Below are 55,315 nucleotides of genomic sequence, written 5' to 3'. Positions count from 1 at the left end.
GTGGGCCTTGCGGATTCCAACGCGCTGGTGGTGACGCTGGCGGCGAAGGAGAGCTATGATTTCCTGGGCAGCCCGGAGGGCGAGCTGGCGATTGCGCAGGCCTGCCTGTATCTGGCAACGGCGCCGAAATCGAACGCCGCCTATGTGGCGCAGAAGGGGGCGTGGAAGCTGGCGCGGGAGAGCGGCAGCCTGCCGCCGCCCAGGAATATCGTGAACGCCCCTACCCGGCTGATGAAGGAGCTGGGGCATGGCAAGGGCTATGCCTATGACCATGACAGCGAGCATGGATTTTCCGGCGACAACTATTGGCCCGAGGGGATGGGCCGGCAGGAACTGTATCGGCCGACCGAACGGGGGATGGAAAAGCGCATCGGCGAAAGGCTCGCCTTTTGGGAGAGTCTTCGCCGGGAGCGCGGCTAGGACGTGAACTCCTAAACTGGAGGCATTTTGACGTGGTTTACAGCCCCGAGACGAGTGAGCAAGCGCAGTCCGGCTACCTTATGGTAGCTGGCAAGCGCAGCGAGCGCTGGATCGGGGCTGTAAACCACGCCTTCGGTGGCCCGGAGAGGCAAAATCAACGCCGTCACCGGCCTCGCCGGGGGGCAAAGCCCCGCCTTCGGCCGGCGCCAACGCCGATTTTGCCTCTCCGGGCCATCAAAACGCCTCCAGTTTAGGAGTTCACGTCCTAGATCACGTTGAAGGCAAGCTGCGCTGTTGCGGGAGGCATGGGAACGGAGGGCGCCGAAAGCCTGGCTGAAGGGAGAAGCCGCACGTTTGCCTTAGCGCTCGTCGCTACGTGCGGCCCCTGGCTGCCAACGGATGGGCGCGGCCGATGTTCCCGGATGGCGGATGGATATTGACTTGTGTGCTGCATGCGCGAAGCATCCGGCAACGCCGAAGGGGTTCGGCGGAATCTATGGGGGTCTTGTTTATGCGAATTGCACTTGCTGCCGCGCTGTTGGTTTCGGCGATTTCCGCGCCTGCTTCGGCGCTGAAGATCGACCTGTTGGACCAGGGCGGGCTGGCCGGCGATACTGCCGCCTACAACAGTTTTCGAAAGGCCGCGGACTTCTGGGAATCGTTGGTGACGACCGACACCACGCTGCGCATCGACGTGAGCTTTTACGGGCAGGGCGTGAACGGGCCGATCGGCGGCACCAGCAATTACTACCATGTCGACAATGTGGGCGTGATCGTCGGCGCGATGGGCGCCGTCGGGAACTCGGCGCTGGATGCAACCGCCATCGCGCATCTGCCGGATGCCAGCGGCGGCTCCATCGGCATGTGGAAGCCGGGCTATACCGATGCCGTCAACCAGACCGGGGCAGATCCGTTCTCGCGCATCTGGGATAACGATGGCAGCTGGAACAACCAGCGCTATGGCGTGACCTGGGCGCAGGGGAAGGCGCTGGGGCTGGTCTATGTCGACGGCTTAAAGGACGGCTCGATCAATTTCAATTCCGATCTGAATTTCGATTTCGATCCGACAGACGGCATTTCGGGCGGTTTCTATGATTTCACCTTCACCGCCTTCCACGAACTCGGCCACATCATGGGCTTTACTTCAGGTGTCGACTATTACGACGCCTTTGCGCCTTCCTATGGCTATAACTGGAACTATGACTGGATCGGGCACGGAATGGATCTGTTCCGCTATAGCGAACTGGGGCTGGACTGGTCGATGGGCGGCGCTCCCTTCTTCTCGATCGACGGCGGGGCAACGGCGTTGTTGGGTGGCGCCTTTTCGACCGGCGTGAACTGGGGCGACGGGCAGCAGGCCTCGCACTGGAAGGAGGGCTTGGGGATGATGGACCCGACTTCCCGCCGGGGCGAGATGGGCCGGGTCAATTCGCTGGATCTGGCGGCGTTCGATGCGCTGGGGTGGAACCTGAAGTTCGACGTGCTGGCGAACCCGGATTTCAGCGCCGATACGCGGCTGATGTTCGGCGTGGTGCCGGAGCCGAAGAGCTGGGCGATGCTGATTGCCGGCTTCGGGTTGGTGGGCTGCATGGCCCGCCGTCGATCGCGTGCGACTGCCTGAGTTCGAGCATTTCGTCGCGATCGACTGGTCGGGCGCGAAGGGTGCCCGGCATCGGGGGATAGCCATGGCGGTTGCCGGCCGGGGCGTGGACGCGCCCCGGCTGGTGCCGCCGCCCTCCCCCGCCGGCTGGGCGCGGGCAGAGATTGCGGATTGGCTGGAGGCGTTGCCGGGCACGGTATTGGCCGGATTCGACTTTTCCTTTGCGCCGCCTTTTCTGGACCGTGGCGCCTATCTGCCGGGGATGGAGACACCCGAGAGCGGGCCTGAATTCTGGGCCTGGCTGGATGTGCAGTGCGCGGACGCAGATCTTGGCGCCGGGGATTTCATGGCGGGCGCCGGCCGCGCGCATTTCTGGATGGGGGCGGCGGACGGGGCGAAAGCGGATTTCCTGCATTTCCGGGTTTGCGAGGGCGTCTTCAATGCGGGGGGCGGCGGCAAGGCCTCTACCCTGTTCGATTGCGTTGGGGCGGCGCAGGTTGCCAAGGCGAGCTTTGCCGGGATGCGGTTGCTGCATCGGTTGCGGGGGAGCTTTGCGGTGTGGCCGTTCGATCCGCCGGGCGAGCGGACGGTGGTGGAAATCTATACCCGGGCGATGCTGCGCCATGCCGGTGGGCGCGGGTTGAAGCTGCGCGATGCGGCGGGGCTGAATGTGGCGCTGGCGGCATTCGGGAGCAAGGGCGTGTGCGATGAGGGGCTGAATGACCACCAGACCGATGCGCTGCTGTCGGCGGCGGCGCTGCGGCGGATGGCGGGCGAGCCGAAATGGTGGCGCCCGGTGGGGATGATGGACGCGATTGCGCGAACGGAGGGCTGGACCTTCGGAGTGTCCGGCCGGGGGTAGGTTGGCGCACAGCCGCTGTGGCTTCCGGCGGAGTGGTGTTTGGCAACGGCGGGCGCGCGAGCTATGCGTTCGCTGGTGATGAATCTTCTTCTTGTCGGATTGGGCGGGGCGCTTGGCTCGATGGCGCGCTATGGCTTTTATCGGCTGCTGCCCGCGCCGCTTGGCACGATGGGCGTGAACATCATCGGCGGCCTGCTGATGGGGCTGCTGGTGGGCTGGCTGACCGCGCGCGGCACCTATACCGAAACCAGCCGGCTGTTCCTGGCGGCTGGCGTGCTTGGCGGCTTCACGACCTTTTCCGCCTTTTCCCTCGACGCGGTGCAGATGTTGGAACGGGGCGCCTGGGGCAATGTTGCCGCCTATGTGCTTGGGTCGGTGGTGGTGAGCATGGCCGCGCTGTATGCCGGGCTTCAGATTGGACGGGCTTTTGCATGAGTCGTGAATTCACCATCGCTGCCGACGACGACGGCATCCGCGTCGACCGCTGGTTCAAGCGGCACATGGCGGATGTGAGCTTCAACCTGGTCAGCCGCTGGGCGCGTACCGGGCAGCTGCGTGTGGATGGCGCGCGGGTCGGGCCGGGCGACCGGCTGGCCGAGGGGCAGGTGCTGCGGGTGCCGCCGGCGGAGACAGTGCCGGTGGATGGCGCAAAGCTGGCGGCCAGGCCGGTTAAGCCGCGGCGCGAGCTGAGCCCGGAGGAGATCGAGTTTGCGCAAGGGCTGGTGATCCATAAATCCAAGCATGCGCTGGTGATCAACAAGCCGCCGGGGCTGGCGACGCAGGGCGGCACCAAGACCACCGAGCATGTCGACGGTCTGCTGGATGCCTTGCAGTTCGAGGCGGAGAGCCGGCCCAAGCTGGTGCACCGGCTGGACAAGGATACCTCCGGCGTTCTGCTGCTGGCGCGCTCGGCGCGGGCAGCTGCCTATTTCGGGAAGAGCTTTGCGACGCGGGACACCAAGAAGCTGTATTGGGCGGTGGTGGCCGGGCATCCGAAGCTGGACGATGCGCTGATCGACCTGCCCATCGGCAAGCAGCCGGGCACCGGCGGCGAGAAAATGCATGTCGACGAGGAAGCCGGGCTGGTCGCCAAATCGCGTTTTCGCGTGATCGACCGCGCATCCGACAAGGCGGCGTTCGTGGAAATGCAGCCGATGACCGGGCGGACGCACCAGTTGCGCGTGCATGCAGCGGCGACCGGCACGCCGATTGTGGGCGACGGCAAATATGGCGGGACGGAAGCCTTCCTGACGGGCGGCGTTTCGCGCAAGATGCACCTGCATGCGCGGCGGCTGGTGCTGGGGCTGCCGGATGGCGGGACGCTGGATGTAAAGGCGGATCTGCCCGCCCACTTTGCCGACACGCTGAAGATGCTGGGCTTTTCGCCGGAGGATGCCGACCTGCCGATCGCGCCGGACAAGCCCGAAGGGCCGAAGCCGAAGCGGCGGCGGATGAGCAGTGCGACCAGCGGTAACCGGCGCGGGGAACGCAGAAGCCGCGGAAAATAATCAGCAACAAAGGGATGGGCATGGAAACGGATCGCAGGGCGTTTGTGGGGATGACGGCGCTGGCTGGCGCTGCGGCCGTGGTGCCGGGGGCAGCCTTTGCGCAAAGCGAGCGCGATGCGGTGAAGGCGGCTGTGGAGGCGGACCGTTCTGCATTGCTGTCGGCCGTGGAGGCCGACAAGGATGCCAGCGTGAAGCGCATCCAGGACTGGATCCGGCATCCGGGGATCGCCGCAGAGAAGTGGCAGATGCAGGAAGCTGCCGACTATACGATGGGCATCCTGAAGGACGCCGGTTTCCAGACGGTGAAGAAGATCCCGACCAGCGGCGAGCCGGGCATTTTCGCAACGCTGGATGCGGGCGCCAAGCGGACGCTGGGCGTCTATTTCATGTATGACGTGAAGCAGGTGAACCCGTCGGAATGGTCGACGCCTCCGTTTGAAGCGGCGATCGTCGACAAGGCGAGCTGGGGGCGCGCCATCCAGGGGCGTGGCGCCGTGAACCAGAAGGGGCCGGAGATGGCCTTTCTGGGGGCGCTGCATGCCTTTCGGAAGGCGGGCAAGAAGCTGCCGGTGAACCTGGTGCTGGTGGCCGAGGGCGAGGAGGAAATTGCCTCTCCGAATTTCCACGAGGTGATTGCGGTGCCGGAAGTGCTCAAGGCGCTGAAGAAGGCGGAAGGCATATTCATCCCCTCTGCCTGGCAGGGCGCGAACGGCAATGTCGCGATCAATCTGGGGGCGAAGGGGCCGCTGGAGTTCCAGCTGATTTCAAGCGGCGCGCGCTGGGGCAAGGGGCCGGCAGGCGACATCCACAGCTCCAACCATGCGATGGTGGACAGCCCTGTGTGGCATCTGGTGCAGGCGCTGAACACGCTGGTGGAGGCCGACGGCCACACGCCGGCGATCGACGGCTGGTTCGAGAATGTGCGGCCGCTGACGGCGCGCGAGAAGGAGCTGATCGCCATCAACGCCGCCGCCAGCAGCGAGGCCGACGCGAAGGCGGCCTATGGCGTGAAGATGTGGATCGACAACGAGCCATGGGAAAAGGCGCTGGAACGGCTTGCGAGCCAGCCGACCGTGAACATCCAGGGGCTGGTGGCCGGCTATACCGGGCCCGGCGGCAAGACCATCCTGCCGGGCAAGGCCGAAGCGAAGCTGGAAGCGCGGCTGGTGCCGAACCAGACGGCGAAGGAGGCCGAGGCGAAGCTGCGCGCGCATCTGCAGAAGCGCGGCTTTGGCGATATCGAGGTGATTGTTTCGGGCGGCTATGATCCCACCGAGACGGCCGAGGATGCGCGCATCATCCGGGCGCAGCAGGCTGTCTATGCGAAATATGGGGCGAAGGCGACGCTGGTGCCGAGGCTGGCGGGGAGCTGGCCGGGAAGCGTCTTCACGCAGCCGCCGCTGTCAATCCCGGCGGGGCAGTTCGGGCTGGGCCATGGCGGCGGCGCACATGCCCCGAACGAATATTTCGTCATCGACAGCACGAACCCCAGGGTTCAGGGCCTGACCGGTGCGACCATGGGCTTCGTCGACTTTCTCTATGAGATGGCGATAATCAGCTGATTCAAATGGCAGCATGCTGTCACTGGTGCAGACAGGCCCTTGAGACTATGCTCCGGTAATGCTCCCCGTTACGCAAACCGTTCAGCCTTATTCCCGCATGGTGGGAATAGGGCATAACCAACCAAGAAAGCGTTCAATGTACGCCATCGTGTTTGATCTCGATACAAATACCCTCGAGGCCATTTATCGAAATCCATCATGGCGAAACGCTTATGTCGATATTGGAAATTGCCTTGCGAAGCACGGCTTTGAACGGCAGCAAGGTAGCACATATTTTGGCAATGAAACGGTGGACGCGGTTCGTTGCGTCATTGCGGTACAGGAGCTAACAAAGACTTACGATTGTTTTTCTCCCGCCGTGCGCGACGTTCGTATGCTTCGTATCGAGGACAACAACGACCTTCGACCGGCAATTGATGCGCTGACCCGAACCTAGTTCGCTGGTTCGTGAATCCCTTGAAGCTTGCCGTTTTCGATTGCGACGGAACGCTGGTGGACAGCCAGGCCAATATTCTGCGCGCAATGGATGACAGTTTCGGCTGGCTGGGGCTGGATGCGCCCGATCCGCATTCGGTGCGGCGGGTCGTGGGCCTCAGTCTGGTGGAAGCGATGCAGGCGCTGCTGCCGGAGGCGGATTCCGACCTGCACACCCGGCTGGCCGACGACTACAAGCTGGCTTTCCAGCGGCTCAGGGCGGACAGCAAGCTGGATGCCGAGCCGATGTTCGAAGGCGTGCGGGAGTTGCTGGACGACCTTACCGGCGAAGGCTGGCTGCTGGCGGTGGCTACCGGAAAGAGCGACCGCGGGTTGAAGCTGTGCCTGGAGCATCATGGCATCTTCGACCGGTTCATCAGCCTGCAGACGGCTGACCGGCATCCATCGAAGCCCAATCCCTCGATGCTGCTCGCCTGCCTGGCCGAAGCCGGGGTGCAGGCGGACGCGGCCTGCATCATCGGCGATACCGTTTTCGATATCGGCATGGGCGTTGCGGCCGGCGTGAAGGCGATTGGTGTCGACTGGGGCTATCACGACCGGCATGAGCTGGAGGAAGCGGGCGCCGTCGGGGTGGCTGTCGATGCCGCCGACCTGAAACGGCTGATGCATGTTTGAGGAAGAGAAGCCGCAGCGCGAGGCGCCTTCGGCGCTGGACGTCTGGCTGGCGCGCGGATTGCTGATGGTGGGCATGTGGTTCGGCGGCGCCGGGCTGTGGGGGCTGATCCGCACCGCGCCCGAGCTGGCGAAGATGCTGTACGAGCTGCCGAGCCTGCTGGCGGGGCTGCTGTTCCTGGCGGGCGCCTGGCGGATGCGGGCGATCCTGAGGTGGGAGCCTGACGACGATGGCTGAGCGCGATCCGGCCGAGGTCCGGCTGTGGCAGATGACGCTGGTGCGGCTGGCGGGGATCCTGATCGTGCTGCTGGGCATGTGGGTGGCGGGAAAATCCGCCGGTGACATGCTGCGCATGGTGGGCGGGCTGGCGCTGATGGCGGCCGGCGCGGGGATCACGCTGTTCCTGCCGCAACGGCTGCTGAAGCGGGGGGACAAGTGAAGCGCTTCTGGAAGGAGGCGACGGTTGAAGCGCAGGCGGGCGGACATGCCGTGCTGCTGGATGGCCGGGCGCTGAGGACTCCGGGTAAGCGGGTGCTGCTGCTGCCGACGGCCGCGCTTGCGGCGGCCGTGGCGGCGGAATGGCGCGAGGTGGGCGCGGAAATCCGTCCCGGCGAAATGGCGCTGACGGGGCTTGCGAATGCCGCGCTGGATATCGTCGCGGAGGAGCCGGACGCCTTTGCCGCCGATCTTGCCCGCTATGCGGCAAGCGACCTGCTTTGCTATCGGGCAGAGCATCCGACGCCGCTGGTGACGCGACAGGCGGAGGCGTGGGATCCCCTGCTGCGCTGGGCGGAGCAGCGCTTCGATATCGGCTTTGCGGTGACGGCCGGGATCGTTCCGGTAAACCAGCCGGCCGCCGTTCTGGAGCGGATCGAGGCGGCGTTTGCAGCGCTGGCGCCCTTCCCGCTTGCGGCGATGTCACCGCTGGTTTCCATTTCCGGGTCGGCGGTGATTCCGCTGGCTTTGGCCGAAGGCGCCGCGGACGTGGATGCGGCCTGGGCAGCGTCCATGCTGGATGAGCATTGGCAGGCGGAAAAGTGGGGCGACGACGCCGAGGCGAGCGCCAGCCGCTCGGCACGCGAAGCGCAGTTTCGGGCGGCGGCGCGCTTTCTGGCGCTTGCGGGCGAGGTTTCCGGCTGAGCATCGGCGGCTTCGCCCGATGGCGGGTTGGTTTGGCGATTTCCTCAGGCGCAAGCGCGAAAAGCTAGCACGGTTGAGGGGGAAAACCCCCTAAAGTTGCGGTGACAGGAGGGCGAATTGTCCCTACCGCAGTTGCGAAAGATATGGGGATTTGCCGATGCTGAAGGTGATCGAAGAGCTTGAACTGCGGCGCGAGGCAGCGCGGCTGGGTGGCGGCGAGGCCCGCATCCAGGCGCAGCACGCCAAGGGCCGGCTGACGGCGCGGGAGCGGCTGGACATCCTGCTGGACGAAGGCTCGTTCGAAGAGCTGGACATGTATGTCGAGCATAACTGCGTCGAGTTCGGGATGCAGGCGCAGAAGATCCCCGGCGATGGCGTGGTGACCGGGTCTGGCACGATCAACGGCCGGCTGGTGTTTGTGTTCAGCCAGGATTTTACGGTGTTCGGCGGATCGCTCTCGGAAAGACATGCGCAGAAGATCTGCAAGATCATGGACATGGCGATGAAGGTCGGCGCGCCTGTGATCGGGCTGAACGACTCAGGCGGGGCGCGGATTCAGGAGGGCGTCGCCAGCCTTGCGGGCTATGCCGAGGTGTTCCAGCGCAACGTTCTGGCCTCTGGTGTGGTGCCGCAGATTTCGCTGATCATGGGTCCGTGCGCGGGTGGCGCGGTCTATTCGCCGGCGATGACGGACTTCATCTTCATGGTGAAGGATTCCTCCTACATGTTCGTGACCGGGCCGGATGTCGTGAAGACCGTGACGAACGAGATCGTGACGCAGGAAGAGCTTGGCGGGGCGATCACCCACTCCACCAAGTCCGGCGTTTCCGACCTCGCCATGGAAGACGATGTCGATGCGCTGCTGCGGACGCGGGATTTCTTCGACTTTCTGCCGCTGAACAATCGCGCCGGCGCCCCGCACCGGGAGAGCGACGACCCCTATGACCGGCTGATTCCGTCTCTGGATACGCTGGTGCCGCCGAGTGCCAACAAGCCTTACGACATGCACGAGCTGATCCGGAAGGTGGTCGACGACGGCGACTTTTTCGAAGTGCAGCCGACGCATGCGGCGAACATCATCGTCGGCTTTGCTCGCATCGAGGGGCATACGGTGGGTATCGTCGCGAACCAGCCGATGGTGCTGGCGGGTGTGCTGGATATTGCCTCGTCGAAGAAGGCGGCGCGTTTTGTGCGCTTCTGTGATGCCTTTTCGATCCCGATCCTGACCTTTGTGGACGTGCCGGGCTTCCTGCCGGGCACGGCGCAGGAGCATAACGGCATCATCAAGCATGGCGCCAAGCTGCTGTTCGCCTATGCCGAGGCGACCGTGCCGAAGATCACCGTCATCACGCGAAAGGCCTATGGTGGCGCCTATGACGTGATGGCATCGAAGCATCTGCGCGGCGACCTGAACTATGCCTGGCCGACCGCCGAAATCGCGGTGATGGGGGCGAAGGGCGCAGTGGAGATCATCTTCCGCAAGGATATCGGTGATCCGGAGAAGATCGCCGAGCGGACGAAGGAATATGAAGCCCGCTTTGCCAACCCGTTCGTCGCGGCGAGCATGGGCTTTATCGACGAAGTGATCATGCCGACCTCCACCCGCAAGCGCATCGCCGTGGGGCTGCGCAAGCTGCGGACGAAGCAGCTGAGCAACCCGTGGAAGAAGCACGACAATATTCCGCTGTAAGGTAGCTGGTTCAGCTGGACGCAATGGTCGGGGCTGGTGCGTGGTTGGTTCGGGCCAGTTGGTCAGGCCGATCGATCAGGCAAGTCGGGCGCGGATCAGTTCCTGGCAGCGGACGCAGAAGAAGGGTGTCGCGGTGGAGCGCATCATGCAGCTGAACTGGGCGCGATAGAATTTCTGCGTTTCGTAGCGCGCCCCCTGAAAGGTGCCGACGGTGTTGGCCGGAAGCTGCGCGCCGCTGTTGAAGTGGGCCGTCGGGCCGGGGCCATGGCTTGTGCAGAGGTGCTTCCACGGGGCGGCGTCTGGTGAGGGGTTGGCGCTGATGTTGGGCTCGATCCCGGGCGGCGCCTGCGGGTTGGCGCTGTCGTACTCGTCTCCCAAGCCGAAGGCGTGGCCCAGTTCGTGGATGGCGACCGATTCCCACTGGTCGGTGGCGGAAGGTTCGTTGGTTACCCAGGCCGGGAAATCGGCGGTGCCGCCGGCGCCGCCGCGCTTGCGCAGGTTTACCAGCACGATGGAGCGATCGGAATGGATGCCCGCCTTTTTCAGGAAGGCGGCGGCGAGCGGGCGATCGCCGAAGATGAGATCGGTGCCCTGCCCGAACTGCAACGGGCCGAGCTGGCCCTGCGAAGGGCTGGTCTTCCAGAACAGGGCCTCGATGGCGATGCGGCCGGGGAATTCGGTGAACGGCGGCATGGCGCCGATGGCGGCGAGGATCCGATTGCAATCGGCGTGAAAGGCCGCCTCGTTGTCGTAGCGTTCGGCGAGCACGGCGAGCACGAAGCGGGGATCGGCGCCGCCGAGGCGCTTGCGGCTGTCGGGCTTTTTCGGGTGCGGGCTGGCGGTTTCGCGGATTCCGGCGCGGATGGTCGAGCGGCCATGCTGTTCGACCTGAAACTGGCTGGCACCTGTGGGCAGGCGCGTCATGAAGGCGATCTGCGGTTCGGCCTCTGCACGCAGGATGGCGCCGTTCGAGGCGGGTGCTTCCATCATCTGGGCAGCCGGCACCGGCACCTTGCGCGGGCGTCCGACCGGCTTGCCGGAAGCGTCGAGGAAGCGCACGCGCGCTTCGGAAGGCCCCGAGGCAGCCTCGGCGCCGGTTGCCTTCGCCTGTGGCACCACCATGCGGATCGGCCCCATCTTCACCCTCCCAAGCTGGTGGAACAGCATAGCCTGTCGCGCTCGGGTTAACCATATTGCCGGCGATTTTCTGCTGCATCCGCGAACTGTGGCCGGTTTCGGGCACCTTGCTGCCCCTTTCCGGTCGCAATCAACCCTTAGCTCGCAGTGCAGGATGACGAACGAATCTCTCTTTTCCGAGGTGAAGGCGCGCTGGGAGGCGGTTTCCGCGAACCTTGCGCCTTCGGCTACAACCAAGCGGATCCTGTCGCTTGGCCTGTCGGCTGCGATCCTCCTCTATCTGGTGCATGCCGTTTCCGACATCGGCTGGCGCGAAGTGGCGGCGGTGCTGCCGTCCAATCCGATCTTCTATGTTCTGGTGGCGATGTCGTACATGGCGACGCCGGTTACCGAGTACATCATCTTCCGTCGCTGGTGGCCGCTGACGCCGCGGGCGCTGGCAGTGTTTTCCAAGAAGCGCGTGCTGAACGAGGCGATCTTCGGCTATTCCGGCGACGCCTATCTGTTCATGTGGGCGAAGAAGGCACTGGGCGCGCGGGAAGTGGGCGCCGGCCCGCTGGCCGCGGTGAAGGATGTTGCCATCACGTCGGCGCTGGCCGGCAATGTGGCGACGCTCTTGATGCTGGCGCTGGCGCTGTCGCTGGGCGGTGGCCCGGCCGTGGAGCAGGCCTTTACCGGTGGCGCGATGCGCTCGGTGGGCTTTGGCTTTGCCTTCGTCATTTCCGTTAGCCTGGGCATCCTGCTGTTCAGTCGCAAGGTGATGAGCCTGTCGGCGCGCGAGAACACGCTGATCTTCCTGCTGCACTGTGTGCGCCTGATCACCGGTTCGGCGCTGCTGCTGCTGGCCTGGATCCTGGCGCTGCCGGAGGTCGATGTCGGCACCTGGATCGTGCTGGGCGCGCTGCGCATGGTGGTGACCCGCCTGCCCTTCGTGCCGAACAAGGAACTGCTGTTTGCGGCCATCGGTGTCAGCCTGACGGGCGGGGCTGCGCCGCAGGTGGCAGCGCTGATGGCGGCCGCCGGTGCGCTGCACCTGGTAAGCCATGTGATTTCCTATGCGGGGGCTTCTTTCATCGAAAGCCGCGGAGACGCGGTGAAATCGCACCAGATGCCGATCGACGGCGCTGCTGCGAGGAGTGCCTGACATGTCGCGTTTAGCCGTTCTTTCCGCTTCCCTTCTGGCGCTGGCCGCGCTGGCTGGCCCGGCTGTGGCCGGATCCGAGATTCTGGGGCCGGATGCAGCTGCCTGCGCGCCCGGATCGGGCAAGGACGCGGTGCTGCTCACCATCGATGGCTTCAAGAACCGCCAAGGCACCGTCCGCGTGGAAATGTGGCCGGGCACCGACGGTGATTTCATGCGCAACCACCATGAGCTGGTGGCCGAGGGGAAGCCCTATTACCGGGCTACCGTGGCGGTGCCCGCCGCCGGTGCTGCGCGCGTGTGCGTGCCGCTGCCCGGCGCCGGCACCTATGCTGTGGGCGCCTTCCACTCGCCGGAAGGCGTGCGGAAATTCAACTTCCGCCAGGATGGCGCAACCTTCACCCGCAACCCGAAGATGGGGCTTTCCAAGCCAAAGGCCAGCGAAGTCGCCATGCGCTTCGGGACCGGGGTGAGTGAATCTCATGTAACGCTCAACTACCTGAGAGGGCTGGGTTTCCGGCCGATTCCGGCGGCTGAGCTGCAAACGACCGACAAGCGGTAGGGGCAGACATGCATATCGTTGACGTTGCCGAATTCTATGCGCCGCTGGGCGGCGGGGTGAAGACCTACATCGACGCCAAGCTGGCGTTCGCGCACCAGAATGGTGCCAGGGTGACGGTGATCGCCCCCGGACCGGAAGACCGGGTGGAAGCGCGCGAAGGCGGCCAGGTGATCTATGTGAAGGCGCCCGCCATTCCGGTGGATACCCGCTATCACGTCTTCTGGAAGGCGGCACCCGTCCACAAGCTGCTGGACGAGCTGAAGCCCGATGTGGTCGAGGCTTCCTCGCCATTCCGTGGCGCCTGGATCGTTGCCAACTGGGAAAGTCGGGCGGCGAAGCTGGCGCACAAGGCGCTGTTCATGCACGCCGATCCGATCGCGGCGCACTTCCAGGTGTGGACGCAGGACTGGCTGCATGCCGACACGGTGGACAAGGCGAGCTTCTGGTACTGGCGCTATCTGTCGCGGACGGCTGATCGGTTCGGCAGCGTGATCGTGGGGTCGCGCTGGTTCGGCAACCGCATCCAGCGCCACGGCAACATCGCCTCTGACCTGATCCCGCTGGGCGTCGATATCGACCTGTTCCACCCGACCAAGCGCGATGGCGAGCTGCGTCGGCAGATGCTGGCCGAGTTCGGCCTGCCGCCTTCGGCCCGTCTGCTGGTTGGCGTTGGCCGCCACCACCATGAAAAGCAGTGGCCGGTGGTGTTCGATGCCGTTGGTGCGCTGCGCGACGAAGGCGTCGCCATGATCCAGATCGGCAACGGCTTTGCCAATGAGAAGGTGCACCGTTCGGCCGCCGCTGCCGGCAATGTGAAACTGCTGGGCCAGATCGGCGACCGGCAACAGCTGGCGCGTATCCTCGCTTCTTCGGATGCGATGATCCACGGCAGTCGTGCCGAGACTTTTGGCCTTGTGGCGAGCGAAGGGCTGGCTTCGGGCATTCCGCTGATCCTGCCTTCGGAAGGCGGCTGCACGGATGCGGCGAACCCGGCCTGGTCGGAACTGTACGAGCCCGGCAATTCGGCTGCTGCGACCGATGCAATCCAGCGCCTGCTCAATCGCAATCCGGATCAGTTGCGCGTTGCTGCCATCGGCGCCCGCCGCACGCACATCACGACGCCGGCGCAGCATTTCGAGCGGCTGTTCAGCCTCTATCGCAACAGCACGCCGCCGGTGCTGCACCCGCTGCCCGCCAATATGCCCGAGATGGGCGCGGTCCGGGCAGCAGCCTGAGGCAAATGCCGACGCCGGGGCGTGCCCCCCGGCGTCCGCTTGCTATTCGGCGGCTTCGGCCAGAACGGGGCTGGAGGCCGTGGCCAGCGGTCGGAACTGGAGCGTTCCGTCGTCAAGGCTGTCGTTGCGGATCGACTTGCGGTCGCGCAGATAATCCTGTGTATCGCGCCAGGGATCGGTGCTGGACTGGCGCGGCAGGGTATCGAGCGCACGCTGCACATAGCCGGAGTTGAGGAGCAGCTCCTCGTCCTGAACGTCGATGTTGCGGACCGGAATGGCGATGGGCGTCTTGCGCTTGTCCATTTCGTTGATGAGCCGGCAGGCAAATTCGCAGGTAAGATCGGCCCGCAGCGTCCACGAGGCATTGAAGTAGCCAAAGACGTAGACGAGGTTGGGGATCCCCTCCAGCATCATACCGCGATAGACGTAGCGGCTGTTGGGCGTTGCCGCCTGGCCGTCGACGTCGACCGTGGCGCCGCCCAGCACCTGCAGGCGCAGGCCCGTTGCCTTGACGATGATGTCGGCGTCGAGGCGTTTGCCTGATTTCAGGGCGATGCCCTTTTCGTCGAAATGGTCGACATGGTCGGTGACGACGTCGGCCTTGCCGGCGTTCACCGCCTTGAAGAAATCGCTGTCGGGGACGAGGCACAGCCGCTGGTCCCAGACATTGTAGCTGGGCTGGAAATGGGCGTTCACGGTTTCCGCCGGCATTTCCTTCAGCAGCATTTCCGTCATCCGCGCATTCACCTTGGCCGGGTTGGTGCGCGCCTGCTTGAAGACGAAATTCTGCATCACGACGTTGCGGAAGCGGATCAGATTATAGGCCCACATGTCGGGCAGGACGCTGCGGAAGAAGTTGGCGACCTTGTCGGTAGCCGGGCGCGACACCATCCAGGTGGGCGAGCGCTGCAGCATGGTGACGTGTGCGGTCTTTTGCGCGACGACGGGGACGATGGTGACCGCCGTGGCGCCAGAGCCGATCACGACCATCCGCTTGCCGCTATAGTCCAGCTGCTCGGGCCAGTGCTGGGCGTGGAAGATGGTGCCCTTGAAACTGTCCTCGCCCTCGAAATGCGGATTGTAGGGATTGTCGTAGCTGTAATAGCCGGCGGCCATCAGCAGCATGCCGCAGCTGAACGTGCGTTCGCCATCTGCGGTCCTGGCGGTGATCGTCCAGCGGCCTGTATGGCTGTCGAAGCTGGCGTGGCTGACCTTGTGGCCAAACCGGATTTTCTTGTCGATGCCGGCTTCGCGCGCGGTTTCATTCACATAGCGGCGGATGTCGGGGCCGTCGGCAATGGCCTTGCTTTCCGTCCAGGGGCGGAAGTTATAGCCCAGCGTGAACATGTCGGAATCGGAGCGGATGCCCGGATAACGGAACAGGTCCCAGGTGCCGCCGATGGCGTCGCGGGCCTCCAGAATGGCGTAGCTCTTGCCTTTGCACTTGTCCTGCAGATGCCAGGCCGCGCCGATGCCACTGAGGCCCGCGCCGACGATCAGGACGTCGAAGCTCTCCATATCTCTCACTCCCGCTTCCCCGTCGTTGCAGGGCAGTTCCCTTTGCCAGCCAAGGTGACATGCGGAGTTGCACTCCGCAAGTCTGGCAGAAGTGGTGGAGTGACTGGAGCATGTTCCGATCAGGTGGGCCCACCTGAATCGGAAACCCATGCAGAAAAACAATGACCTGGAGTGGCAGCTCTAGAAGCCGACGCGGGCGAAGACTGCCGGGCCGCTGAACTTGTAGGCGACGCGGCCGTTCCAGTTGTCCTTGTCGATCTTCAGCTTGTAATCGACGTAGCGATACAGAAGGCCGACATCGATGTGTTTCTGGATGCGGTAAGAGGCTGCGGCCTCGGTGTTGATGAGGCGGCCGGAATAGTCGTCAATTCCGAGGGAAAGCCAATCGATGCGGCCACTGATGGTGAGACGATTGGCTGGCTCCCACTGGCCGAAGGCGCCGACGGTGGGGAGCGGCGCGAAGATGGAGCGACCTTCGCGGCGAACCTGGCTCTGCTGTTCGCCGACACTGCCCTGCCCTTCCACGAACAGCTTGAAGTTCGTGCCGTGGAAACCGGCGGCGATGCCCAATTCCAGCCGCTCCCGCTGGAACAGCAGCGCGCCTGCGGTGAAACGGTAGATGTCGGAATCGAAGCCGGCGCCGACGGTCGCGCTGACCGGATAGGTTGTATCCCCAACGACTATTTCGCGATCCAGCGTCTTTTGGGAACGGCGGCCCAGGCGATAATATTCGGCGTTGAAGACCCAGTCGTCATTCGCGCGCCAGCCGATCTGGACGGCAGGGAGGGTGGCGCTGTCGTCAAGACCGAGCACATCCTCCATGTCGATCCCGGTGCCAGGGCGTTCGGGCAGGCCGACACGCACGAAACTGTCCACGCCGGCGAAATAGGCCTCTACCTTGAGGGTGACGGTATCGTCGAAGCGCTGGGCATGGGCTGGCGCGGTGAAAGCAACTGCGGCCGACGCCGCCACCAAAAAGCCACGCATGACCATGCTCCTTCGAATCCCCTTTGTTATAGCAGGATTAAGCCCTTGTGCGGAATTGGGTGCAAGAACAAAGTCTGGACTGACCGTCAGCCAGCGCGCCTAGCGATAGTTGAAGCTGATGCTGATCCGCTCCGCCCTGGCATTGCTGGCGGGCACCTCGTGGCGGAGCCAGCTTTCCCAGAGGAAGATGCTGCCGGCCTTTGGCTGCGCATAGACATGGGCGCGGGCCTCTTCGGGGGCGTCCGGGGTGCGCGGCGGCGAGGCCATCAACAGCGGCAGGCGGGGGTCTTCGAGGCGCAGCGGGGAAGCGCCGCCGGGCACTTCGACGTAGACGGTGCCCGAAACCAGCGAGAGCGGATGGATGTGGCCGCTGTGATGGCCGCCGGGCTTCAGGATATTCACCCAGATGCTGTCCAGCTTCAGCTTGCGGTCGAGATCCATGTGCGCCGCCTGGGTGAAGGCGCGAACGTGCGGGGCGAGCTTGCGCGCCAGATCGGCAAAGGCCGGGTCGCGCAGTGGCAGGTCGTTCAGCGAGGCATAGCTGGTATAGCCCGGATAGCGGTGTTGCTTGCACCAGCGGCGGCCGGCGGCATCGTCTGCGGCAAGCGCCCGGCAGCTGTGTGCCAGTTCGTTGAGCAGGGCGTCGTCGGCGAGATCGGCTTCATAGAAGGGCGTGGCGAAGAGGTGGCGGACAGGCATGGCCTTGGCCAAGCCCGTCCGCCGGCTCGCGTCAAGACTGGATGAAGGCCAGAAGGTCGGCGTTGATGATGTCGGCGTGGGTGGTGCACATGCCGTGCGGAAGGCCGGGATAGACCTTCAGCGTGCCGTGTTTCAGCAGCTTGATCGATTCGTGCGCGGAGGCGCCGATCGGGACAATCTGGTCGTCGTCGCCGTGCATCACCAGCGTCGGCACGTCGATTGCCTTCAGGTCCTCGGTGAAATCGGTTTCGGAAAAGGCCTTGATGCCGTCGTAATGGGCCTTGGCGCCGCCGATCATGCCCTGCCGCCACCAGTTGGCGATGACCCCCTCCTGCGCCTCGGCACCGGGGCGGTTGTAGCCGTAGAACGGGCCCGTCGGAACATCGCGATAGAATTGTGCGCGGTTGGCGGCCAGGGCGGCGCGGAAGCCATCGAACACCTCGATCGGAAGGCCGCCGGGATTGGCGGCGGTCTTCAGCATCAGCGGCGGCACGGCGCCGATCAGCACGGCCTTGGCCACCTTGCCCTGGCCATGGCGGGCGACATAGCGCGCGACCTGTCCACCGCCGGTGGAGTGGCCGATGTGCACGGCGTTGGTAAGGCCCAGATGATCGACGACAGCGGCGGTGTCGGCCGCATAATGATCCATGTCGTGCCCGGTACCGACCTGGCTGGAGCGGCCATGGCCGCGCCGATCATGGGCGACCACACGATAGCCCTTCGACAGGAAGAACAGCATCTGCGTGTCCCAATCGTCGGCCGAAAGCGGCCAGCCGTGATGGAAAACGATCGGCTGGCCGGTGCCCCAGTCCTTGAAGAAGATGTCGACGCCGTCGCTGGTGGTGACATAGCCCATGGAAGCCCTTTCCATCTGTGGCGGATTTTGCCGCTGCCGCGCATCCTGCACACAGGCATTGACGGCGGTGTTACCGCAACAGCGAAAGGACTGGAAGGGATGCAGCTTTCTGTCCGCGCGCAGGTCGTGGGTCAGGCAATCATTTCGTCAGCCTGGCCGCTACGGACGTCGCATGGTTGCGGAAGGCACTGGCTCCCCGGGCAGGATTCGAACCTGCGACCGTCCGATTAACAGTCGGATGCTCTACCACTGAGCTACCGAGGAAAAGCCGTGCGAGGGGCGCGCCATAAGGCAGGCTTGACGGACATGCAAGCGCCGTGTGGAGGCTTTTGCCGCGATGCGCTTCTTTTTTCACCCCGCCTATGTGGCGCCGTTGCCCGACGGCCACAGCTTTCCGATGTCGAAGTATGAAACGACGCGGGAGGCCCTGACGCGGGCGGGCGTGCTGTTTGAGGAACCGGCGATTGCGACACGCGAGATGCTGATCCGCGTGCATGCGGAAGCCTATGCGGATGCGGTGATCGCGGCCGGGGTGCCGAAGGAAATCGAGCGGCGGATCGGTTTTCCGGTAACGCCTGCGGTTTCGCTTCGGTCGCGGTTGTCGGTTGGCGGCACATGGGCGGCGGCGCGGGCGGCGCTGGCGGACGGGTTTGCGGCAAATGTGGCCGGCGGTTCGCACCATGCGATGCCCGATGGCGGGGCCGGATATTGCGTGCTGAACGATCTTGCCGTGACGGCCGCCGGGTTGCTGGCCGAGGGGCTGGTGCAGCGGCTGCTGATCCTGGACCTGGACGTGCATCAGGGGGACGGAACAGCGGTTTGTCTGGCCGGGTGGCCGGCGGCGTTCACCTTCTCCCTGCATGCGGAGCGGAATTTTCCGGTGCGCAAGGCGCGGTCCGGGCGCGACGTGGAACTTGCGGATGGAATGGCGGACGCGGAGTATCTGGATGTGCTGGCAGCCGAGCTGCCGGGATTGTTCGACGTGGCTCGACCGCAGATCGTGCTGGTGCAGGCCGGGGTCGACCCGCATGTCGACGATCGGCTGGGGCGGCTGGCGCTGACGGATGCCGGTTTGCAGGCGCGCGACCGGATGGTGCGGGAGGCGTGCCTGCGGGCGGGCGTGCCGTTTGCGGTGACGCTTGGCGGCGGCTATGACCGCGATGTGGTGCGCCTGGGCGAACGCCATGCGGCGAGCCTGCTGTCGCTTGCAGGACACTATGTCGCCGCCGAATAGCTGGGTTTGCTTGTCACAAAGGCCAGCCATGGCAGATTCGGGTTGGAACCGGGCTTGCGGAGTCCTACTAGTCACGCAAAGACAACACTTGAAAGCGACACAAAGATGGCGACGGCCGTTCGCACGCCTGATGAAGGCAAATCCGAAAACGGAGCGAGCAAGAAACCCAATGTCGAGAACCGGGAATCTGTAGTCGTCCGCTTTGCGGGGGACTCCGGCGACGGCATGCAGCTGACGGGCGGGCAGTTCACGCTCTCCACCGCGCTCGCCGGCAACGATCTTGCGACCTTCCCCGATTTCCCTGCTGAAATCCGCGCCCCGCAGGGTACGCTGTTCGGGGTTTCGGCATTCCAGATCAATTTCGGCTCGACCCGGATCGAGACCGCGGGCGACCAGCCGGATGTGCTGGTGGCGATGAACCCGGCGGCGCTGAAAACCAACCTCCCCTCGCTGCGCAAGGGCGGGCTGATCATTGCCGACACCGGCGAGTTCGGCATCCGCAACCTGCAGAAGGCAAAGTACGAGACCAGCCCGCTGGAAGACGGCAGCCTGGATGCCTGGCAGCTGCTCGCCTTCGACATTTCGAAGCAGACGCTGGAGAGCGTGAAGGAATTCGGCCTTGGCAACAAGGACGCGCTGCGCTGCAAGAATATGTGGACGCTGGGGCTGGCGCTGTGGATGTTCGGCCGCAAGCGGGCACCCGTCATCGACTGGCTGAAGATCAAGTTCGGCTCCAACGAGCTGCTGCGCGAGGCGAACATCGCCGCGCTGAACGCGGGCCATGCCTATGGTGAGACCGCCGAGCTGGCGGGGCCGATCACCCAGTTCCGTCTGCAGCCGGCCGATGCGGAACCGGGACTGTACCGCACGGTGACGGGGGCCGACGCGATTTCGCTGGGGCTGGTGGCTGGCGCCAAGCTGTCGGGGCTGCCGATGTTCTTCGGCGGCTATCCGATCACGCCGGCGTCGGCGATCCTGCACAGTCTTGCCCGCCTGCGCGAGTTCGACGTGACGACCTTCCAGGCGGAGGACGAGATTGCGGCGATCTGCGCTGCGATCGGTGCTGCCTATGGGGGGAACCTTGCCGTCACCTCCTCGTCCGGGCCGGGTATCGCGCTGAAATCCGAAGCGATGGGCCTGGCAGTGATGACCGAGCTGCCGCTGGTGATCGTGAACTCGCAGCGGGGTGGTCCTTCGACCGGCCTGCCGACGAAGACGGAGCAATCCGACCTCTATCAGGCGGTCTATGGCCGCAACGGCGACACGCCGATGCCGGTGATTGCTGCGCGCAGCCCTGCCGACTGTTTCGAGGTTGCCATCGAGGCCTGCCGCATCGCGGTGGAATATATGACCCCGGTGATGCTGCTGACCGACGGCTATATCGCCAATGCAGCCGAGCCGTGGAAAGTGCCCAAGGCCAGCGATTTCGAGCCGTTCACGGTACAGTTCAAGGAAGATCTGGACGAGGGCGTCACCAAGCTGAACCCCTATGCGCGCGATCCGGAGACGTTGAAGCGCGTGTGGGTGAAGCCGGGGACGCCGGGCCTGATGCACCGCATCGGCGGCATCGAGAAGAGCTACGACAGCGGCAACATCGATTACTCGGCCGAGAACCACCAGAAGATGACCGACACCCGCAAGGCGAAGGTGGACGGCGTGGCGCGCTCCATCCCGCCGCAGGGCGTGGAGGTTGGCAACCCGAGCGGGCCGCTGGTTGTCGTCGGCTGGGGCTCTACCTATGGGCCGATCCGGCAGGCGGTGGAGCTGGTGCGCTCAAAGGGCCACGACGTGGCCCATGTGCACATCCGCCATATCTGGCCGATGCCGGCCAATCTGGGCGCGCTGCTGAAGAGCTATGACAAGCTGCTGGTGCCGGAGATGAACACCGGCCAGCTGAAAACGCTGCTGCGCGACCAGTTCCTGGTGGACGCGAAGCCGCTGAACAAGGTGTCGGGCCAGCCCTTCCGCATTGCGGAAATCGAGGCGGCCATCATGGAGATGCTGGGCTGATGGCCATAGTTTATGGGCAGCGCGGCCAACCTGTCGCTTCAATCGTTGGGGATGCACTCTTTGACGCTGCTGGAGAACAGATTGCTCTCGTGAACGATAATATCCTCTATCGCTTAAGCGACGGCCAGCCAATGGGCTCGCTCTGTAATGGCGTTGTGTTTGATCCACACGGTGCGCCCCATGGGTTTTTGGCGAATTGCAGCAAAGGCTTTCAGCGTTCGATGCCCCGACTTGGAATTTTGCCTCCACGTTTGAAGAGAATTGGAAGCGATGTGTCGGCGCACCCGTCGATCACAGTTCCAGATTTTTTGACAGAGAGGCTGCCAGCCGGCTCTTCAAACGACTCTAGAGATGGGTTTTTTCTATGAACGAGATCACGAGAATCGTTCCCGCAACCAAGCCGGATGACTGGGCTTCCGACCAGGAAGTGCGCTGGTGCCCCGGTTGCGGCGACTATGCCATCCTGAAGGCGGTGCAGCGCACCATGCCGGAGCTGGGCGTGGAGCCCCACAATACCGTATTCGTTTCCGGCATCGGCTGTTCCAGCCGTTTCCCCTATTATATGGAAACCTATGGCTTCCATACGATCCACGGCCGTGCGCCGGCGGTGGCGACCGGCCTGAAGCTGGCGAACCCCAAGCTCGACGTCTGGATGGTGACCGGCGACGGCGATGGGCTGTCGATCGGCGGCAACCATATGCTGCACCTGCTCAGGCGCAACATCGACATCCAGATCCTGCTGTTCAACAACGAGATCTATGGCCTGACCAAGGGGCAATATTCGCCGACGTCGCGGACGGGCACGCGTTCGCCTACCTCGCCAGGCGGCTCTCTGGAGCGGCCGCTGAAGCCCTGTGCCTTTGCGCTGGGCGCCGGCGCGCGCTTCATCGCGCGCACCATCGACACGGCGCAGAAGCAGCTGCCGGAAGTGCTGAAGCGGGCACACGCCAACAAGGGCGCGAGTTTTGTCGAGATCTATCAGAATTGCGTTGTCTATAACGACGCCGTGTTCGAGCAGTTCACTGCGAAGAAGACCGCCGCGACCACGCAGATCTGGCTGCAGCATGGCCAGCCCATGCTGTACGACAATGGCGCCAAAGGACTGAAACTGAACCGCGATACACTGCGGCTGGAAGTTGTCGATGTGGTCGATGGCGACCTGACAGATGTGCTGGTGCACGACGAGACCAACAAGTCGGTCGCCTCGATGCTGATCGAAATGCCCTTCCCCGAATTCCCGGTGGCGCAGGGTGTTATCTATTGCGATCCGGCGGTTGCATTTGACGAGGCGCTGACGGAGCAGGGCGAGAAGATTGCCAGTTCCAAGGTGGCTGATTTCGCAGCGCTGCTGCGGCGTGGACAGAATTGGGAAGTGAAAGCCGATCACTGACGGAGGTAGTTGCGTGAGCGCAGGGGGAACCCTTCGGGGAAAGGCGAGGTCGGCTTGACCGACTGGCCGGGCATTTCGAGGCGGGCCATGCTTGCCGCCGCCCCCGGCCTTTTGCTTGTCCCTGCTGCCGTTATCGGAGCGCAGTCTGCCGGCCGCGGCAAGCGTTCGCAATCCGCTGTCACCAGCTGCCCCATACCGGATTTCGAGCGGCGCGTGCCGGCGAAAGGCGGCAATCTCTATTGCCGGGTCAACGGGCCGATGGATGGAGACAAGCTGCCCGTCATCCTGTTGCACGGCGGCCCGGGCGGCACGCATTTCGGCATGGTCGGCGCCCTGCCGCTGGCCGACAGCCGTGGGATAGTGCTGTATGACCAGCTGGATTGCGGGCTTTCAGATCGTACCAACGACCGTGCCAACTGGAATGTGGAGCGTTTCGTTTCCGAGGTGGAAGCCGTCCGCTCGGCGCTTGGGATCGAGCGCTTTCATCTTTCCGGGACGAGCTGGGGCGGCACGCTGGCGCTGGAATATGCCGCGCGGCAGCCGCAGGGGTTGCAGAGCCTTGTGCTGTTCAGCCCGCTGGTTTCGACGCGCGCCTGGCTGAACGATGCCGGCGTCCATATCGCGCAGCTGCCGCCCGACTATCAGGCAGCGATCGTCGAGGCCAAGCGCACCGGCAACTATGACAGCGATGCCTTTCAGGAGGCTGACCGCTATTATGCCCGCCAGCATCTCTCTCGCGAGCGGCTGTCGCCGCTGCATCTGGCCTGTCAGGGGCGGACGGATCCGCATTTCAACCTGGAACTCTATACCTACATGTGGGGGCCGAGCGAGTTTGTGGTGACGGGCACGCTGCGCGACTATGATGGCGAGCCGCTGCTGCCGAAAGTGTCGGTGCCGACGCTGCTGGTGGCAGGCGAATATGACGAAGCGCGGCCCGAGACGCTGAAGGGCTTTGCCGCGCGGATGCAGAATGCAAGCTTCCAGATGGTGGAGGGGAGCGGCCACTGGATCGAGAACGACCGGCCCGAACAACATCGGACGGTGCTGCGGCGATGGCTGGATTCGAAGGATTAGCGGAACCAGCGGGGGAAATGGCCGGTTGGCAGCGTATGCCTGAGCGTGAGACAGACATGCACGCCCTGAGCGCCGCCGCCAATGACGCCCGCATGGAAGCGCGTGTGGAAGCCTTGCTTCTGGCGCGTGCTGCTGATGGCGATACGCGGGCCTTTCGCGAACTGGCGGCGCTGCTGGCGCGGCCGGCGCTGGCGACTGCGATCCGGGTGCTGGGCGATCATGCGTTGGCCGAGGATGCCGTGCAGGACGCTTTTGCGCGGCTGTGGCGGGAGGCGGGACGGTTCGATCCGGGGCGTGGCAGCTTTGGCGGCTGGTGGCGGCGGATGCTGATGAATTGCGCATTGGACGGTCGGCGGCGATTGAAGCCGGCGCAGCCGCTGGATGATGCAATGGACGTGACGGATGCTGCACCCGATCCGCTGCAGCAGGCGGAGGATGCGGATCTTGCCGCGCGGGTGCAGGCGGCGGCTGCCGCGCTGCCGGCGCGGCAGCGGGCTGCGCTTTCGCTGTTTTACGGCGATGGGCTTTCGATGGCCGAGATCGGCGAGGTGCTGGAGACGAGCGAGAAGGCCGTGGAAGGCCTGTTGCTGCGGGGGCGGGCCGAATTGAAGACGCGACTGACGGGGCTGAAGGACGAATTGAAATGACCGACGACAAGAGCCTGGATGCGGCGCTTTCCGCCTGGGGCCGGCAGGAAACGGGGGATGACGCCGCGGTGGCGCGTATTCTTTCCCGTGCAGGCGCTTTTGCCGATGCCAACCCCGCAGCGAAGCCCGCGCCGAGACGCTGGCTGCCACTGCTGATGGGAGGCGGGGCGATTGCCGCAAGTATCGCCGTGGCGATCGCGCTGCTGCCGGCCCAGAAGGCCGCAGCACCGGCGCCCGGCGCAGAGCAGAGGGTGCAGCTGGCATCCGCGAGTGATCCGTCAATGGACAGCTTCGCGATGCTCTACACCGTGTCGGACGAAGAGGAATATTATCTGTGACCAAGACCAGGTTGATGGCCGCCGCCGTTGCCACGCTGATGGCCGGCCCGCTGCTGGCGCAGGCTGCGCCTCCCCCTCCGCCGGGCGCGCAAGCCGTTCCGGCCGGCGTTCGCGGAGATCGCTGGAAGGGCGACCGCATGTTCCCCACCGTGTCGCCGGAAGGCCGCAAGATCCTGCTGGAAGCGCTCCGCGATCCGTCCATGAAGGATGGACGCGAGGATGTGCGGGCCTCCCGGGATCGGGTGGAAGCCATCCTGGCCGCCGACAAGCTGGACGTTAACGCCCTGCGCAAGGCGATGGATACCGAGCGCCAGCTGATCGACGCGCAGCAGAAGGCGCGGCAGGATCGGATGATCGCCGTCTATCAGAAGCTGTCTGCGGCGGATCGCAAGGCCTTCGTGGCCGACGCCAAATCGGGCCGCAGCAAGCTGGAAAAGCGGATGGGCCAATTCCGCCCGAAGCCGGTCGAGGCGAAATAACCGATCGTGAGTTGGGGGAAGGGCCGGGGGAAACCTCGGCCCTTCTCCTATTCGGCCGCCTGCCGCTCGTCTGTCGCCGGCTTCCAGGCGAGGATCGGCGTGCGGGCGGCGCGGGTTTCGTCCAGCCGGCTGCGCGGCGCAAAGTGCGGCGCGGTGGCAAAGCGGGTGGTGTCACCGCTCTTCGCTGCGGCGGCGAGCGCGCGCATGGCCTCAATGAACTGGTCGAGGCGGCCCCTGCTCTCGGTCTCGGTCGGCTCGATCAGCATGGCGCCGTGGACGACCAGCGGGAAATACATGGTCATCGGGTGGAAGCCCTCGTCGATCATCGCCTTTGCGACATCCAGCGTGGTGATGCCCGAATCCTTCAGATAGCTGTCGTCGAACAGCGCCTCGTGCATGCACGGGCCGCTGGCACCGAACGGGGCCGACATCACGTCGTCAAGGCTGCGCAGGATGTAGTTGGCGTTCAGTACCGCATCCTCTGCCACTTGCCTGAGGCCATCGGCTCCGTGGCTTTCGATATACGCGAGCGCGCGGACGAACATGCCCATCTGCCCGTGGAAGGCGGAGAGGCGGCCGAAGCTGTTCTCATGATGCTCGGCGTTGGCGGTTTCCTCCTCGATCAGGTGGAAGCGGCGATTATCTGCGCCGCGAATTCCAGGCGCGGCTTCTTCCTCGACCACGAACGGGATCGGCGCATAGGGCGCCAGCGCTTCGGAGAAGACCACCGGGCCGGAGCCGGGGCCGCCACCGCCGTGCGGGGTGCTGAAGGTCTTGTGCAGGTTGATGTGCATCGCATCGACGCCGAGATCGCCGGGGCGGACGCGGCCGACGATGGCGTTGAAGTTGGCGCCGTCGCAATAGACATAGGCACCCGCCGCGTGGACAGCGTCGGAAATGCGCTTCATGTCCGGCTCGAACAGGCCGCAGGTGTTGGGGTTGGTGATCATCACCGCCGCCACGTCCGGCCCCAGGCGGGCGATCAGCGCATCGGTATCTACGCGACCGCGGGCGTTGGCGGGGATGCTTTCCACTTCATAGCCGCAGAAGGCAGCGGTCGCCGGATTGGTGCCGTGGGCGGATTCCGGCACCAGCACCACCTTGCGGGCGTCGCCCCTGGCTTCCAGCGCGGCGCGAATGGCGAGGATGCCGCAGAGCTCGCCATGGGCGCCGGCCTTGGGCGTCATGGCGACTGCCGGCATGTTGGTGAGCGTCTTCAGCCAGTGCGCCAGCCGGTGGATCAGCTCGAAAGCGCCCTGCACCGTGTCCTGCGGCTGCAGCGGGTGCACGTCGCCGAAGCCGGGCAGCCGCGCCATCTTCTCGTTGAGGCGCGGGTTGTGCTTCATCGTGCAGGACCCGAGTGGGAAGAGCCCCAGGTCGATGCCGTAATTCTGCCGGCTGAGGCGGGTGTAGTGGCGCACGGCCTCGCCCTCTGCCAGCCCCGGCAAGCCGATGGGGGCGCTGCGTTCGAGGCCGGCGAGCCGAGACTTGTGGGCGGGCACTGCCTCGAGATCGACTCCGGTGACGTCCACGCTGCCGTTCTCGAAGATCAGCGGCTCTTCCAGCATCAATGCCTTGTTGCCGGTGACCGTGGGGGCAAGGTGCGCGGGCGCAACGGCGCCGGGGGCGGACGGGCGGCCCTGGTTCATCATGCTCATTTGGAGACAACCTCGGAAAGGGCGCGCACCAGCGCGTCGATATCTGCAGCGGAGACGGTTTCGGTGACGGCGAGTATGAGCACCCGGTCCATCTCCGGATGGCCCGGATAGAGGCGGGCGGCGCTGACACCGCCAAGCACGCCCATTTCCGCCATGTCGCGCACGGCCTGCCGGGCTGGCACCGGAATTTCGATGGCAAACTCGTTGAAGAAGCGCTGGGTGAGCAGCTTCACGCCGGGAATCGCCGCCAGCTTGTCGGCTGTTTCGCAGGCGCGGGCGTGGTTCAGTTCGGCCAGATGGCGCAGGCCCTTTTCGCCGAGCAGCGTCATGTGGATGGTGAAGGCAAGGCTCATCAGACCGGAGTTGGTACAGATGTTGGAGGTCGCCTTTTCGCGGCGGATGTGCTGCTCGCGGGTGGAGAGCGTCAGCACGAAGCCGCGGCGGCCGTCGGCGTCCAGCGTTTCACCGCAGAGGCGGCCGGGCATCTGCCGGACATGCTTCTGGTTGCAGGCGAAGAGACCAAGGTGCGGGCCGCCGAACTGCAGGCCGACGCCGAGCGACTGGCCTTCGCCGACGACGATGTCGGCGCCCATTTCACCCGGCGAGCGAATGGCGCCGAGCGAGACGATTTCGGTGACGACGACGATCAGCAGTGCGCCGCTGGCATGGGCAGCAGCGGCCAGTTCGGAGAGGTCCGCGACATGGCCGAAGATATTGGGGTTCTGCACGATCACGGCGGAGGTATCGGAATCGATGCCGGCGATCAGTCTGGCGATGTCGTCGCCGGGGTTGCCGCCGGCCAGATCAGGCTCTCCGATCACCAGCTTGTCACCGGTGAAGCGGCAGAGCGTCTGCGCGGCCGAGATATATTGCGGATGCACCCCGGCAGAGATGCGGGTGGTGCCGCGACGGGTGATGCGGCGGGCCATGAAGATGGCCTCGGTCATCGCGGTCGAGCCGTCGTACATGGAGGCATTGGCGACATCCATGCCCAGCAGGCGGGCAACCTGGGTCTGGAACTCGAACAGATATTGCAGCGTGCCCTGGGCGATTTCCGGCTGGTAGGGCGTGTAGCTGGTGAGGAATTCGCCGCGCTGGATCAGATGATCGACCGAGGCCGGCACATGGTGGCGATAGGCGCCGGCGCCGATGAAAAAGGGATACTGGCCGGCCGCCATGTTGCGGTTCGCCATGCGGGTCAGCTCACGCTCCACCAGCATTTCCGGCTTGTGAAACGGCAGGCCCTCGATCGGGGCGGAAAGCCGGGCTTCGGCCGGGACATCGACGAAAAGCTCGTCGATGCTGGTCGCGCCGACCTTGGCGAGCATCGCCTGCCGGTCTTCGGGGGTGAGCGGAAGGTAGCGCATCAGGCGGGCTTTCTCATCGTGAAGCGGAGGCGGACATAGTCGGCGCGTGTCCGGCCCTGTTCGTCGCGGGGCAGCTGGGCGTCGGCGAGCAGCGAGGCCCGCTCTGCAAGCTCGTCGCGGGCGTTTTCCGGCACGCCGGAGGTATCGAGGAAACCGACGCGGAAGGTGCGGAACCAGTCCTTCGTGCCGCCCGGAAGCGCCGTGGGCCGGGGGATCAGCCGCGCCTCGATGTCGGTGAAGCCGGCGGCCGCATACAAGCCGCAGAATTCGGCGACGGAGGGATACCATTGCGGATCGCTGGTGGGCGGGGTGAAGCCCATGGCCTCCACCGTTTCCCGCAGCGTGCGGCGCAACGTCGCCACATTGCCCTCGCCCCCCATTTCGCCGACGAAGCGGCCGCCCGGCTTCAGCGCGCGGAACACGCCGGCGGCAACGGCTGCGCCATCCAGCATCCAGTGCAGGGCGGCGTTGGAGAAGACCGCGTCGAACTCGGCGTTGAATGTCAGCGCTTCGCCATTGGCCTGCTGCACGTCGAGGCCGCGGCTGCGGGCGGAGTCCAGCATCGGCTCGGAATAGTCGACGCCCAGCACCGAAGCGCCGGCGGCCACCAGCTTTTCCGTCAGCACGCCGTCGCCGCAGCCAAGGTCCAGGATTCGCTCGCCCGGTTGCGGGGCCAGCAGTTCCAGCACAGGAGCGCCCAGCGCCGGCACGAAGGCGGCGTGGGCGGCATAGTGGCCGGCATCCCACAGCGAGGCAGGGTTGGGCGTTTCGCTGCTCACAGCGCGTCGACGAAGGCTTTGTAAGCGGCTTCGTCCATCAGCCCTTCCAGCTGCGACGGATCGGACAGCGTCAGCCTGAAGAACCAGCCGTCCGCCTCGGGCGAGCTGTTGACAAGGTCCGGCGTGCCTTCCAGCGCGGCGTTCGCTTCGGTGACGGTGCCGGAAACCGGGGCATAGACTTCGCTTGCTGCCTTCACGGATTCGACGACTGCGGCTTCCTTGCCCTTGGTGACGGCGCGGCCCGCCTCGGGCAGCTCCACGAAAACGACGTCTCCCAGCTGGCCCTGCGCATAATCGGTTATGCCGACGGTGGCGGTGCTGCCGGAAACTTCCAGCCACTCATGATCTTCGGTGTAGTAGCGCATCCCTCAAACTCCTCGGTGGCTAAAATTGCGGCCAAAATCAGCGGACATAGGTCTTCTGCCAGAAGGGCATCGGGACGACGGTCGCCGCCAGCCGCTTGCCCCGCACTTCGACTTCCAGCGCTGTGCCGTCTGCGGCATGGGCGGCATCGACATAGGCCATGGCGACCGGCGCGCCGACCGACGGGCCGAAGCCGCCGGACGTGACGACGCCAACTTTGGCATCGCCCACGAACACGTCGGCACCTTCGCGGGCGGGCTGGCGCCCATCGAATTTCAAGCCGACACGCTTGCGGGCGGGGCCATCGAGCAGCGCCTTCAGGATGCGGTCGGCTCCGGGGAAGCCGCCTTCGGTCTTGCGGCGCTTGGAAATGGCGAAGGCGAGCCCGGCTTCCACCGGCTCGATCTCCGGCGTCAGATCATGGCCATAGAGCGGCAGGCCGGCTTCGAGGCGCAGGCTGTCGCGGGCGCCGAGGCCGATGGGCTTCACCGATGCGTCGGCCAGCAGCGCCTTGGCGAAGCGTTCTGCGTCCTGCGGATCGAGGGAAATCTCATACCCGTCCTCGCCGGTATAGCCCGAGCGGCTGATGCCCAGGCGTACGCCCTGCCATAGATAGGGGCTGGCCTGCATGAACTTCAGCTCGTCGATTGCAGGAATGCCGGGGAATTCGGGACTTACGCCCAGGCGCTTCATCACGTCGACCGCTTCCGGGCCCTGCAGGGCCAGCAGCGCCGCGCCCTCCATGTGCGTCAGTGTCAGACCCTTGGGCAGGCTCTTGCGCATATGGGCGATATCGTCGTGCTTGGTGGCGCCGTTCACGACCAGATAAAAGCCATGCGAGCTGTTGGTGACCATCAGGTCGTCGAGGATCCCGCCATCGTCGGCCAGCAGCAGGGAATAGCGGATGCGGCCGGGTTGCAGCGCCTTGAAATCGCCCGGCGCAATGCTTTCCAGCCATTCGGCGGCGCCCTCCCCTTCCAGCGTGAGCTGACCCATGTGGCTGACATCGAAAAGACCCGCATGCTGCCGAGTCCACAGATGTTCGTTCATCACGCCCAGCGGATATTGCACCGGCATGGCATAGCCGGCGAACGGCACCATGCGGCCTTCCAGCGACAGGTGCAGCGCATCGAGCGGCAATTTCAACAGGTCGGCGGAGTCTTCAGCCATGGACGCACCTCGTGACTGCAAGGCAGCGATATACTGCCTGCCCGCCCCCGCCTGTCACGAGACCTGAGAGCTTTCACGGCAACCTTTACGGTCGCAGCTTACCCCTTCGGTGGCCGCGAAACCGGGTGAAACCCGAACCGGGGCGCTTTCCAGACTGCCGTTTCAACACGAAGCGACGCTGCGGTCCTTTGGCCTGAGAGATTCCGGGGGCGGTTGCTCCTTCGGCGGCTTTGCAGTTGCCCGCATCGCACTCTCCCGCAGCGTCGCCGGTTGCCCCGGAACAGGGCTTCCGCCGACTTGTCCGGCCTTGGAGCAACCGCCCGATTCGGTCAATGGCGCGAGACGTCGCGCTACTTGTTCTCGTCCGCGGTTTTCGAGATTTCCTTGCCGGCCGACTGCATGTCCTTGCCGACGCCTTCGGTCGTGTTGCACGCGGTCAGCAAAACCAGCGAGGACAGGAACAGGGCTCCGATATACGACTTCTTCATGTCTGATCTCCACGGGCCGTGCGCCCGCGAAGAGAACCAGTTCCGGGCCTGACTGTTCCGCTCAACCGCGAACCCGGATCACGGCCTTTCCAAGCAGCGTGCCGTCTTCCATGCGGCGAAACGCTTCCGCAGCGGATTCGAACGGCACCTCCAGCCCTACCTGCGGCCGGAGCTTCCCCTCTGCCGCCAGCCGGTCTATACCGGCAAGCGCCGCGCGTCCGATGGCGGGGTCCTGCCGGCCCGCCTCCCCGGCGCGAACGCCAAGGATCTCCAGCCCCTTCAGCAGGGCGAGGTTCGTCGGGAGCGGATCGGGACGCCCGCCAACAAAGCCGATCACCAGATAGCGACCGCCCCAGCGCAGAGTTTTCAGCGCCGGGACGACGGCTGCGCCTCCCACCGGGTCGAACACCACATCGCACTGGGCCTTGAGCGCGGTAAAGTCGGGCGCCTCGCGGTCCATCTCCACCACTTGCGATGCGCCCGCCGCCAGCGCCGCTTCGCGCTTGGCGCCGGTGGAGGCGACCGCCGTGACGCGGGCGCCGAGTGCAACGCCCATCGATACCGCCGCAAGCCCCATCCCGCCGCCCGCGCCCAGCACCAGCAGATGTTCACCCTGCGCGAGCCTGCCGCGCACCTGCAGGGCGACCCATGCCGTGAGCGCCCCGGTGGTAAAGCCGGCGGCCTCCGCGTCTCCGAGCGCTTCGGGAACCGGGCGAAGCGATGCTAGCGGCAGCGTCAACTGCTCTGCCAGCAGCCCGGTGCGGCCACCGACCAGCATTCGCAGGCCCAGAAGGTCCGCCGCCACCCCCTCGCCCACAGCCGTGATGCGGCCGACGCCTTCCATGCCGGGCGTGTAGGGCAGCTCCGGGCGGAACTGGTAGCCGCCGGACAGCATCAGCAGATCGGGATAGTTGAGGCCGACTGCAGACATCGCAACCGTCGCCTCGCCGGCGCCGGGTGCCGGCGGATCGGGAAGTTCCTGCAGCTCAAGTGCCGAAATTCCCTCGAGCTTCTCGACGCGCCAGGCCCGCATTTTGCCATTTCTCCTGAACCCTCTCTCCCTTTTGCGCGGTTGCTGGCCGGCTTGCACGATGTAAATTCAACAGGAGGGTTTGTTGTGGAGAGGAGTGGCATGGTCTCGTTCGGAGAAATTCTGGAGCGGCTTGGCGGAAAGCTGGGAAATGCCCCCGCGCTGATCCATGGTGACGAGACGATCGACTGGGCAACGCTGAACAGCCGTTCCAATGCGCTGGCGAATGCCTTTGCCGTGGCGGGTGCCCGCCCCGGCGACCGGCTGGCGCACCTGATGCGGAATTCGCCGGCCTATCTCACGACCACGGTTGCCGGATTCAAGGGCCGGCTCGTGCATGTGAACGTCAACTATCGCTATACCGGCGAGGAACTGCACTACATCCTCGATAACAGCGACGCAGCCGTGGTCGTCTTCGATGCGGAGTTCGCGGAGGTGCTTGGCGGCCTCAGGGACAGGCTGCCGCATGTAAAGTTGTGGCTCCAGGTAGGGGGCGAGACGGCGCCATGGGCGCAGGATTTCGACGCGGTGGCACGCGGCGATTCCACGCCAGTCGCGGCGGATCACCAGCCGGACGACATGTTGTTCATCTATACCGGCGGCACGACCGGCATGCCGAAGGGCGTGATGTGGGACCAGTCCGTGTTGTGGCAGGCACTGGGCGGCGGTACCGCGAGCATCGGTGGCGAACCGCCGGCCTCGCTGGAGGCGCATCTGGAAGCTGTGCTGGCGAATCCGGCGCGGCGGAAGTTGCTGGTACTGCCGCCACTGATGCATGGAACGGGCCTGCTGATGGGCATCTATGCGCTGGCGCTGGGTGGAACGGTGATCACCGCCACCGGCCGCGGTTTCGAGCCGGAAGAGGCGCTGGCCCTGTCCGAGCGGCACAATCCGGACTTCTGCGTGATCGTTGGCGACGCCTTTGCCCGGCCTTTGCTGCGCAGCATCGAGGCTGGAAAGGGCAAGCTGGGGCGAATCACGGTAATGATCTCCTCCGGCACGATGTGGTCCCCGGAAATCAAGGCGGCGCTGATCGCCCACTGCCCGACCATGCTGTGCGTCGATTCCTATGGCTCCTCCGAGGGCCTTGGCTATGGGGCGGCGGTCACGTCGGTGGCGAATAGCTCGGAGCCGACACGCTTCATGCACGATCCGGATACCATCCTGCTGGCGGAAGAGGAGGATGGCAGCCTGCGCGTGGTGACCGATCCCGGTATTCAGGGGCGGGTAGCCCGCACCGGCGGCCTGATCCCGCGCGGCTATTGGAAGGATCCGGAAAAGACCGCGCGCACCTTCGTGGAAGTTGGCGGGCGGCGCTTTACCATGCCCGGTGACTGGGGGGTGCTGGAGGCTGACGGGACGCTGACGCTGCTGGGTCGTGGCAGCCAGTGCATCAATTCCGGTGGCGAGAAGATCTTCCCGGAAGAGGTCGAGGAAGCGCTGAAGACGCATGCCGCCGTGGAGGACGCGCTGGTGTTCGGCGTGAAGGACGAGAAATGGGGTCAGGCGGTCACGGCCGTTGTGGAGACGCTTTCATCCGCCGCGGAAGCCGATCTGATCGCGCATGTGAAGGCGAACCTGGCCGCCTACAAGGCGCCGAAGCGGGTGGTTGTGGTGCCGAAGGTGCCACGCGCACCGAACGGCAAGGCAGACTATGAAGCGGCGCGGGCGCTGGCAGAGGCTGCAGCCTAGGACGAATCTTGTTCTGACTGCATCGGAAAGGCCGCTCTATCTTCCTGTTTTTCCGCGTAGGTTTTCGAGCTGGGTGAGTCTACCGCTCCGGCCCTCATCCTCAGGCCTTTGCCCGGGGCAGGCGCATCCCGAAGATCGATCCCTTGCCTTCCACCGAGGTAACGCTGACCTGCCCTCGGTGGCGTTCGACCACCGCCTTCACGAAGGCAAGGCCGAGCCCTGCTCCGGGTGCGGCGGTTGCGGCGGGGGCGCCTTCGGGGGGAGCGAGGCGGCTGAACGCCTCGAACAGCTTGCCGAGGTCCTCTTCCGCGATGCCGCGGCCCTGATCCTCGATTTCGGCGATCACGAACTTGTCTTCCAGCCGGATTCGCGCCTGAACGTGGGTGCGTTCGTCGCTGTATTTGAGCGCATTGCCCAGAAGGTTGGTGATCGACCGGGTGAGCAGCGCTCTGTCGCCGGTGACCAGTGCTTCGGTTTCCGGAACGTCGGAGACGATGCGGATGCGCTTGGCGTCGGCGAGCGGCCAGAGGTCGTCGACGGAATCCAGCAGCGCATCGGACAGGTTGAAGGTTTCCACGACAAATCGGCCGCTTTCGGCGCGGGCGAGATGGACGAAGTCGTCGGCGAGGCTGAGCGTCTGGTGCGCATAGCGCTCCAGCCGGCGGGCCAGTTCGGGCGGCACTTTCTTGCCCTCGGCTTCCAGCACGGCGAGGATGGAGGCTTGCGGCGCCCGCATGTCGTGCGTCAGCAGGCGCAGTGCATCCTCGCGCTGGCGTTCGGACGCGCGCAGCTCGGTGATATCGGCAAAGCGGCAGATCCAGCCCAGCGGCCGGCGCGCGGCGTCGGTGAAGAAGGCGACGCGAATTTCGAGGCTGGTTCCGTCGGCCAGCCGCGTTTCATAGCCGTTGTCGGTCGTTGCCGAGGATGCAAGCGACATCCGCTGCATCGCATCCATCAGCTCGACGGCGCGCGGATCGGGCAGGCGCGGATCGGAATCGAGGCTGCGGAACAGCTGATCGAGCGGCCGGCCCAGCAGGTTTCCGGCCAGCCGCTGCTCGAACAGCGCATCGGCGGCGTCGTTGGCGATCAGCACCATGCCCTCAAGGTCGGTGACGACGGCGGCATCCGGCAGGCTGTCCAGCGACTGGGCGACGAAACGCCTGAGGTCGCGGATGTCGCGAATGGCTTCGTGCATCAGCAGGATCTGCCGCTCGACCGGGTCGCCGGAAAGTTCGGCCTGGTGGCGCGGCAGCACCGCAGGTTCGGATCGCAGCTCGCGCAGTTCCGCCACCATATAGCGGCTCGCGAGATCAAGCCGGCGCCATCCCCAGAGCGGATAGATGAGGCCGATGCCGAAAAGCGCCATTGCCGGCGGCAGCCAGAAGCGGAAGACGGCAAGCGAGAGGAAGGTGATGAGGAAGACGGCGAGGCCGATTCCTACCCCCAGCCAGAGGTTCACCCGCGGCCCGAGGAACAGCAGGCTCATCATCAGCAGCCAGACCGGAAGCAGCGAGAACAATATCCACGCCCAGGGGGGCGCTGCGCGGATCATCCGGTCAGCCAGCAGACTATCGACGTAATTGGCGTTCAGTTCGACGCCGGGCATGGTTTCCAGCGTTCCCGACATCGGCGTCGAGAAGCGGTCTCCCATGCCGGAGGCGGTCGCGCCCACCAGCACGATGCGGCCGGCGATCAGATCGGGTGGAACCCGGCCTGCCAGCACATCGGCGAAGCTGAAGCGCGAATAGGTGCCGGCGGGGCCTGCGAACGGAATCAGATCGCGAACCGGGGCCAGCACTTCGGAATTGGGGGCGGGGCGCGGAGCGGCGAGCAGGGCATTGTCGCCCCGCACCACGGCCGCGACCGCCTCGCCCATGTGCAGGTTGCGGCGCCCGTCCCCGTCTGTGAGGCGGTCTACTGCGCGAACCACCCCGTCGCGGTCGGGGCGGGTTGCCACATGACCTGTGCTTCTTGCCGCGCTGCCGATGGGTTCCACGGGCGGAATCTGGATGGAGGGAGCGCCATCCGGGCCGGGGATTTCGACGATGGACGGCAAGACCAGCCGGCCGTTTCCGGCAATGGCGTCGGCCAGCTTTCGATCGGCTACCGGATCGGACGCCTCGGGAAAGAGCACATCGTACCCAACCGCCGCAGGGCCCGCCTCGGTCAGTTTTTCGATCAGTCGCGCATGGACTTCCCGGTTCCAGGGCCAGAGACCGATTTCCGACAGGCTGCGGTTATCGATGGCGACAATCAGCACGCGCTGGCTGGCCGGTGCGGGGTTCATCCGCAGTACCAGGTCATAGAACAGATTGTCGGCCCGTACCGGCGGCCACAAGGTGCTGATGGCTATCATGGCAAGCGTCGCCGCCACCAGCACGGCCCACCATTCGAACAGCATCCGCCGGCTCTGGAAGCTGAACTCGCCTGTCTGGCCGCGCGCAAGCGGGCCATCTGCCGGCCCAAGCGCAAGCGGGACGTCAGAGACGGCTTCAGCGGCTGGGCCGGGCCGGGCGGGGCGCTGGATGTTCACGGTTTCAGGCTAGGCCAATCCGTTGCGCGGGGGAATCCACCCTGGAGATGCAGGCCGAATCCTTCGGCGCAGCTTCAGGCGCGGGCGATCGTGCGCCGACGGCGCAGGGCAAGACCGACCAGCCCGAAGCCGGAAATCAGCATGCCCCAGACAGCCGGTTCGGGAATGGTGCTTCCGGGAACGAAGGGCGGATTGGTCGGGGTTTCGTCGGGGCCGCCGTTCACGGGCCCCTGCCCACCGTCGCCGGGAAGGCCGGTAGGGGGATCGGGATCGACAGGAATGATCTGCGGGCCGCCATCGCTTCCGCCGGGCGGAACGGGATCGACCGGTGGCAGGACTACCGGGCCATCGGGATCGGAGGGACCGCTGCCACCCTGACCACCACCGCCAGCACCGCCACCGCCAGCACCGCCGCCGCCAGCACCGCCGCCGCCAGCACCGCCGCCGCCAGCACCGCCACCACGGCCGCCGCCGCTACCGCCAGCACCGCCGCCGCCGCTACCGCCCGCGCCACCGAGGAAGCCGCCGCTTTCAGGCTGGCTGACCTCGGGAAGTCCGGCAACAGGATCTTGAGCAGCCTCTTCGATAGGGATCAGGCCGACGTCAGCGCCCGGAACAATCGGGTCGGCGCCGAAGCCGCCACCGCCACCGTCAGATACCGCCAGCAGCAGATCGCCGGATTCGCCCTCGAACCAGTTGAATTCGGGCTGCATTTCTTCACCCAGGCGCGCGATTTCCTCGGCCTTGTCGTTCTTGCCATTGCCATCTGCATCGGCCGTCGGTCCATCATAGCTGCGCGTGAACGCATATTCGACCGGCCGGCCCGTGAGCCCAAGGTTGTCGATGGCAAAGGCGCGGACATGATAGTCGCCGTTGGGCACGCCATCGAATACGGCGAGCGTGTCCGTGGTCTCCACGCTGCCGACTCGGTCGACGAAGCCGGCGTCGGCGGCGATCTCGACGAGATACTTCACTGCCCCGTTCACGGGCTTCAGCCGGAAGGTAACGGCCTTGGCGTCCTGCAGCCGTTCGGGCGTTTCGACGGCGGGCGCCGGCAGAAGCGCGAACGCCTTGGAAGCGCCTTTGGAGGTGGTGATGTTGCCATAGTCGGCGCGCACCAGAACTTCCTCGATGCCGCCGATGCGGGAAACGGCGACCTTGCCTTCGGTGACGACGGTTGCCGCCTTCAGCTCTTCCGGGGTGTAGGTCACCTTGAATTGCGTGCCGCGGACGGCGGCCACCGCCACCGGCGTGCTGATCAGGAAGCGCGATGCCGGATTGGACATCGGCGTGACCTTCGCCTCGGAACGCCCCTGCTCCAAGGTGAAGCGCCGATCGATCGAATCGGACATCGGCACCTGGCGCAGGCGCGCAAGGCGGATGCGGCTGGCCGACGGCAGCGAAACCTGGCTGTTGTCCGGCAGCGTCAGTGTGGCATAGCCGTTGGCGCCGGTCTCGATGATGTCGCCTTCGGCTAGCGCCATGCCCTTGGCCACCGGCTGACCGGCCTTGCCGCGCACCACGCGCACGTCGCCGCGGAAGGCAGCCAGTTCGGCGGCGATGGGATTGGTCTTCAGCCAGACGCTGCGCAGGCGAAGGGCCGTGCCCGCCGGAATGTCGGACGGGTCCTTCAGCTTGTTGAGCGCTTGTGCCCGCCGCCAGTCTTCCGGCCGTTCAAACCATTTGCCCGCCAGCGACTGCAGCGTGTCGCCGGGCTTGGTCTTGTAGATGATGATTTCGTCGGTCGCTTCCGCCTGCGCACGTTGACGCTGCTCCAGACGCGCCCCGTTGGGGAGCGCCGGTGCAGTTGCGGCCAGCAACAGCAGCAGGGTGGGACCAGCGAAGCGCATGGCGGCTAGGCGGCCATCTCGTCCGCGCCGCCGTCGGACGACTGCGCGTTGGTGGGTTCGAGACGATAGCCGTAGGAATAGACCGGGAGCACGCGGAAGCCGTTTTCAGCCCGAAGGTTCAGCTTGGAGCGAATGCGCGACACATGGGCGTCGAGCGTGCGCGTCTCGGCCTCGGGGCTCTGGCCCCAGATGCTCTCCAGCAGATAGCTGCGGGACAACGGCCGCGACATGTTCTCGAACAGCATCATCGCCAGCGCCATTTCCTTGGCAGTCAGCTTCACCGTCTCGCCATGGACTGTCGCGGTTTCGGTCGGCACGTCGAAGGTATAGGCGCCATAGGAAGCGGTGGACTTCTGCGGCTTGTTGAGCTGGGCGCGGCGCAGAGCTGCCTCTACGCGGGCCATGAAGATGGTCGTGTTGAGCGGCTTCACGATATAATCGTCGGCACCCGCGGCCAGACCCATCACCACATCCTCGTCGTCGGAGCGGCTGGTGATCATCAGGATTGGCAGGGTGGCATGCTGGCCCTGACGGACATTTTCCAGCACTTCGATGCCGGACATGCCGGGCATGTTCCAGTCGATGACGAGGAGGTCGAACGTATCCTGCCGCAGCCTGTTGATCAGGCTGCGCCCCTGGTGGAACACCTCGCATTGATGGCCGGCATCAGCCAGCAGCTTGGCTACAAGCTCCGTCTGCGCCTTGTCATCGTCAAGTACCGCGCACCGCATTAGATTCTGTCCAGTCCTGACCCGTCATTGTTGTACCTGGCGCTTATATGGTTTTCTTCGCCAGTTTTGCCACGAGGGATGCAATAGCACTCTCCGCAGACGTTAACTGTAAACTTGTGATTCCATCCAATCAACCGGCTCGCACGGTGCCAAAGGAAATCGACACAAACTGTGCTTTTTACGCAACTTTTCCCAACCGGCTGACAGGTTAACCCAATATCTCACAAGGGTTGAAATCGCATTCGAATCCGCCGATTCACGGGCGCAATTGCGGCGGGTTTAAGCATGTTATGGCCGTATCCGGTCGTCAGAACCCCCGCAGGCTCGCTTTCAGCGGCTTCCTCAGCGCTGCAACAGCGTGCTCTTTGCCACAAAAGCGCAAAAATCGCTCCATTGGGAGCAAAAGCGGCTCTTTCGCGTTTGACGAAGGCAAAAAGCAGTGAAATGAGGGAGCCACAAGGGTCGGGGCGATGTCGCTCGCTGGACCTTGTTTGCGGGTTCGGTGCATTCGATAGGCCGGCCCCGTGGCAAAGTTTGCCGGCGCCCGGCCATGTGGCCGGCCCGGCTATGGGTGATAGGGAGAGGGACCAGATGGCCGACAAGAAACCGAACGCACTTCAGACGCCCCTGACGCCCTCGCCGCAGCTGGCTGCCGTTGTCGGCAGCGACAAGCTCGCACGGGGCGAGGTCGTCAAGAAGGTGTGGGACTATATCAAGGCCAACAATCTTCAGGATCCGAAGGACAAGCGCCGCATCAACGCCGATGCGAAGCTGAAGCCGGTTTTCGGCGTGGACAGCGTGACGATGTTCGAGATGAACAAGCACCTGGCAAAGCATCTGTCGTAAGCGGCTGTGATTAGCGCAAAGCGCTAACGCACAGACTCGCTGGAGACACGGCCGGCGAGCAAAAGGGCGGGGCAGAACCCCGCCTTTTTGACTCGTCCGACGAGCGGGCTTGGCCCGCACCTTTCTTTTGCTTCTTTCCTTAAACCCAAACCGGACTCGGCGGCTCAGCCGCCGGCCGGATCCAACCGCCGACACCGGCCTAAACCGCCAAGGCCCGCCCAACAGCTCCACGCCCCAACCGCGTAAACCCAACCCCTACGCGCATCAGCCCCGGCGCCAGCGCCAGCACAGCTGCCACCCGATCCCGCCACAGGCCGTCGTCCGACCGCCGCTGCAGCCACGCCGCCCGCCGCACCGCGCCGCCGGCATCCTTCGCCAGCCGCCGGTAATAGGCGCCCTGCCCCGCCCCGGTCAGCAGCGCTTCGGTTGCCAGCCGCGCACTGTGCAGCGCAAGGCTCATCCCGTCTCCGGTAAAGCTGGGGATGACGGCCGCCTGATCGCCCAGTCGCCAGCCAGGCTCCGCCACGCCCTTCACGGGACGATGGAGAAAGCCATAGGGTACGCCGGAAATGGCAAGCGGCCGATCCAGCAACGGCACGGCGCCGGCCAACCGCTGGCCCAGATGCGGGACTTCTGCGGAAAGGTCGGCCAGCAGCGCCGTAAAATCGCCGCCAAGTCGCTTCCACCGTTCGGGCGACACCAGGAAGCAGAGATTGGCGGCATCGCGCTCCACCATCTGCAGCCCGGCATAGCCGCCCTGGAACAGGATCAGCTCGACATGGCCGGAGAGAGCGGAGCGCTCGGCCGGGGTGAGACGGAAATAGGCCTTGAAACCCAGCTGCCCGTTCAACGTGCCCTCGCCGGGGCGGCCGATCCCGCGCAGGTCATGCTTGCCCGTCGCGAGCAGCAGGTTCGCCGGTCGGACAAGCGTGGTCGACGCAACTACGGCACCGTCAGGCTTCACTTCCCGCGCGCTGATGCCGCGCTGCACATCGGCGCCGGCTTGCATTGCGATCTCCAGCAGGGCTGCGTCCAGCGCGCGCCGGGTGACAGAGCGGGCGACAAAGCCCAGCCCCGATACCGCCGAGCGGGTCGCCGTTACCAGCCGAAGCTTTTCGATGGAAACGGCGCCCAGAGCCTCCAGATCGAGCCCGAGCCGGGCGAGCCATGTCTGCGCCTCCCAGCTGAGGAACTCGCCGCAGATCTTGTGCGCGGGGTGGCGCTCCTTTTCCCACAGCGTCACCGGCCAGCCGGCCCGCGCAAGCCAGATGGCGGCCGCCGCCCCCGCCGGGCCGCCGCCGACAATCAGCGCGTCGCGGCTCATGCCTTCAGGCGCCCGACGCAGAGGCGAAACATCGGGTGCCAGCGCAGCCGGGCATCGGAAATGCCGGCCTGCGCCAGCAGCACCCTCCATTCCTCCGCCACGAACGCGCGGCGGACGCTGAGCGCGCCGTCATGCCGGACAAAGCGATGCCAGCCCATCGTCCACGCCAGCATCCGGAAGCTGCCCCACGCCAGCCAGTGCCGATGCAGATCGTTGATGAACCAGCCGTGGCTTGCTGTCTGCTCCTGCCAGCGCAGCAGGCGCACCACCTGTCCGTTCGTCAGATGATGGGTGAACAGGGCGCTGATGATCGCATGCGGCTGCTCGGCCGGGCTCCAGTCGAACAGATCGCCCTGATGCCAATCGATGCGCATGGCGGACGGCGTATTGGCTATCGCCAGTTCGCGACACTGCGGATTGAGATCGATGCCCGTCAGCCGCGGACGCAGACCGCGTCTTTCGGCCCATAGATGGATTCGCCGCAGCATGGCGCCCTGCCCATAGCCGAGATCGGCCACGCGCAGTTCGGTTCCCTGCGGCCAGCCGGCGGTGAGGCGTTGCAGGAACGCCATCGTGGGATGTGCCGCAAAGAGCAGCCGGTTGACCTGCTCCAGATCGGCGAGGCAGCCGGCGAAGTCGGCAAGCGGGATCGCCTGCGTGTCCATCCACTCCGGCTCGTCGCTGCGGGCCGAGAAATCCGGCCAGGCTTGCACGGTCAGAGCTTCTTGAAGGTGAACGTCTCGCAGGCAAGGCCCGGCCCGAACGCCATCGCCAGCCCATTGCCCGGCTGCGCCCCGGCCAGAATCCGCTGCAGCACGAACATCAGCGTCGCCGAGCTCATGTTGCCGAAATCCTTCAGCACGCCGCGCGACCAGTCCAGCCTGTCCTTCGCCAGCTCCAGCCCGGTTTCGACCGCGTCGAGGATCGCCTTGCCGCCGGCGTGCACAGCGAAAATGCCATAGTCTTCGGCTGGCCGTCCGCGCAGCACGCCATCGGCGGCGTTGCGCATCCGCTCGTCCGCCATGGCGCGCTGGATGTGCTGCGGCACATGGCCGGAGAGATGCATGTCGAAGCCGGTGTCGCCGATATCCCAGGTGATGAGGCCCTGCGATTCCGGAAGCGCGAAGCTGAGGAACTCGTTCAGCGCCACGCCGGTTTCGTCGGCCGTGACGAGCGCCGCCGCGCAGCCGTCTCCGAACAGCAGCATGGACAGCAATTTTTCAACGTCGAGCGTGTCCTGGAAATGCAGCGTGCACAGCTCGATCGTGACGACCAGCACCCGCGCCTTCGGATCGGAGCGGACGATGTGATGCGCCAGCCGCAGCGAGTTCACCGCGGCATAGCATCCCATATAGCCGACCAGGGTGCGCTCGACGCCGGGATCGAGACCCAGGTTTCGCACCAGCACCTGATCGAGGCCGGGCGCCATGAAGCCGGTGCAGCTGGCAAGGACGAGATGGGTGATGCGCGACAGGTCCGTATCCAGACCCTCGATCGCCTTTGCCGCCAGTTTCGGGGCGACTTCGCCATAGCGCTGCATCCGCCGGCTGGTGGGCGGGAAGGTGCCGGGGCTGTAGAAACCCTCGGCGTCGGCGACGAAACCGTCGGGGTTTTCCACCGGCCGGAAGCTGGAGAAACGGCGCGAGATCCCCGAACGGCCGGCGAGGCGCTTGAACAGAGCCGCTTCGCGACGCCCATCCAGCAGTTTGCCGACGAACGTTTCAAACGCGACATGGACGTCGTGGTCCGGAACTGCGGTGGAGATGCCGTTCACATGCGCTATGGTCATTCCGGCATCGTGACACAGTGCGTGTGCCCGGTCGACCTCAAACCTGCCGACCTCAATCCTCCGATAGAGGGTGCAGACGGGTGACGGTCGAGACGAGCCGACCCGCATCGACATGCGTGTAGATCTCGGTGGTGGAGATATCGGCATGCCCCAGCAGCGTCTGCAGGGCGCGCAAGTCTGCGCCGTTCGCCAGCATATGGGTGGCAAAGGCGTGGCGCAGGACGTGGGGGGAAATGCGCGCCGGATCGATCCCGGTCCGCGCCGCCAGCGCCTTTACCAGCTGATACAGGCGGACGCGTGTGAGGTGCGTCTTGCCGGATGGAAACAGCCATCGGCTGTCCTTGGGCACAAGCTCCAGTTGAGCTTCGACCGCCGAAAGCGCGGCGGGCGAAAGCGGAATCATCCGCTCCTTGTTGCCCTTGCCGGTAACGATGGCGAACGGTTGCGGCGGGCGGATCGCATTGCGCGGCAGCGAGACCAACTCGGTGGCGCGCAGGCCCGAGCCATAGAGCAGTTCCATCAGCGCCTTCAGGCGGATGGCCTGCGGGCCGGGATTGGCGGCCATATCCTCGTCCAGCGTCGCCAGAAGGCGGTCGACTTCCGCGACCGACAGCGTCTTTGGCAGGGGCCGACCGGGCTTTACCGACGCCAGCGCCAGTGCCGGATTGTCGGGTCGGATGCCCTCGGCCAGCAGGAAGCCGAAGAACCGCCGCAAGGCCGAACGCTTGCGGGCGATGCTGGAGGCCGCAAGCTCGCTCCACCCTGCGAACAGCATTTCCAGATCGGTAGTGGTGGCGGACGCCAGCCGCCCGTCCAGCGCTTCCGAAGCGCCCGTCAGGTCGCGACCATAGGCGGCAAGCGTGTTGCCCGCTGCCCCGCGCTCGGCGGCCAGCATGTCCAGGAAGGTGGCGATCGCCCGGCTGTCAGGCAGGTCCGTCATGCATTGTAGTTAAGCCGCAATCCCGGTTCCGGCCAGCGGGCGAGCGCAAGCTTGCCGGTGGTGGAGAGGCAGATCGCAGCGTCGCACATGTCGGCGCCGCCAAAGGCGATGTTGGTGGTGAGGAGATCGGGAAAGGCGTGGAAGACGATTTCGCCGGTCGCCGGGTCTGCGACGCCGATGCCAGGATTTTCCACCAGCGTCGCCTGGGCGATCTTGCCGCTGGCCAGAACCGCCATCGAATCGAGCAGCGTGCGGCCCGGGAAATCGGCAACGACGCGACCTGGAATGGCGGCCAGCGGCGAGGGCGCCACTTCGCCCGGGCCGGTGATGTCGAAGGCGAGGATGTGGCTGCGGGTGGTGAGCGCGGTGTAAACCGTCTTGCCGTCAGGCGATAGGCCGCAGCCGTTCATGTCGGGACCATAGACGGCGCGCTTCAGTTGCCCGCCGCCTGGCGTGACATAATAGAGCCCGCCATGGTCGGTGTGGTGCGGGAAATGCTTGCCGAGATCGGTGAACCAGAAGCCGCCCGCAGCGTCGAAGACGATGTCGTTCGGGCCGGAAAGCCTGTGTCCCTCATAGCTGTCGAACAGACGCTCGACCTTCCCTGTTGAGAGGTCGATGCGCTCGATGCGGCCGGTTTCGTAATTGTCGGCTGCAGCGCCGGGAATCAGCATGCCGTCGATACGGCCCCAGTTGAAGCCGCCGTTGTTGCAGACGTAAAGCGCGCCATCCGGGCCGATGGCGAGACCGTTGGGACCGCCGCCGGGGGTGGCGACGGCGCTCACCTTGCCATCCTTGGCGATGCGGCTGATGCGACCGGCCTCGATTTCGACGAGGATGATGGAGCCATCGTCCATCATCACCGGCCCTTCGGGAAAGGCGAGGCCTTCGGCCAGAATTCTGAAATCCATTTCTCTCCCCATTCTCTGTTTGGGCCATGTTTCACCCGCCCGAGGCAGGAGGCAAGGCGCAGAAGAAATAGCGTGACTCGGGCGCAGATGTTCGCATAATGTTCCGCGATTGGATCGACAGGTGTTCGTATGGATTTGCTGACGATTGTGCTGATTTTGCTGGTTGCAGCCATTGGGCTGCTGCTGTTCGTGGCTGTGCGGCAGGGGCGGCCGGCGGCTTTTCCAGTCGATGCGATGGCGCGGCTTCAGGCAATCGAGACGCAATTGACAATTGCCAGCAAGCAAGGCTCGGAGGAAGCTCGCGCCGCACGCGAGGAAATGCGCCAGCAATCGCAGGCGCATGCGGATGGGCTGGACCGGCAGCTTCAGGCCTTTGCCGCACGATTCAATGAATTGCTGAATTCCCAGTCCACGGGCTTCGGAACGATGCGCAGCGAGGCAGCCGATGGCCGGCAAAAACTGGAAGAGGCGCTGCGGGTTAGTTCGGACGGCTTTGCGAAATCGCAATCGGAACGGTTGGGCGAAACCAACCAGTTGATGGGATCGCTGGCCGATCGCCTGACCGGAGCGCAGAAGGAGTTGCGAGAGGCGCAGACCTCGGGCCTGAACGACGCAATCGCCGCGATCCGGACTCTGTTGGAACAAAATGGTGCGCAGCACGAAGCGCTGCGCACGGCCGTGGCCGATTCTCTGGACAAGGTTCGCAACGACAATTCCGAAAAGCTGGAACAGATGCGGCTTACGGTGGACGAGAAGTTGCAATGGACGCTGGAAAAACGTCTGGGTGAATCCTTCCAGCAAGTGAGTGATCGGCTGGAGCAGGTGCATCGCGGGCTGGGGGAAATGCAGAATCTGGCCACCGGCGTGGGCGATCTGAAGCGCCTTATGGGGAATGTGAAATCGCGTGGTGGCTGGGGCGAGGCGCAGCTGGAGATGCTGTTGCAGGATATCCTCACGCCGGAGCAGTATTCTGCAAATGTGCGGATCAGGCCCGATTCAACCGAGATCGTCGAATTCGCCGTCAAGATGCCGGGCAAGGGGGTGAGCGACGCGCCGCTTTGGCTGCCCATCGATGCAAAGCTCCCGAAGGAGGACTATGAACGGCTGCTGGCGGCGCAGGATGCCGGCCTGACAGACGAGATCGAGGCGGCATCGGCGGCCCTGGACCGCTTCATCCGCCAGCAGGCGCGGGTGATCTGCGAAAAATATGTCCATCCGCCCTATTCAACCGATTTCGCCGTGATGCACCTCCCCACCGAGGGCCTGTTTGCGGAAGTCATCCGTCGACCGGGGTTGGTAAGCGAACTGCAGAACAACTATCGCGTGATGGTAACGGGGCCAACAACGTTGGCGGCGCTGCTGACCAGCCTGCAGATGGGCTTCCGGACGCTGGCTATCGAGAAGCGGTCGAGCGAAGTCTGGCAGATTCTGGCGGCCGCAAAGGCGGAGTTCCAGAAATACGGCGATGTCTGGGAAAAGCTTGGCAAGCAGTTGGATACCGCCAAGCGCACAGTTGACGATGCCGGTCGGCGCACCCGCGCGGTGAGCAGGCGGCTCCGCGACGTGGATGTGCTCAGCATCCAGTCGACGTCACCCGTCCTTGAGGCGTTTGCCCCGGACGATGCCGACGAAACCGATGGCGATGAAGCCGAAGCCGCCGAATAGCCGCACGCAAGGTTGAACCGCAGCCCTCGCCTGCTATAGCCGCGGGCCTCGAAAGGGCGCTCGATGCGAATTGGAACCGTTACCCGCAAGACTTCGGAGACCGATGTCTCCGTGACCGTCAACCTGGATGGAACCGGCAAGCGGTCCATCTCCACGGGTATCGGCTTCTATGACCATATGCTCGACCAGCTCGGCCGGCACGGCATGTTCGATCTGGAGATCAAGACGGTCGGCGACTTGCATATCGACGGCCACCACACGGTGGAGGACACCGCCATCGCGCTGGGCGAAGCGTTTGCCAAGGCACTTGGCGACCGCGCCGGCATCACACGCTATGGCCACGCCTATGTGCCGATGGACGAAACGCTTTCACGCGTGGCGCTCGACATTTCCGGCCGACCCTTCCTGGTCTGGAAGGTGAACTTCACCCAGAGCCAGCTAGGCGGGATGGATTGCGAGCTGTTCTGGCACGTGTTCCACAGCTTTTCGCAGGCGGCAGGGATCACCCTGCATGTCGAGACGCTCTATGGCTCAAACAACCACCATATCGCCGAAAGCTGCTTCAAGGGCCTTGCGCGCGCCTTGAAGCAGGCGGTGGCAATCGATCCGCGGCAGGCGGGCAGCATTCCATCCACCAAGGGAAGCCTTGGCGGAACCTACGTCTGACGCGATGGCCGTAGCCCTGATCGACTATGGCGCAGGCAATCTGCGTTCGGCAGCGAATGCGTTGCAGGCGGCCGGGGCCGAACGCGTGGACGTTAGCAACGACCCCGCCGTCGTCCGTGCCGCCGACCGCATCGTGCTGCCGGGCGTCGGGGCCTTCGGCGCCTGCGTTTCGGCGCTTCGTGCCATCGACGGGTTGGAAGAAGCCCTGAACGAGGCCGTCCACCAGCGCGCCGTGCCGTTCCTGGGCATCTGCGTCGGCATGCAGCTGATGTCTGATGAAGGCCATGAGTTCGGCGTGCACCGCGGCCTCGGCTGGGTGCAGGGCTCCGTCCGCCGGATGGAACCGGGAGGCGAGTTGAAAATTCCGCAGATCGGCTGGAACGAAGTGGAGCCGCGCGCGGGCAGCCTGATCGAACCCGGCTATGCCTATTTCGTGCACAGCTATGCCCTGCAGGCCGCCGACCCGGCCGATATCGCCGGCACCGCCAGCTATGGCGCGCCCATAGTCGCCGCTGTCCAGCGTGCGAACATGCTGGGTTGCCAGTTTCACCCCGAGAAAAGCCAGGGCTATGGCCTGCGGCTGCTCCGCCGTTGGCTTGCCTGGAAACCCTGATGCCGTTCACAATCTATCCCGCAATCGACCTGAAGGGCGGCGAAGTCGTCCGCCTTGCGGAAGGCGACATGGACCGTGCCACCGTCTATGCATCGGACCCGGCCGCCCAGGCCCGCGCCTTTGCAGAGGCCGGCGCCGGCTGGCTGCATGTCGTTGATCTGGACGGCGCCTTCGCCGGCGAGGCGCGCAATGCCGCTGCCGTGGAAGCGATCCTCGCCTCAACGCCTGCGAAGGTGCAGGTGGGCGGCGGCATCCGCAACATGGCCTCCATCGAGCGTTGGTTCAGGTTGGGCGTGGAGCGGGTGATCATCGGCACCGCAGCATTGACCGATCCGGCGCTCGTCCGCACCGCTGCCGCCGACAATCCGGGCCGCGTCGTGGTCGCCGTGGACGCCCGCGACGGCAGGGTGGCAACGCGCGGCTGGGCCGATGTTTCCGATGTGCCGGTCGCCGATATGGGGCGGCGTTTCGAGGACGCGGGTGTCGCCGCGCTGCTGTTCACGGATGTCGGCCGGGACGGCCTGTTGAAGGGCGTCAACATAGAGGCGACTGCCGCACTCGCGGCGGCGGTGAAGCTGCCGGTCATCGCCTCGGGCGGGCTTGCCGACAAAAGCGAGATCAAGGCCCTGCGCCTGAAACGCGGCATCGAGGGGGTGATCGCCGGACGCTCTCTCTATGATGGCCGCATCCAGCTTGCCGAAGCCTTGCAGGCCGCGAGATGACTCTTGCCGTGCGGGTCATCCCCTGCCTCGACGTTGCCAACGGCCGGGTGGTGAAGGGCGTGAATTTCCTCGGCCTGCGCGACGCCGGCGATCCGGTGGAGGCTGCCGCCCGCTATGATGCGGCGGGCGCCGACGAGCTGGTGTTCCTCGATATCACCGCCTCCCATGAGGATCGCTCGACGCTGCTCGACATCGTTTCGGAAACGGCGGCGCACTGCTTCATGCCGCTGACCGTTGGAGGCGGCGTGCGAACCCATGCCGATGTGCGGGCACTGCTGCAGGCGGGCGCCGACAAGGTTTCCGTCAATTCCGCCGCTGTCGCCCGCCCCGAGCTGGTGGGAGAGCTGGCGCGCACCTTTGGCGAACAATGCATCACCGTCGCCATCGACGCCAAGGCCGTGGCGCCCGAGCGCTGGGAAATCTTCACCCACGGCGGCCGCCGGGAGACGGGCATCGATGCAATCGCGTTTGCGCGGCAGATGGCCGAGCTGGGCGCCGGCGAAATCCTGCTGACCTCGATGGACAGGGATGGTACGCGCTCGGGCTATGACCTGCCGCTGCTCCGTGCTGTCAGCTCCGCCGTCCCGGTGCCGGTCGTCGCTTCTGGCGGGGTCGGCGGGCTGGACGATCTGGTCGCCGGCGTGACCCAGGGTGGCGCATCTGCCGTGCTGGCTGCCAGCCTGTTCCACTTCGGCGAAGCCTCCATTGCCGACGCCAAACATGCGCTGATGGCGGCACATGTCGCCGTGCGACCGCCGGAGACCGTAGCGTGAGCGACATCCTGGAGCGGCTGGAAAAACTGATCGCAGAGCGGGCGGGCGGCAGTGCCGAAACCAGCTATGTGGCGAAGCAACTGGCAAAGGGCCCGCTGAAGCTGGCCGAAAAGCTGGGCGAGGAAGCGGTGGAAACCGTCATCGCTGCCGTCGCCCAGGATAGCGAGGCGCTGGTTGGCGAGGCAGCAGACCTGATTTTTCACTTGCTGCTGGTGCTCAACGGGCGCGGCATTTTGCTACAACAGGTCTATGCGGAACTTGAGCGGCGCGAAGGCCGTTCCGGGCTGGATGAAAAGGCGGGGAGACTGACATGAGCGTCGCCAACGGCAGCCCGTATGACGAGAACAATATCTTCGCTCGCATCCTGCGCGGCGAAATCCCGGCGAAGAAGGTCTATGAGGACGACTACGCCTTTGCCTTCCACGACATCAATCCGCAGGCGCCGGTGCATGTGCTGGTGATCCCCAAGGGCCCCTACGTGAGCATGGCGGATTTCACCGCCAATGCTTCGGATGCGCTGGTCAGCGGCTTCTTCCGCGCCGTAGGCGAAGTCGCGCGCCAGCTCGGGCTTGAGGAAGACGGGTATCGCATTCTCGCCAACGCAGGCATCAATTCGCATCAGGAAGTGCCGCACCTGCATGTGCATATCTTTGCCGGACGGCCACTGGGGCCGATGCTGTCGCGCGGGATGTAGGGGCGCCCGGTCTCCGCTTGCCGCGGCTTTATGACTTTGGCGTCACATCCCGCTTGACTGGAAAGCGCCCCTTCATCAGGTTTCGGCCACGCAAAATGCATGGGACCCCCAATCAATGGAGGGCCCACCCCCGGGGGTTCAGGAGACCGCAATGCTATTCTGGCGCGTAAAGCCACTCGACGACATACTTGCAACTGCCGAGCGAAAGGCGCTCACCCGCACTCTTGGTGCTTTCCAACTTACCATGCTGGGCATCGGCGCCATCATCGGCACCGGCATCTTCGTGCTGACGGCCGAGGCGGCCACCAAGGCCGGCCCGGCAATGATGATCAGCTTCGTGATCGCGGCCACCGTCTGCGCGCTGGCCGCGCTTTGCTACGCGGAAATGGCCTCCATGATCCCGGTTTCGGGATCGGCCTATACCTACAGCTATGGGACCATGGGCGAGCTCGTCGCCTGGATCGTGGGCTGGGCACTGGTGCTGGAATATGCCATCGCGGCATCCGCCGTATCGGTGGGTTGGTCGGGCTATATGGTCCGGCTTGTCGAGGAAATTCTCAACATTTCGATACCGACAACCTTCACCAACGGGCCGTTCGACAAGACGCCGGGGCTCATCAACCTGCCGGCCATGTGCATCGGCCTTGTCTGCATGCTGTTGCTGATAGTCGGCACCAAGGAAAGTGCGCGTTTCAACACCGTTCTGGTGTGCGTGAAGGTGGCGGCGCTGGCGCTGTTCATTGCGCTTGCGATTCCGGCGATGGATTCCGCGAACTTCCAGCCCTTTGCTCCAAACGGCTTCTTCGCAAAGAATGTCGTGGATCCGATCAGCGGCAAGATGGTGACGGTTGGTGTCGCCGCCGCAGCCGCTTCCATCTTCTTCGCCTATGTCGGCTTCGATGCGGTTTCGACTGCGGCCGAAGAGACCATCAACCCTCAGCGCAACATCCCTATCGGCCTCATCGGCAGCCTGGCTGTCTGCACTATCATCTACCTGCTGGTTGCAGCAGGCGCGATCGGAGCCGTCGGCGCTTCTCCGACAGGTGAGCTGGCGTCCTCAAAGGAAGCGCTTGCCTATGTGCTGCGCGCAATCGGCCATGGCTGGGCTGGCGATCTGGTGGCTATCGCCGCCGGCATCGCACTTCCCTCGGTCATCCTGATGATGATGTTCGGCCAGACCCGGATCTTCTTCACCATGAGCCGCGATGGCCTGCTGCCGTCGATATTCTCCAAACTGCATCCGAGATATGGCACCCCGCATGTGGTGACCATCTGCACCGGCCTTTTCGTTGCAGTTTTCGCCGCGCTGTTCCCGGTGGGCGCTTTGGCCGACATCTCCAACTCCGGAACGCTGTTCGCGTTTGCGCTGGTCGCCATCGGCGTGATGATCCTGCGTCGCACGCAGCCCGGCCGCACCCGCCACTTCCGCACCCCGCTGGTGTGGGTGGTCGCCCCGCTGGCGACCGTCGGCTGCGTGTTCCTGTTCACGCAGCTCTCGGGCTATACTGAGCTGATGTTCTTTGGCTGGGCGGCAATCGGGTTGGTGGTGTATTGGGCTTATGGCTATCGCAAAAGCCATGTGGCGCATCCGCATCTCGCGCCGGCGGAATAGCCCGCGCTGAACGCCAAACAGGGGGGCGCGCGGCGATCGCCGCGCGCTCCCTTGCTTTTTGAGCGCCGTTGCCCCATATGCTGCGGCGCAGCGATGGCCTCCGTCCGAAACATCGGGCGTGCGAGGAGCCCAGTCGCCGGGGCGCGTGATCGACGCGCGGGGCTTCTGCCCCCCGAACCGACCCCGGGTTACCGCTGCAATCCCCACGACATTCCTGCCACGCGGGATGTCTGACCGGCTCAAGCGTCGTTCGAATGCGAACGTGCGCGCGGGTCAGACCTGAAAGACGACCATTGACCACTTTTGAATCGCTGGGTCTTGCCCAGCCCCTTCTCGCTGCACTTGCCGAAGAGGGCTATGAAAACCCCACCCCTATCCAGCTGCAGGCCATTCCGCCGGCGCTGGAGCGCAAGGATCTGCTGGGCATCGCCCAGACCGGCACCGGCAAGACGGCGGCTTTCGCGCTGCCGATCCTCAACTATCTGATCGGTAACCCGGCCCCGCGCCGCAAGATGGCGCCGCGCGTGCTGGTGCTGGCCCCCACGCGCGAGCTGGCGACGCAGATCGCCGACAGCTTCCGCGCCTATTCGCGCTATATCAAGCTGACGGTGATGACGGTGTTTGGCGGTGTGCCGATCCCGCGCCAGGAAAAGCAGCTCTACACCGGTGTCGACGTCCTCGTCGCAACGCCCGGCCGCCTGCTGGACCTTGTCGATCGCCGCGCCCTGCTGCTCGATCAGGTAGAGGTGCTGGTGCTCGATGAAGCCGACCAGATGCTGGATCTCGGCTTCATCCACAGCCTGAAGCGCATTGCCCAGATCGTCCCGCGCCAGCGCCAGAGCCTGTTCTTCTCGGCGACGATGCCTGCCAGCATCGCCGATCTGGCCGGCCGTTACCTCACCAATCCGGTGAAGGTTGCCGTCGCCCCGGTTTCGACCACTGCGGAGCGCGTGCAGCAGTTTGTGACGCATGTGAATCAGGCCGAAAAGCAGCCGCTTCTCACCATGACGCTGAAACAGCCCGAGTTTGCGAAGTGCCTGGTGTTTACCCGTACCAAGCATGGCGCCGACCGCGTGGTGCGGCACCTGCAGGGTGCCGGCATCCGTTCGGCCGCGATCCACGGCAACAAGAGCCAGCCGCAGCGCGAACGGGCGCTGGAGCAGTTCAAGAAGGGGGAGATCGGCGTGCTGGTCGCGACCGACATCGCCGCGCGCGGGATCGACATCGACGCCGTCAGCCATGTGATCAACTTCGAGCTGCCGAATGTGCCCGAGCAATATGTGCACCGCATCGGCCGGACGGCCCGCGCCGGCCTCGATGGTGTTGCGGTCAGCTTCTGCGCACCGGACGAGAAGGCATATCTCAAGGACATCGAAAAGCTGACGCGGCTGAAGATCGACACGCTGCCGCTGCCGGAAAACTTCCTGAAGGAAGCGGCAAAGCTGCCGAAGCCGGTGCCGACGGCGGCCGGCGAACAACGCGACGAGCATCGTGCCCGTCGGGGTGAAGTTGGCACGCACAAGCATGCGCCGCGGCGCTTCGGCGAACGCGGCGGCCGCCCCGGCCAGAGCCGTCACGCCGACCACCGCAACGGCGAGAGCCGCTTTGGCGAACCGCGTGCCGAAGGCCAGCGCTCGGAAGCGAATCGCTCGGAGGGCCATCGCGCCGACAGCCACCGCTCGGATGAGCGCGCCCAACATGCGCACCCGCGCGCCCAGGGCAGCGGATACGGCGGCAACAACGGCGGGCGGGGCGGCTATGGCCGCAGCGGCGGCAATCGTGGCGGCGGCGGCAACCGCGGCCCCCGTGCCAGCGCCGGCTGAGAGGATCGCCAGCTAATGGGTATTCGGGCTCCGTTATCGCGTAAGCGGTTTCGGGGCCCTTCTCCTGAAACGGCCTGCTCTCAGCCGTAGCGGCCTGAGACGATTATCCAGACGACAAAGCCGAAGATCGCCCAGGCGAAAGGCACCCAGACTGGGGTGGAATCCTTCGATTTGCGCGCAACCTTCGGCTTGCCGCCGCGGTCAGCCGGCAAGGCTGGAACCGGCTTGTCCAGCAGGCGGGTAGCGGCGCGGGTAATTGCGCCCGACCATCGCCTCATCCAGCACCCAGTTGGAACGTACGGCGTCATCCGACCAGACGACCAGAACGGCGTCGGGGGCGCTTAGCTCACGGGTGATTTCGGCTGCGAACTGGTGCCCTCCCTCCAGCGCGGCATCCCACCAGACCTTGTAGCCAGCGCCTTCCAGCGCATGGGCCAGCCACTCCACCCGGTCCCGCTCTTCGCGGGCGTAGGAAATGAACAGGCGGACGGGTTCCGAAGACGTCGTCGTTCTCAAGGCCATGCGACTTGCCAGCATAATCCGTCGCTGCGATCGAAGCGTCAAAACCGGGGCTGGCGGGATGCCGCATCTCGCCCTATGGGCGCTGCATGACACGCAAGCTTTTTCGCGCGGCGCTGCCGCTATTCCTGCTGGCAAGCGGCGCTGCGCAGGCGCAGGACAATGGCTGGACGCTGGAGGTGCAGCCCACCACGGCCGCCCTGGTGCGGGGTAAGCCGCAGACGGCGAATGCATTCCGCATCGATTGCGGAGCCGCGAAGATGAGCCTGTCCACCTGGACCTCGCGGCTGCCGCGCAACATCCGGGAGGGCGAATTCCCCTCCAGCCTCAGCGTCTTCCAGGGTCGCACCGAACTGGTGCTGGGCGGCACCGGTCGCGTGCTACCCACCGGCGGCACCCGGGTCGATGCGCTGGTCGCCGATCAGGCCGGATTCCTGCGCGGAATCGGCCAGAACAGCCGCTTTGTCGTCGTCACCTTCGCCGGCCGCGCGACGGCTGCTGCGCCGACGGCACAGCAGCTCGCCGACTTCGGCAAGGCCTGCGCTAGAAGCTGATCCTGGCGGAGAGGCGGATATCGCGTCCGGCCAGCGGCGCATAGTCTTTCAGCACGCTGGTGCTGGCGCGGGCCTCCACATCGAAGATGTTGTTTGCAGCCAGCATCAGGGTCAGCGGCCCCTGCGGGCCCATCGGTTGCCAGTCGATGCTGGCGTTCACCATTGTCCAGCCTGGCGTCCGCGTCTCGAACTCGGCCGTGCGGCTCTGCGCAGAGGCACGCTCCACTTCCACCCTGCCGCCCAGCGGGCCGCCTTGCGCGGCCAGCCCGGCGATGACGCGGTACGGCGGAATACGCGGCACCGGTCCGCCCCCGCCCAACAGGTCGGCACGGACATAGTCGGCGACCAGCGTCCCCTTCAGCGCGGTGGAGCCAAAATCGGCCAGGTGCAGGTCACCGTCCAGCTCGGCGCCATAATAGCGCGCGCGGCTCTGATAGGCCTGGAACACCGGCAGGTCGTCGCGAACCTCCCCGGTCTGGGTGTCATAGATGAAGCCATTGAAATGGCTGTAGAAGGCTGAGATTTCCAGCCTGTATCCGTCTCCCTTGCCGCGCAGGGTCAGCTCAGCCGAGGTGGAGCGTTCGAGACCGAAATCGGGGTTGCCGATCTCATAGGCCTGCGTCGCACCGTGCGGACCGTCGGCGTAAAGCTCTTCGGCGGAAGGCGCCCGCTCGGAGTAGCTGAGGTTCAGACCAGTCCTCCATCCTGGAGCCAGTGCGATCGAAGCGCCACCCGAACCGGAAAAGGCGGTGAAATCGCGCGATGGAGCGCCGACTGCACGAACCTTGCTGTTTTCGACCCGCGCGCCGGCCTCTGCCTGCAGGGCGCCGAAGTCGAACTGCTGCAACGTGAAGATGCCCACCTGCTCGGTGGAGTTGCGCGGCAGGAACGCCTCTTCGCCGATGATATTCATGTCACGGGCCAGATACTGCACGCCGGAAGCGCCTTTCCAGACGCCCTGCTCGCGCTGCACGGCCTCGAAGCGGGCTTCGAGCCCCTGCGCAAA

57 protein-coding genes, 1 tRNA gene, 2 pseudogenes and 2 riboswitches (2 of these 62 only partly in view) are annotated in these 55,315 nt (G+C 65.1%); of the genes and pseudogenes, 36 read left to right on the top strand and 24 right to left on the bottom strand.

Translation table 11 applies throughout. The features are described from left to right. The 13 genes and pseudogenes from IM784_RS13515 to IM784_RS13460 form a co-directional block, all read left to right on the top strand. Positions 1-420, top strand: partial view of a replication-associated recombination protein A gene (locus IM784_RS13515; RefSeq protein ID WP_199555866.1) — the 3' end only. It extends 867 nt beyond the left edge of the window; 420 of the gene's 1,287 nt are visible here — the last part of the coding sequence; its start codon lies off the left edge, out of view; the stop codon is at positions 418-420. Between the two features lie 412 nt (positions 421-832). After that, positions 833-1,876: pseudogene (locus tag IM784_RS13510) on the top strand (NF038122 family metalloprotease); the annotation flags it as partial. A gap of 72 nt (positions 1,877-1,948) precedes the next feature. Then, positions 1,949-2,041: pseudogene (locus tag IM784_RS17775) on the top strand (PEPxxWA-CTERM sorting domain-containing protein); the annotation flags it as partial. Continuing rightward, positions 2,034-2,882: a hypothetical protein gene (locus tag IM784_RS13505; protein ID WP_199555959.1), complete on the top strand. Its 849-nt coding sequence runs from the start codon at positions 2,034-2,036 to the stop codon at positions 2,880-2,882. The pseudogene IM784_RS17775 and the gene IM784_RS13505, both read left to right, overlap by 8 nt. A gap of 78 nt (positions 2,883-2,960) precedes the next feature. Next, positions 2,961-3,317 (top strand): fluoride efflux transporter FluC, encoded by a 357-nt coding sequence (locus tag IM784_RS13500; protein ID WP_199555958.1) that lies wholly within the window; start codon positions 2,961-2,963, stop codon positions 3,315-3,317. Next, complete coding sequence (locus IM784_RS13495; protein WP_199555864.1) at positions 3,314-4,390, top strand: RluA family pseudouridine synthase; 1,077 nt, start codon at positions 3,314-3,316, stop codon at positions 4,388-4,390. Before IM784_RS13500 ends, IM784_RS13495 begins: the two co-directional genes overlap by 4 nt. 20 nt (positions 4,391-4,410) lie before the next feature. Beyond that, positions 4,411-5,952, top strand: coding sequence for a M20/M25/M40 family metallo-hydrolase (locus IM784_RS13490; RefSeq protein ID WP_199555863.1), 1,542 nt, complete (start codon positions 4,411-4,413; stop codon positions 5,950-5,952). Between the two features lie 136 nt (positions 5,953-6,088). Further along, complete coding sequence (locus IM784_RS13485) at positions 6,089-6,388, top strand: virulence factor (RefSeq protein WP_235977253.1); 300 nt, start codon at positions 6,089-6,091, stop codon at positions 6,386-6,388. An 11-nt stretch (positions 6,389-6,399) separates the two neighbouring features. Then, positions 6,400-7,062, top strand: a complete 663-nt coding sequence (locus tag IM784_RS13480; protein ID WP_328799537.1) for an HAD-IA family hydrolase — start codon at positions 6,400-6,402, stop codon at positions 7,060-7,062. Further along, positions 7,055-7,297, top strand: a complete 243-nt coding sequence (locus tag IM784_RS13475; protein WP_199555862.1) for a hypothetical protein — start codon at positions 7,055-7,057, stop codon at positions 7,295-7,297. Before IM784_RS13480 ends, IM784_RS13475 begins: the two co-directional genes overlap by 8 nt. Beyond that, positions 7,290-7,499, top strand: coding sequence for a hypothetical protein (locus tag IM784_RS13470; protein WP_199555861.1), 210 nt, complete (start codon positions 7,290-7,292; stop codon positions 7,497-7,499). Before IM784_RS13475 ends, IM784_RS13470 begins: the two co-directional genes overlap by 8 nt. Continuing rightward, positions 7,496-8,200: an ATP12 family protein gene (locus IM784_RS13465; protein ID WP_199555860.1), complete on the top strand. Its 705-nt coding sequence runs from the start codon at positions 7,496-7,498 to the stop codon at positions 8,198-8,200. Before IM784_RS13470 ends, IM784_RS13465 begins: the two co-directional genes overlap by 4 nt. Before the next feature lie 157 nt (positions 8,201-8,357). Further along, positions 8,358-9,890 (top strand): acyl-CoA carboxylase subunit beta, encoded by a 1,533-nt coding sequence (locus IM784_RS13460; RefSeq protein ID WP_199555859.1) that lies wholly within the window; start codon positions 8,358-8,360, stop codon positions 9,888-9,890. A 75-nt stretch (positions 9,891-9,965) separates the two neighbouring features. On the opposite strand, the gene IM784_RS13455 is transcribed toward IM784_RS13460, so the two are convergent. Beyond that, on the bottom strand, positions 9,966-11,027 hold the full coding sequence (locus IM784_RS13455; RefSeq protein WP_199555858.1) for a M64 family metallopeptidase: 1,062 nt from the start codon (positions 11,025-11,027) through the stop codon (positions 9,966-9,968). Between the two features lie 154 nt (positions 11,028-11,181). Here IM784_RS13455 and IM784_RS13450 point away from each other — a divergent pair, with 154 nt between their 5' ends. Genes IM784_RS13450 through IM784_RS13440 form a run of 3 tightly spaced genes read left to right on the top strand, consistent with a single transcriptional unit; the run spans position 11,182 to position 13,965 of the window. Then, positions 11,182-12,171: a hypothetical protein gene (locus IM784_RS13450; protein WP_199555857.1), complete on the top strand. Its 990-nt coding sequence runs from the start codon at positions 11,182-11,184 to the stop codon at positions 12,169-12,171. A gap of 1 nt (position 12,172) precedes the next feature. Next, positions 12,173-12,730 (top strand): DUF2141 domain-containing protein, encoded by a 558-nt coding sequence (locus IM784_RS13445; protein WP_199555856.1) that lies wholly within the window; start codon positions 12,173-12,175, stop codon positions 12,728-12,730. A gap of 8 nt (positions 12,731-12,738) precedes the next feature. After that, positions 12,739-13,965 carry a glycosyltransferase gene (locus tag IM784_RS13440; RefSeq protein ID WP_199555855.1) on the top strand — a complete coding sequence of 409 codons (1,227 nt, stop codon included), beginning with the start codon at positions 12,739-12,741 and terminating at the stop codon, positions 13,963-13,965. 42 nt (positions 13,966-14,007) lie between these two features. On the opposite strand, the gene IM784_RS13435 is transcribed toward IM784_RS13440, so the two are convergent. The 5 genes from IM784_RS13435 to IM784_RS13415 all read right to left on the bottom strand — a co-directional run bounded on the left by IM784_RS13435 (position 14,008) and on the right by IM784_RS13415 (position 18,289). After that, positions 14,008-15,483 carry a flavin-containing monooxygenase gene (locus IM784_RS13435; protein ID WP_199555854.1) on the bottom strand — a complete coding sequence of 492 codons (1,476 nt, stop codon included), beginning with the start codon at positions 15,481-15,483 and terminating at the stop codon, positions 14,008-14,010. 180 nt (positions 15,484-15,663) lie between these two features. Next, positions 15,664-16,470: an outer membrane beta-barrel protein gene (locus IM784_RS13430; protein WP_199555853.1), complete on the bottom strand. Its 807-nt coding sequence runs from the start codon at positions 16,468-16,470 to the stop codon at positions 15,664-15,666. Between the two features lie 99 nt (positions 16,471-16,569). Continuing rightward, positions 16,570-17,169 carry a TIGR02466 family protein gene (locus IM784_RS13425; protein WP_199555852.1) on the bottom strand — a complete coding sequence of 200 codons (600 nt, stop codon included), beginning with the start codon at positions 17,167-17,169 and terminating at the stop codon, positions 16,570-16,572. A 31-nt stretch (positions 17,170-17,200) separates the two neighbouring features. Beyond that, positions 17,201-18,025: an alpha/beta fold hydrolase gene (locus tag IM784_RS13420; protein WP_199555955.1), complete on the bottom strand. Its 825-nt coding sequence runs from the start codon at positions 18,023-18,025 to the stop codon at positions 17,201-17,203. Between the two features lie 189 nt (positions 18,026-18,214). Then, a tRNA-Asn gene (locus IM784_RS13415) sits at positions 18,215-18,289 on the bottom strand. 73 nt (positions 18,290-18,362) lie between these two features. On the opposite strand from IM784_RS13415, the gene IM784_RS13410 reads away from it, so the two are divergent. From IM784_RS13410 to IM784_RS13375, 8 genes are all read left to right on the top strand, one after another. Next, on the top strand, positions 18,363-19,259 hold the full coding sequence (locus tag IM784_RS13410) for a histone deacetylase family protein (protein WP_199555851.1): 897 nt from the start codon (positions 18,363-18,365) through the stop codon (positions 19,257-19,259). A 105-nt stretch (positions 19,260-19,364) separates the two neighbouring features. After that, positions 19,365-21,269, top strand: a complete 1,905-nt coding sequence (locus IM784_RS13405) for a 2-oxoacid:acceptor oxidoreductase subunit alpha (RefSeq protein WP_199555850.1) — start codon at positions 19,365-19,367, stop codon at positions 21,267-21,269. Beyond that, complete coding sequence (locus tag IM784_RS13400) at positions 21,269-21,637, top strand: 4-fold beta flower protein (protein WP_199555849.1); 369 nt, start codon at positions 21,269-21,271, stop codon at positions 21,635-21,637. Before IM784_RS13405 ends, IM784_RS13400 begins: the two co-directional genes overlap by 1 nt. Further along, a complete protein-coding gene (locus IM784_RS13395) occupies positions 21,634-22,659 on the top strand; it encodes a 2-oxoacid:ferredoxin oxidoreductase subunit beta (protein ID WP_199555848.1) in 1,026 nt (341 codons plus the stop codon). Before IM784_RS13400 ends, IM784_RS13395 begins: the two co-directional genes overlap by 4 nt. A 54-nt stretch (positions 22,660-22,713) precedes the next feature. Further along, entirely contained in the window at positions 22,714-23,733 is a 1,020-nt protein-coding gene (locus IM784_RS13390; protein ID WP_199555847.1) for a proline iminopeptidase-family hydrolase, read from the top strand. Between the two features lie 56 nt (positions 23,734-23,789). After that, positions 23,790-24,380 carry a sigma-70 family RNA polymerase sigma factor gene (locus IM784_RS13385; protein WP_199555846.1) on the top strand — a complete coding sequence of 197 codons (591 nt, stop codon included), beginning with the start codon at positions 23,790-23,792 and terminating at the stop codon, positions 24,378-24,380. After that, positions 24,377-24,718 (top strand): hypothetical protein, encoded by a 342-nt coding sequence (locus tag IM784_RS13380; protein WP_199555845.1) that lies wholly within the window; start codon positions 24,377-24,379, stop codon positions 24,716-24,718. Before IM784_RS13385 ends, IM784_RS13380 begins: the two co-directional genes overlap by 4 nt. Next, positions 24,715-25,197 carry a periplasmic heavy metal sensor gene (locus IM784_RS13375; RefSeq protein ID WP_199555844.1) on the top strand — a complete coding sequence of 161 codons (483 nt, stop codon included), beginning with the start codon at positions 24,715-24,717 and terminating at the stop codon, positions 25,195-25,197. Before IM784_RS13380 ends, IM784_RS13375 begins: the two co-directional genes overlap by 4 nt. Positions 25,198-25,244: 47 nt before the next feature. Here IM784_RS13375 and gcvPB read toward each other — a convergent pair whose 3' ends face one another. From gcvPB to IM784_RS13340, 7 genes are all read right to left on the bottom strand, one after another. Further along, a complete protein-coding gene (gene gcvPB / locus IM784_RS13370; RefSeq protein WP_199555843.1) occupies positions 25,245-26,855 on the bottom strand; it encodes an aminomethyl-transferring glycine dehydrogenase subunit GcvPB in 1,611 nt (536 codons plus the stop codon). Beyond that, positions 26,852-28,222 carry an aminomethyl-transferring glycine dehydrogenase subunit GcvPA gene (gene gcvPA, locus IM784_RS13365; RefSeq protein WP_199555842.1) on the bottom strand — a complete coding sequence of 457 codons (1,371 nt, stop codon included), beginning with the start codon at positions 28,220-28,222 and terminating at the stop codon, positions 26,852-26,854. Before gcvPA ends, gcvPB begins: the two co-directional genes overlap by 4 nt. Beyond that, positions 28,222-29,001 carry a class I SAM-dependent methyltransferase gene (locus tag IM784_RS13360; protein WP_199555841.1) on the bottom strand — a complete coding sequence of 260 codons (780 nt, stop codon included), beginning with the start codon at positions 28,999-29,001 and terminating at the stop codon, positions 28,222-28,224. Before IM784_RS13360 ends, gcvPA begins: the two co-directional genes overlap by 1 nt. Next, positions 28,998-29,366 carry a glycine cleavage system protein GcvH gene (gene gcvH / locus IM784_RS13355; protein WP_199555840.1) on the bottom strand — a complete coding sequence of 123 codons (369 nt, stop codon included), beginning with the start codon at positions 29,364-29,366 and terminating at the stop codon, positions 28,998-29,000. The genes IM784_RS13360 and gcvH overlap by 4 nt, the downstream gene beginning before the upstream one ends. 37 nt (positions 29,367-29,403) lie before the next feature. Beyond that, positions 29,404-30,534 carry a glycine cleavage system aminomethyltransferase GcvT gene (gene gcvT / locus IM784_RS13350; RefSeq protein ID WP_199555839.1) on the bottom strand — a complete coding sequence of 377 codons (1,131 nt, stop codon included), beginning with the start codon at positions 30,532-30,534 and terminating at the stop codon, positions 29,404-29,406. A 41-nt stretch (positions 30,535-30,575) separates the two neighbouring features. Beyond that, a riboswitch (glycine riboswitch) is annotated at positions 30,576-30,697 on the bottom strand. Positions 30,698-30,705: 8 nt separating this feature from the next. Next, positions 30,706-30,802: riboswitch (glycine riboswitch) on the bottom strand. Between the two features lie 82 nt (positions 30,803-30,884). Continuing rightward, positions 30,885-31,022 carry an entericidin A/B family lipoprotein gene (locus tag IM784_RS13345; protein WP_199555838.1) on the bottom strand — a complete coding sequence of 46 codons (138 nt, stop codon included), beginning with the start codon at positions 31,020-31,022 and terminating at the stop codon, positions 30,885-30,887. A 61-nt stretch (positions 31,023-31,083) separates the two neighbouring features. Then, the gene (locus IM784_RS13340; RefSeq protein ID WP_199555837.1) at positions 31,084-32,055 is read right to left on the bottom strand and encodes an NADPH:quinone oxidoreductase family protein; all 972 of its coding nucleotides are present in this window, start codon (positions 32,053-32,055) and stop codon (positions 31,084-31,086) included. Between the two features lie 99 nt (positions 32,056-32,154). Between IM784_RS13340 and IM784_RS13335 the strand changes: the two genes are divergently transcribed. Continuing rightward, positions 32,155-33,744 (top strand): AMP-binding protein, encoded by a 1,590-nt coding sequence (locus IM784_RS13335; protein WP_199555836.1) that lies wholly within the window; start codon positions 32,155-32,157, stop codon positions 33,742-33,744. 100 nt (positions 33,745-33,844) lie between these two features. Here IM784_RS13335 and IM784_RS13330 read toward each other — a convergent pair whose 3' ends face one another. From IM784_RS13330 to IM784_RS13320, 3 genes are all read right to left on the bottom strand, one after another. Beyond that, entirely contained in the window at positions 33,845-36,277 is a 2,433-nt protein-coding gene (locus IM784_RS13330) for a CHASE2 domain-containing protein (protein WP_199555835.1), read from the bottom strand. Positions 36,278-36,351: 74 nt separating this feature from the next. Then, positions 36,352-38,127: a FecR domain-containing protein gene (locus tag IM784_RS17465; RefSeq protein ID WP_199555834.1), complete on the bottom strand. Its 1,776-nt coding sequence runs from the start codon at positions 38,125-38,127 to the stop codon at positions 36,352-36,354. A 5-nt stretch (positions 38,128-38,132) separates the two neighbouring features. Then, positions 38,133-38,858 carry a response regulator transcription factor gene (locus IM784_RS13320; protein ID WP_199555833.1) on the bottom strand — a complete coding sequence of 242 codons (726 nt, stop codon included), beginning with the start codon at positions 38,856-38,858 and terminating at the stop codon, positions 38,133-38,135. Positions 38,859-39,449: 591 nt separating this feature from the next. On the opposite strand from IM784_RS13320, the gene IM784_RS13315 reads away from it, so the two are divergent. Beyond that, a complete protein-coding gene (locus tag IM784_RS13315; RefSeq protein ID WP_199555832.1) occupies positions 39,450-39,704 on the top strand; it encodes an SWIB/MDM2 domain-containing protein in 255 nt (84 codons plus the stop codon). Between the two features lie 199 nt (positions 39,705-39,903). Here IM784_RS13315 and IM784_RS13310 read toward each other — a convergent pair whose 3' ends face one another. The 5 genes from IM784_RS13310 to IM784_RS13290 are packed head-to-tail and all read right to left on the bottom strand — an operon-like array spanning position 39,904 to position 44,668. Then, positions 39,904-41,028, bottom strand: coding sequence for an NAD(P)/FAD-dependent oxidoreductase (locus tag IM784_RS13310; RefSeq protein ID WP_199555831.1), 1,125 nt, complete (start codon positions 41,026-41,028; stop codon positions 39,904-39,906). Continuing rightward, positions 41,025-41,741: a methyltransferase domain-containing protein gene (locus IM784_RS13305; protein WP_199555830.1), complete on the bottom strand. Its 717-nt coding sequence runs from the start codon at positions 41,739-41,741 to the stop codon at positions 41,025-41,027. Before IM784_RS13305 ends, IM784_RS13310 begins: the two co-directional genes overlap by 4 nt. 2 nt (positions 41,742-41,743) lie before the next feature. Beyond that, positions 41,744-42,817, bottom strand: a complete 1,074-nt coding sequence (locus IM784_RS13300) for a type III polyketide synthase (protein ID WP_199555829.1) — start codon at positions 42,815-42,817, stop codon at positions 41,744-41,746. A gap of 52 nt (positions 42,818-42,869) precedes the next feature. Continuing rightward, complete coding sequence (locus tag IM784_RS13295; protein ID WP_199555828.1) at positions 42,870-43,757, bottom strand: tyrosine recombinase; 888 nt, start codon at positions 43,755-43,757, stop codon at positions 42,870-42,872. Further along, the gene (locus IM784_RS13290; RefSeq protein ID WP_199555827.1) at positions 43,754-44,668 is read right to left on the bottom strand and encodes an SMP-30/gluconolactonase/LRE family protein; all 915 of its coding nucleotides are present in this window, start codon (positions 44,666-44,668) and stop codon (positions 43,754-43,756) included. The genes IM784_RS13295 and IM784_RS13290 overlap by 4 nt, the downstream gene beginning before the upstream one ends. Before the next feature lie 129 nt (positions 44,669-44,797). Here IM784_RS13290 and rmuC point away from each other — a divergent pair, with 129 nt between their 5' ends. From rmuC to IM784_RS13245, 9 genes are all read left to right on the top strand, one after another. Next, positions 44,798-46,333: a DNA recombination protein RmuC gene (rmuC, locus tag IM784_RS13285; protein ID WP_199555826.1), complete on the top strand. Its 1,536-nt coding sequence runs from the start codon at positions 44,798-44,800 to the stop codon at positions 46,331-46,333. Between the two features lie 63 nt (positions 46,334-46,396). Beyond that, the gene (gene hisB, locus IM784_RS13280; RefSeq protein WP_199555825.1) at positions 46,397-46,999 is read left to right on the top strand and encodes an imidazoleglycerol-phosphate dehydratase HisB; all 603 of its coding nucleotides are present in this window, start codon (positions 46,397-46,399) and stop codon (positions 46,997-46,999) included. Positions 47,000-47,003: 4 nt separating this feature from the next. Continuing rightward, entirely contained in the window at positions 47,004-47,612 is a 609-nt protein-coding gene (gene hisH / locus IM784_RS13275; protein ID WP_199555824.1) for an imidazole glycerol phosphate synthase subunit HisH, read from the top strand. Continuing rightward, the gene (gene hisA / locus IM784_RS13270; protein WP_199555823.1) at positions 47,612-48,334 is read left to right on the top strand and encodes a 1-(5-phosphoribosyl)-5-[(5-phosphoribosylamino)methylideneamino]imidazole-4-carboxamide isomerase; all 723 of its coding nucleotides are present in this window, start codon (positions 47,612-47,614) and stop codon (positions 48,332-48,334) included. Before hisH ends, hisA begins: the two co-directional genes overlap by 1 nt. After that, on the top strand, positions 48,331-49,107 hold the full coding sequence (hisF, locus tag IM784_RS13265) for an imidazole glycerol phosphate synthase subunit HisF (RefSeq protein WP_199555822.1): 777 nt from the start codon (positions 48,331-48,333) through the stop codon (positions 49,105-49,107). Before hisA ends, hisF begins: the two co-directional genes overlap by 4 nt. Further along, positions 49,104-49,421, top strand: coding sequence for a phosphoribosyl-ATP diphosphatase (locus IM784_RS13260; RefSeq protein WP_199555821.1), 318 nt, complete (start codon positions 49,104-49,106; stop codon positions 49,419-49,421). Before hisF ends, IM784_RS13260 begins: the two co-directional genes overlap by 4 nt. Continuing rightward, positions 49,418-49,801: a histidine triad nucleotide-binding protein gene (locus IM784_RS13255; RefSeq protein WP_199555820.1), complete on the top strand. Its 384-nt coding sequence runs from the start codon at positions 49,418-49,420 to the stop codon at positions 49,799-49,801. Before IM784_RS13260 ends, IM784_RS13255 begins: the two co-directional genes overlap by 4 nt. A gap of 151 nt (positions 49,802-49,952) precedes the next feature. Continuing rightward, positions 49,953-51,413 (top strand): amino acid permease, encoded by a 1,461-nt coding sequence (locus tag IM784_RS13250; protein WP_199555819.1) that lies wholly within the window; start codon positions 49,953-49,955, stop codon positions 51,411-51,413. A gap of 254 nt (positions 51,414-51,667) precedes the next feature. Beyond that, the gene (locus IM784_RS13245; RefSeq protein WP_199555818.1) at positions 51,668-53,236 is read left to right on the top strand and encodes a DEAD/DEAH box helicase; all 1,569 of its coding nucleotides are present in this window, start codon (positions 51,668-51,670) and stop codon (positions 53,234-53,236) included. 80 nt (positions 53,237-53,316) lie between these two features. On the opposite strand, the gene IM784_RS17460 is transcribed toward IM784_RS13245, so the two are convergent. Both IM784_RS17460 and IM784_RS13240 read right to left on the bottom strand, forming a co-directional pair. Then, positions 53,317-53,448 carry a hypothetical protein gene (locus IM784_RS17460; protein WP_268920856.1) on the bottom strand — a complete coding sequence of 44 codons (132 nt, stop codon included), beginning with the start codon at positions 53,446-53,448 and terminating at the stop codon, positions 53,317-53,319. After that, the gene (locus tag IM784_RS13240; protein ID WP_199555817.1) at positions 53,438-53,758 is read right to left on the bottom strand and encodes a toll/interleukin-1 receptor domain-containing protein; all 321 of its coding nucleotides are present in this window, start codon (positions 53,756-53,758) and stop codon (positions 53,438-53,440) included. Before IM784_RS13240 ends, IM784_RS17460 begins: the two co-directional genes overlap by 11 nt. 86 nt (positions 53,759-53,844) lie before the next feature. Between IM784_RS13240 and IM784_RS13235 the strand changes: the two genes are divergently transcribed. After that, entirely contained in the window at positions 53,845-54,309 is a 465-nt protein-coding gene (locus tag IM784_RS13235; RefSeq protein WP_199555816.1) for a hypothetical protein, read from the top strand. Here the strand turns inward: IM784_RS13235 and IM784_RS13230 are convergent. Next, positions 54,299-55,315 carry the 3' portion of a TonB-dependent receptor gene (locus IM784_RS13230; RefSeq protein ID WP_207791763.1) on the bottom strand. It continues 966 nt past the right edge of the window, so only the last 1,017 of its 1,983 coding nucleotides appear in the window; the start codon falls outside the window, past its right edge; its stop codon occupies positions 54,299-54,301. The genes IM784_RS13235 and IM784_RS13230 overlap by 11 nt on opposite strands.

Source organism: Sandaracinobacteroides hominis (assembly GCF_016464365.1).
Lineage (GTDB): Bacteria > Pseudomonadota > Alphaproteobacteria > Sphingomonadales > Sphingomonadaceae > Sandaracinobacteroides > Sandaracinobacteroides hominis.
Note: the sequence above shows the minus strand (reverse complement) of the source record. Positions and strands in the feature narration are given on the sequence as shown.

Coding starts and splice junctions, on each gene's coding strand:
- IM784_RS13500 (WP_199555958.1), top strand. CDS start 2,961: ATGAATCTTCTTCTTGTCGGATTGGGCGGGGCGCTTGGCTCGATGGCG.
- IM784_RS13495 (WP_199555864.1), top strand. CDS start 3,314: ATGAGTCGTGAATTCACCATCGCTGCCGACGACGACGGCATCCGCGTC.
- IM784_RS13490 (WP_199555863.1), top strand. CDS start 4,411: ATGGAAACGGATCGCAGGGCGTTTGTGGGGATGACGGCGCTGGCTGGC.
- IM784_RS13485 (WP_235977253.1), top strand. CDS start 6,089: ATGTACGCCATCGTGTTTGATCTCGATACAAATACCCTCGAGGCCATT.
- IM784_RS13475 (WP_199555862.1), top strand. CDS start 7,055: ATGTTTGAGGAAGAGAAGCCGCAGCGCGAGGCGCCTTCGGCGCTGGAC.
- IM784_RS13470 (WP_199555861.1), top strand. CDS start 7,290: ATGGCTGAGCGCGATCCGGCCGAGGTCCGGCTGTGGCAGATGACGCTG.
- IM784_RS13460 (WP_199555859.1), top strand. CDS start 8,358: ATGCTGAAGGTGATCGAAGAGCTTGAACTGCGGCGCGAGGCAGCGCGG.
- IM784_RS13455 (WP_199555858.1), bottom strand. CDS start 11,027: ATGGGGCCGATCCGCATGGTGGTGCCACAGGCGAAGGCAACCGGCGCC.
- IM784_RS13450 (WP_199555857.1), top strand. CDS start 11,182: ATGACGAACGAATCTCTCTTTTCCGAGGTGAAGGCGCGCTGGGAGGCG.
- IM784_RS13445 (WP_199555856.1), top strand. CDS start 12,173: ATGTCGCGTTTAGCCGTTCTTTCCGCTTCCCTTCTGGCGCTGGCCGCG.
- IM784_RS13440 (WP_199555855.1), top strand. CDS start 12,739: ATGCATATCGTTGACGTTGCCGAATTCTATGCGCCGCTGGGCGGCGGG.
- IM784_RS13435 (WP_199555854.1), bottom strand. CDS start 15,483: ATGGAGAGCTTCGACGTCCTGATCGTCGGCGCGGGCCTCAGTGGCATC.
- IM784_RS13430 (WP_199555853.1), bottom strand. CDS start 16,470: ATGCGTGGCTTTTTGGTGGCGGCGTCGGCCGCAGTTGCTTTCACCGCG.
- IM784_RS13425 (WP_199555852.1), bottom strand. CDS start 17,169: ATGCCTGTCCGCCACCTCTTCGCCACGCCCTTCTATGAAGCCGATCTC.
- IM784_RS13420 (WP_199555955.1), bottom strand. CDS start 18,025: ATGGGCTATGTCACCACCAGCGACGGCGTCGACATCTTCTTCAAGGAC.
- IM784_RS13410 (WP_199555851.1), top strand. CDS start 18,363: ATGCGCTTCTTTTTTCACCCCGCCTATGTGGCGCCGTTGCCCGACGGC.
- IM784_RS13405 (WP_199555850.1), top strand. CDS start 19,365: ATGGCGACGGCCGTTCGCACGCCTGATGAAGGCAAATCCGAAAACGGA.
- IM784_RS13400 (WP_199555849.1), top strand. CDS start 21,269: ATGGCCATAGTTTATGGGCAGCGCGGCCAACCTGTCGCTTCAATCGTT.
- IM784_RS13395 (WP_199555848.1), top strand. CDS start 21,634: ATGAACGAGATCACGAGAATCGTTCCCGCAACCAAGCCGGATGACTGG.
- IM784_RS13385 (WP_199555846.1), top strand. CDS start 23,790: ATGCACGCCCTGAGCGCCGCCGCCAATGACGCCCGCATGGAAGCGCGT.
- IM784_RS13380 (WP_199555845.1), top strand. CDS start 24,377: ATGACCGACGACAAGAGCCTGGATGCGGCGCTTTCCGCCTGGGGCCGG.
- gcvPB (WP_199555843.1), bottom strand. CDS start 26,855: ATGAGCATGATGAACCAGGGCCGCCCGTCCGCCCCCGGCGCCGTTGCG.
- gcvPA (WP_199555842.1), bottom strand. CDS start 28,222: ATGCGCTACCTTCCGCTCACCCCCGAAGACCGGCAGGCGATGCTCGCC.
- gcvH (WP_199555840.1), bottom strand. CDS start 29,366: ATGCGCTACTACACCGAAGATCATGAGTGGCTGGAAGTTTCCGGCAGC.
- gcvT (WP_199555839.1), bottom strand. CDS start 30,534: ATGGCTGAAGACTCCGCCGACCTGTTGAAATTGCCGCTCGATGCGCTG.
- IM784_RS13345 (WP_199555838.1), bottom strand. CDS start 31,022: ATGAAGAAGTCGTATATCGGAGCCCTGTTCCTGTCCTCGCTGGTTTTG.
- IM784_RS13340 (WP_199555837.1), bottom strand. CDS start 32,055: ATGCGGGCCTGGCGCGTCGAGAAGCTCGAGGGAATTTCGGCACTTGAG.
- IM784_RS13335 (WP_199555836.1), top strand. CDS start 32,155: ATGGTCTCGTTCGGAGAAATTCTGGAGCGGCTTGGCGGAAAGCTGGGA.
- IM784_RS17465 (WP_199555834.1), bottom strand. CDS start 38,127: ATGCGCTTCGCTGGTCCCACCCTGCTGCTGTTGCTGGCCGCAACTGCA.
- IM784_RS13320 (WP_199555833.1), bottom strand. CDS start 38,858: ATGCGGTGCGCGGTACTTGACGATGACAAGGCGCAGACGGAGCTTGTA.
- IM784_RS13315 (WP_199555832.1), top strand. CDS start 39,450: ATGGCCGACAAGAAACCGAACGCACTTCAGACGCCCCTGACGCCCTCG.
- IM784_RS13310 (WP_199555831.1), bottom strand. CDS start 41,028: ATGAGCCGCGACGCGCTGATTGTCGGCGGCGGCCCGGCGGGGGCGGCG.
- IM784_RS13300 (WP_199555829.1), bottom strand. CDS start 42,817: ATGACCATAGCGCATGTGAACGGCATCTCCACCGCAGTTCCGGACCAC.
- IM784_RS13295 (WP_199555828.1), bottom strand. CDS start 43,757: ATGACGGACCTGCCTGACAGCCGGGCGATCGCCACCTTCCTGGACATG.
- IM784_RS13290 (WP_199555827.1), bottom strand. CDS start 44,668: ATGGATTTCAGAATTCTGGCCGAAGGCCTCGCCTTTCCCGAAGGGCCG.
- rmuC (WP_199555826.1), top strand. CDS start 44,798: ATGGATTTGCTGACGATTGTGCTGATTTTGCTGGTTGCAGCCATTGGG.
- hisB (WP_199555825.1), top strand. CDS start 46,397: ATGCGAATTGGAACCGTTACCCGCAAGACTTCGGAGACCGATGTCTCC.
- hisH (WP_199555824.1), top strand. CDS start 47,004: ATGGCCGTAGCCCTGATCGACTATGGCGCAGGCAATCTGCGTTCGGCA.
- hisA (WP_199555823.1), top strand. CDS start 47,612: ATGCCGTTCACAATCTATCCCGCAATCGACCTGAAGGGCGGCGAAGTC.
- hisF (WP_199555822.1), top strand. CDS start 48,331: ATGACTCTTGCCGTGCGGGTCATCCCCTGCCTCGACGTTGCCAACGGC.
- IM784_RS13255 (WP_199555820.1), top strand. CDS start 49,418: ATGAGCGTCGCCAACGGCAGCCCGTATGACGAGAACAATATCTTCGCT.
- IM784_RS13250 (WP_199555819.1), top strand. CDS start 49,953: ATGCTATTCTGGCGCGTAAAGCCACTCGACGACATACTTGCAACTGCC.
- IM784_RS13245 (WP_199555818.1), top strand. CDS start 51,668: ATGCGAACGTGCGCGCGGGTCAGACCTGAAAGACGACCATTGACCACT.
- IM784_RS13240 (WP_199555817.1), bottom strand. CDS start 53,758: ATGGCCTTGAGAACGACGACGTCTTCGGAACCCGTCCGCCTGTTCATT.
- IM784_RS13235 (WP_199555816.1), top strand. CDS start 53,845: ATGACACGCAAGCTTTTTCGCGCGGCGCTGCCGCTATTCCTGCTGGCA.